Annotated in this window: 46 protein-coding genes and 1 pseudogene (2 of these 47 running past the window's edge); 12 read left to right on the top strand and 35 right to left on the bottom strand. The window is 43.2% G+C overall.

The genetic code is table 11. From position 1 onward, the window contains the following. From AC0VX7_RS22410 to AC0VX7_RS22445, 8 genes and pseudogenes are all read right to left on the bottom strand, one after another. On the bottom strand, positions 1-949 hold the 5' portion of the coding sequence (locus AC0VX7_RS22410; protein ID WP_475425996.1) for a sugar kinase. Its footprint begins 8 nt before the window's first position; 949 of the gene's 957 nt are visible here — the first part of the coding sequence; the start codon lies at positions 947-949; its stop codon lies beyond the left edge, outside the window. Then, positions 933-1,973, bottom strand: coding sequence for a LacI family DNA-binding transcriptional regulator (locus AC0VX7_RS22415; RefSeq protein ID WP_475425997.1), 1,041 nt, complete (start codon positions 1,971-1,973; stop codon positions 933-935). The genes AC0VX7_RS22410 and AC0VX7_RS22415 overlap by 17 nt, the downstream gene beginning before the upstream one ends. Before the next feature lie 420 nt (positions 1,974-2,393). Continuing rightward, positions 2,394-2,972 (bottom strand): glycerol-3-phosphate dehydrogenase C-terminal domain-containing protein, encoded by a 579-nt coding sequence (locus AC0VX7_RS22420; RefSeq protein ID WP_475425998.1) that lies wholly within the window; start codon positions 2,970-2,972, stop codon positions 2,394-2,396. A 50-nt stretch (positions 2,973-3,022) separates the two neighbouring features. Then, positions 3,023-3,163: an FAD-dependent oxidoreductase gene (locus AC0VX7_RS22425; RefSeq protein WP_475428228.1), complete on the bottom strand. Its 141-nt coding sequence runs from the start codon at positions 3,161-3,163 to the stop codon at positions 3,023-3,025. Positions 3,164-3,385: 222 nt separating this feature from the next. Next, entirely contained in the window at positions 3,386-4,876 is a 1,491-nt protein-coding gene (glpK, locus tag AC0VX7_RS22430) for a glycerol kinase GlpK (RefSeq protein WP_475425999.1), read from the bottom strand. Between the two features lie 45 nt (positions 4,877-4,921). Beyond that, positions 4,922-5,752, bottom strand: coding sequence for an MIP/aquaporin family protein (locus AC0VX7_RS22435; RefSeq protein WP_475426000.1), 831 nt, complete (start codon positions 5,750-5,752; stop codon positions 4,922-4,924). A gap of 216 nt (positions 5,753-5,968) precedes the next feature. Continuing rightward, a pseudogene (locus AC0VX7_RS22440) lies at positions 5,969-6,516 on the bottom strand (glycerol-3-phosphate responsive antiterminator). 286 nt (positions 6,517-6,802) lie between these two features. Then, positions 6,803-7,357: a competence protein ComK gene (locus tag AC0VX7_RS22445; RefSeq protein WP_475426001.1), complete on the bottom strand. Its 555-nt coding sequence runs from the start codon at positions 7,355-7,357 to the stop codon at positions 6,803-6,805. Positions 7,358-8,025: 668 nt separating this feature from the next. On the opposite strand from AC0VX7_RS22445, the gene AC0VX7_RS22450 reads away from it, so the two are divergent. After that, positions 8,026-8,517 (top strand): sigma-70 family RNA polymerase sigma factor, encoded by a 492-nt coding sequence (locus AC0VX7_RS22450; RefSeq protein ID WP_475426002.1) that lies wholly within the window; start codon positions 8,026-8,028, stop codon positions 8,515-8,517. 109 nt (positions 8,518-8,626) lie between these two features. Here AC0VX7_RS22450 and AC0VX7_RS22455 read toward each other — a convergent pair whose 3' ends face one another. After that, positions 8,627-8,893, bottom strand: a complete 267-nt coding sequence (locus AC0VX7_RS22455) for an IDEAL domain-containing protein (protein ID WP_475426003.1) — start codon at positions 8,891-8,893, stop codon at positions 8,627-8,629. A 374-nt stretch (positions 8,894-9,267) separates the two neighbouring features. Between AC0VX7_RS22455 and AC0VX7_RS22460 the strand changes: the two genes are divergently transcribed. Then, the gene (locus tag AC0VX7_RS22460; protein ID WP_475426004.1) at positions 9,268-10,464 is read left to right on the top strand and encodes a processed acidic surface protein; all 1,197 of its coding nucleotides are present in this window, start codon (positions 9,268-9,270) and stop codon (positions 10,462-10,464) included. Beyond that, positions 10,457-11,131: a class D sortase gene (locus AC0VX7_RS22465; protein WP_475426005.1), complete on the top strand. Its 675-nt coding sequence runs from the start codon at positions 10,457-10,459 to the stop codon at positions 11,129-11,131. Before AC0VX7_RS22460 ends, AC0VX7_RS22465 begins: the two co-directional genes overlap by 8 nt. 63 nt (positions 11,132-11,194) lie before the next feature. Here the strand turns inward: AC0VX7_RS22465 and AC0VX7_RS22470 are convergent, their stop codons facing one another. Together AC0VX7_RS22470 and AC0VX7_RS22475 are read right to left on the bottom strand one after the other, a co-directional pair. After that, on the bottom strand, positions 11,195-12,412 hold the full coding sequence (locus tag AC0VX7_RS22470) for an N-acetylmuramoyl-L-alanine amidase (RefSeq protein WP_475426006.1): 1,218 nt from the start codon (positions 12,410-12,412) through the stop codon (positions 11,195-11,197). A gap of 218 nt (positions 12,413-12,630) precedes the next feature. Then, on the bottom strand, positions 12,631-13,332 hold the full coding sequence (locus tag AC0VX7_RS22475; RefSeq protein ID WP_475426007.1) for an N-acetylmuramoyl-L-alanine amidase: 702 nt from the start codon (positions 13,330-13,332) through the stop codon (positions 12,631-12,633). A gap of 374 nt (positions 13,333-13,706) precedes the next feature. On the opposite strand from AC0VX7_RS22475, the gene AC0VX7_RS22480 reads away from it, so the two are divergent. Then, on the top strand, positions 13,707-15,341 hold the full coding sequence (locus AC0VX7_RS22480) for a bifunctional metallophosphatase/5'-nucleotidase (RefSeq protein WP_475426008.1): 1,635 nt from the start codon (positions 13,707-13,709) through the stop codon (positions 15,339-15,341). Between the two features lie 95 nt (positions 15,342-15,436). Here the strand turns inward: AC0VX7_RS22480 and AC0VX7_RS22485 are convergent, their stop codons facing one another. From AC0VX7_RS22485 to AC0VX7_RS22500, 4 genes are all read right to left on the bottom strand, one after another. Continuing rightward, positions 15,437-15,886 carry a VanZ family protein gene (locus tag AC0VX7_RS22485; RefSeq protein WP_475426009.1) on the bottom strand — a complete coding sequence of 150 codons (450 nt, stop codon included), beginning with the start codon at positions 15,884-15,886 and terminating at the stop codon, positions 15,437-15,439. Between the two features lie 559 nt (positions 15,887-16,445). Further along, positions 16,446-17,306, bottom strand: coding sequence for a carbohydrate ABC transporter permease (locus AC0VX7_RS22490; protein ID WP_475426010.1), 861 nt, complete (start codon positions 17,304-17,306; stop codon positions 16,446-16,448). A gap of 22 nt (positions 17,307-17,328) precedes the next feature. Further along, positions 17,329-18,216, bottom strand: coding sequence for a carbohydrate ABC transporter permease (locus tag AC0VX7_RS22495; RefSeq protein WP_475426011.1), 888 nt, complete (start codon positions 18,214-18,216; stop codon positions 17,329-17,331). An 85-nt stretch (positions 18,217-18,301) separates the two neighbouring features. Further along, the gene (locus tag AC0VX7_RS22500; protein ID WP_475426012.1) at positions 18,302-19,567 is read right to left on the bottom strand and encodes a sugar ABC transporter substrate-binding protein; all 1,266 of its coding nucleotides are present in this window, start codon (positions 19,565-19,567) and stop codon (positions 18,302-18,304) included. Between the two features lie 455 nt (positions 19,568-20,022). On the opposite strand from AC0VX7_RS22500, the gene bglX reads away from it, so the two are divergent. The 4 genes from bglX (at position 20,023) to AC0VX7_RS22520 (ending at position 28,561) form a co-directional block, all read left to right on the top strand. Continuing rightward, positions 20,023-22,194, top strand: a complete 2,172-nt coding sequence (gene bglX / locus AC0VX7_RS22505) for a beta-glucosidase BglX (RefSeq protein ID WP_475426013.1) — start codon at positions 20,023-20,025, stop codon at positions 22,192-22,194. A gap of 310 nt (positions 22,195-22,504) precedes the next feature. Next, a complete protein-coding gene (locus AC0VX7_RS22510; RefSeq protein ID WP_475426014.1) occupies positions 22,505-25,831 on the top strand; it encodes a GH36-type glycosyl hydrolase domain-containing protein in 3,327 nt (1,108 codons plus the stop codon). A gap of 84 nt (positions 25,832-25,915) precedes the next feature. Continuing rightward, entirely contained in the window at positions 25,916-27,526 is a 1,611-nt protein-coding gene (locus AC0VX7_RS22515; RefSeq protein ID WP_475426015.1) for a glycoside hydrolase family 13 protein, read from the top strand. Positions 27,527-27,586: 60 nt separating this feature from the next. Continuing rightward, positions 27,587-28,561 carry a LacI family DNA-binding transcriptional regulator gene (locus tag AC0VX7_RS22520; RefSeq protein WP_475426016.1) on the top strand — a complete coding sequence of 325 codons (975 nt, stop codon included), beginning with the start codon at positions 27,587-27,589 and terminating at the stop codon, positions 28,559-28,561. 282 nt (positions 28,562-28,843) lie between these two features. On the opposite strand, the gene AC0VX7_RS22525 is transcribed toward AC0VX7_RS22520, so the two are convergent. The 3 genes from AC0VX7_RS22525 to AC0VX7_RS22535 form a co-directional block, all read right to left on the bottom strand. Next, entirely contained in the window at positions 28,844-29,215 is a 372-nt protein-coding gene (locus AC0VX7_RS22525) for a hypothetical protein (RefSeq protein WP_475426017.1), read from the bottom strand. A gap of 110 nt (positions 29,216-29,325) precedes the next feature. Next, on the bottom strand, positions 29,326-30,201 hold the full coding sequence (gene galU, locus AC0VX7_RS22530; protein WP_475426018.1) for a UTP--glucose-1-phosphate uridylyltransferase GalU: 876 nt from the start codon (positions 30,199-30,201) through the stop codon (positions 29,326-29,328). A 126-nt stretch (positions 30,202-30,327) separates the two neighbouring features. Beyond that, the gene (locus AC0VX7_RS22535; protein ID WP_475426019.1) at positions 30,328-30,483 is read right to left on the bottom strand and encodes a YwzD family small protein; all 156 of its coding nucleotides are present in this window, start codon (positions 30,481-30,483) and stop codon (positions 30,328-30,330) included. A gap of 191 nt (positions 30,484-30,674) precedes the next feature. Between AC0VX7_RS22535 and AC0VX7_RS22540 the strand changes: the two genes are divergently transcribed. Further along, positions 30,675-31,739 carry a C40 family peptidase gene (locus AC0VX7_RS22540; protein ID WP_475426020.1) on the top strand — a complete coding sequence of 355 codons (1,065 nt, stop codon included), beginning with the start codon at positions 30,675-30,677 and terminating at the stop codon, positions 31,737-31,739. A gap of 183 nt (positions 31,740-31,922) precedes the next feature. Here AC0VX7_RS22540 and AC0VX7_RS22545 read toward each other — a convergent pair whose 3' ends face one another. The 3 genes from AC0VX7_RS22545 to AC0VX7_RS22555 form a co-directional block, all read right to left on the bottom strand. Next, complete coding sequence (locus tag AC0VX7_RS22545) at positions 31,923-32,234, bottom strand: hypothetical protein (protein WP_475426021.1); 312 nt, start codon at positions 32,232-32,234, stop codon at positions 31,923-31,925. Positions 32,235-32,509: 275 nt separating this feature from the next. Then, positions 32,510-33,745 (bottom strand): efflux RND transporter periplasmic adaptor subunit, encoded by a 1,236-nt coding sequence (locus tag AC0VX7_RS22550; protein WP_475426022.1) that lies wholly within the window; start codon positions 33,743-33,745, stop codon positions 32,510-32,512. 14 nt (positions 33,746-33,759) lie between these two features. Continuing rightward, positions 33,760-34,422, bottom strand: coding sequence for a hypothetical protein (locus AC0VX7_RS22555; protein WP_475426023.1), 663 nt, complete (start codon positions 34,420-34,422; stop codon positions 33,760-33,762). A 324-nt stretch (positions 34,423-34,746) separates the two neighbouring features. On the opposite strand from AC0VX7_RS22555, the gene AC0VX7_RS22560 reads away from it, so the two are divergent. Continuing rightward, positions 34,747-36,381: an SWIM zinc finger family protein gene (locus tag AC0VX7_RS22560; protein ID WP_475426024.1), complete on the top strand. Its 1,635-nt coding sequence runs from the start codon at positions 34,747-34,749 to the stop codon at positions 36,379-36,381. Positions 36,382-36,492: 111 nt separating this feature from the next. Continuing rightward, positions 36,493-39,318, top strand: coding sequence for a DEAD/DEAH box helicase (locus AC0VX7_RS22565; protein ID WP_475426025.1), 2,826 nt, complete (start codon positions 36,493-36,495; stop codon positions 39,316-39,318). A 72-nt stretch (positions 39,319-39,390) separates the two neighbouring features. On the opposite strand, the gene AC0VX7_RS22570 is transcribed toward AC0VX7_RS22565, so the two are convergent. The 3 genes from AC0VX7_RS22570 to ssb form a co-directional block, all read right to left on the bottom strand. After that, positions 39,391-41,010 (bottom strand): cell wall-binding repeat-containing protein, encoded by a 1,620-nt coding sequence (locus tag AC0VX7_RS22570; protein WP_475426026.1) that lies wholly within the window; start codon positions 41,008-41,010, stop codon positions 39,391-39,393. A gap of 368 nt (positions 41,011-41,378) precedes the next feature. Further along, positions 41,379-41,585: a hypothetical protein gene (locus AC0VX7_RS22575; protein WP_475426027.1), complete on the bottom strand. Its 207-nt coding sequence runs from the start codon at positions 41,583-41,585 to the stop codon at positions 41,379-41,381. Beyond that, positions 41,578-41,997: a single-stranded DNA-binding protein gene (gene ssb / locus AC0VX7_RS22580; RefSeq protein WP_475426028.1), complete on the bottom strand. Its 420-nt coding sequence runs from the start codon at positions 41,995-41,997 to the stop codon at positions 41,578-41,580. The genes AC0VX7_RS22575 and ssb overlap by 8 nt, the downstream gene beginning before the upstream one ends. Before the next feature lie 259 nt (positions 41,998-42,256). On the opposite strand from ssb, the gene AC0VX7_RS22585 reads away from it, so the two are divergent. Further along, the gene (locus tag AC0VX7_RS22585; RefSeq protein WP_475426029.1) at positions 42,257-42,691 is read left to right on the top strand and encodes a YwpF-like family protein; all 435 of its coding nucleotides are present in this window, start codon (positions 42,257-42,259) and stop codon (positions 42,689-42,691) included. A gap of 175 nt (positions 42,692-42,866) precedes the next feature. Here AC0VX7_RS22585 and AC0VX7_RS22590 read toward each other — a convergent pair whose 3' ends face one another. From AC0VX7_RS22590 to AC0VX7_RS22640, 11 genes are all read right to left on the bottom strand, one after another. Next, positions 42,867-43,157, bottom strand: coding sequence for a hypothetical protein (locus AC0VX7_RS22590; protein ID WP_475426030.1), 291 nt, complete (start codon positions 43,155-43,157; stop codon positions 42,867-42,869). 395 nt (positions 43,158-43,552) lie between these two features. Next, on the bottom strand, positions 43,553-43,975 hold the full coding sequence (fabZ, locus tag AC0VX7_RS22595; protein ID WP_041964562.1) for a 3-hydroxyacyl-ACP dehydratase FabZ: 423 nt from the start codon (positions 43,973-43,975) through the stop codon (positions 43,553-43,555). An 87-nt stretch (positions 43,976-44,062) separates the two neighbouring features. Then, positions 44,063-44,323 carry a DNA-directed RNA polymerase subunit beta gene (locus tag AC0VX7_RS22600; protein WP_475426031.1) on the bottom strand — a complete coding sequence of 87 codons (261 nt, stop codon included), beginning with the start codon at positions 44,321-44,323 and terminating at the stop codon, positions 44,063-44,065. Positions 44,324-44,342: 19 nt separating this feature from the next. Further along, positions 44,343-45,191: a flagellar hook-basal body protein gene (locus AC0VX7_RS22605; RefSeq protein ID WP_475426032.1), complete on the bottom strand. Its 849-nt coding sequence runs from the start codon at positions 45,189-45,191 to the stop codon at positions 44,343-44,345. Positions 45,192-45,255: 64 nt separating this feature from the next. Then, positions 45,256-46,074 (bottom strand): flagellar hook-basal body protein, encoded by an 819-nt coding sequence (locus AC0VX7_RS22610; protein ID WP_475426033.1) that lies wholly within the window; start codon positions 46,072-46,074, stop codon positions 45,256-45,258. A 205-nt stretch (positions 46,075-46,279) separates the two neighbouring features. Further along, positions 46,280-47,284, bottom strand: a complete 1,005-nt coding sequence (mreB, locus tag AC0VX7_RS22615) for a rod shape-determining protein (protein ID WP_041964566.1) — start codon at positions 47,282-47,284, stop codon at positions 46,280-46,282. 561 nt (positions 47,285-47,845) lie between these two features. Further along, positions 47,846-53,269, bottom strand: coding sequence for an Ig-like domain-containing protein (locus AC0VX7_RS22620; RefSeq protein WP_475426034.1), 5,424 nt, complete (start codon positions 53,267-53,269; stop codon positions 47,846-47,848). Positions 53,270-53,281: 12 nt separating this feature from the next. After that, positions 53,282-53,962, bottom strand: coding sequence for a hypothetical protein (locus AC0VX7_RS22625; RefSeq protein WP_475426035.1), 681 nt, complete (start codon positions 53,960-53,962; stop codon positions 53,282-53,284). Between the two features lie 113 nt (positions 53,963-54,075). After that, complete coding sequence (locus tag AC0VX7_RS22630; RefSeq protein WP_475426036.1) at positions 54,076-56,025, bottom strand: protein kinase domain-containing protein; 1,950 nt, start codon at positions 56,023-56,025, stop codon at positions 54,076-54,078. 39 nt (positions 56,026-56,064) lie between these two features. Continuing rightward, positions 56,065-56,856, bottom strand: a complete 792-nt coding sequence (locus AC0VX7_RS22635) for a PP2C family protein-serine/threonine phosphatase (RefSeq protein ID WP_475426037.1) — start codon at positions 56,854-56,856, stop codon at positions 56,065-56,067. Positions 56,857-56,876: 20 nt separating this feature from the next. Continuing rightward, positions 56,877-57,671, bottom strand: partial view of an FHA domain-containing protein gene (locus tag AC0VX7_RS22640; protein WP_475426038.1) — the 3' portion only. Its footprint extends 522 nt past the window's final position; only the last 795 of its 1,317 coding nucleotides appear in the window; its start codon lies beyond the right edge, outside the window; the stop codon is at positions 56,877-56,879.

Genomic DNA, 57,671 nt, shown 5'->3' on the forward strand with positions numbered 1-57,671 from the left:
CAATGATCGATTCATTGTTTATAAAAGCGCTTACTTCTTCAAGGTAAGGAAGACCTTCATTATCTCCTGAAACCGTGGTGACGAGGGCGCCGACTCCATTCGCAAAACGGAGAAGCTGCTCAGGGTTGAAGTCATTGAGCCATCCGTAAACATAGCCGGAATCAAAACCATCTCCCGCTCCTACCGTATCAATTGGATTTACGCTAAAGCCAGGGGCTTCGATCCAATATCCATCCCGATAAAGCCTTGATCCGTTCGCTCCATCCTTGATCACCAAATCCTTAATCCCGAATTCATCAGCAAACTTTCCAAGCTCCTCGTTCGAATCCTTGCCAATGATCAGGCGTATCTCGTCCAGTCCAGTAAGAAGGATATCGACATATGGGAAAATTTCGTTGTAAGCCTTGCGTGCTTCTTCAATACTCCAAAGCTTGAGCCTGATATTTGGGTCGAATGAGACCGGAACGCCTTTGTCTTTTGCGATTTCGACCAGCCTTTTAACAACCTTCACATTGTTCGGATCAACGGCCATGAATACACCAGTCAAATGCAGCAGGTCCACGTCTTCTAGCCATTCTTCCTTTACCTTTTCAGGTGTCAGCGTTGTAATCGGTGAATGATATCGGTAGTAAAAGGTCTTTCCCGAACCGTCACCATTGATTTCCTTAAAGTTAAGCGAGGTCGGATATCCTTCCACCAACTCCACTTCAGAGACATCAACACCCTCTCCGCGAGTGAAGTTGTAAATCACCCTGCCGAACTCATCCTTGCCAAGCCTGCTGACCCACTTGCTCTCCAAGCCAAGCCGTGCGCAGCCAATCGCGAAATTCAGTTCTGCTCCGCCTACTTTTCGGTTAAAGCTTTCTACAAAGCGCAGGGGGCCTTGCACAGAAGGATTGAATGTAATCATTGCATCTCCGATGGTCATAACCTTATATCGATCTGGCATTATTCTTCTCTCCCAACACTTGCACTGACTCCCGTTCTACCAATACGGGGTCGTACCTTCTTATATCATATGAATCTTCTATTTTTCCCTCGGCAATTAGGTTGAACAGCGTTTCGGCAGCATCCTTGCCAATTTGGAAGGTAGGCTGCTTGATTGCCGAAATCGGAGTGGCGGCGATTTCAAGGAAATCAGAATCATCCACTGCGATAACGCTTACATCTTTGCCAATCTGAAGTTTCTTTTTTCTTAAGAACTTGAGCAGTTCAATCAGAGATAGATCATTCGTTGCAAAAAATGCATCCGGGCGGTCTTCGTGCTGCCAAAGCTTTTCAAGTGCCGGCACAATTTCCTTTCGTTCAGCAGCGATAATCCAGCTGTCATTTGGAGTGACACCGTTTTCAGTAAGTGTCTTCTTGACACCGCTGATACGCTCAACCCTTGGTGAAACCTTTTGGGTGATGGACATCGATATGGTTCCGATTTTTGTGTGGCCTCTTCTCAGGAGCTCCCTTATCGCGATCTCCGCAGCCCTTTCATTGTTGAGCATCAGAGTCGGATAAATCGGCTGCTCTACTTTTCTGTCAACAAAAACAACCGGAAAATTCGACCGCTTCAGTTCTTCATACAAACACATATTATCAGCCGTCGGGAAGATAATCAGACCATCAACCTGCTTCGCGAGCAGCATGTTTATATATGCCCGTTCCTTCTCCGGATTTTCATCGGCATTACAGACAAACATATGAAACTGGCTTTCCTCACAGGCATCTTCTATCGCTCTTATAATCTCCGTTGAGAATGTATGAAGAATATTCGCCACGATCACACCAATGGTCGATGACTTTTTCTGCTTCAAGCTCTTCGCGACAAAATTAGGAATATACCCAAGCTCACGAATCGCTTCCTGGATGCGGACCCTTGTCGGCTCCGCCATAAACTCATAACGATTATTTATGTACTGAGAAACCGTGCTTTTCGAAACGCCCGCTTTAACAGCAACATCCTGCATGGTTACTTTTTTCATAAGAATCCCTTCTTTGTGAATCCTCTAAACCGATTTAGTAAAACGATTTAGTAAATCGGTTTAGTAACAGTATAAATGAAACCCCTTTCAAAAATCAATCAGTAATTTCTAAAAATTTTGCATGTTATTTTTTCCAGAAAAAAAGCTAGAGTACTAGCTGCTTTCATCTTGTGCAATTACTAATGCCATACTAATTTGAACAAACTCCCATGGTCATTTTCACATGCGGGGGAGTATACCAAATAATATGGTATTTCCCTATTCTAAAAAGCGTTGAAATTATGTGATACGATTAATCCATTGCTGCCTCCAGACAAACAGAAGCCCAGCAGCTACTTAACTCTGCTGAGCCTCTCTGCGAATCAAACATCTTATAAAATCAGCGATGTCTTTTCCCTCAATTTTGCTTTGCTAATATCATTAGACAACCGGAGTAGTCGCCTGTTGGATCTCCTGATCAAGCTTTGCTTCATACTTCTCTTTTTCAACTGCTGTCCAGTTAAGGCGCTCTGCCATATAACGGCTGACAGCTTCTCTTGTCTGATGGACTGAGGCGATATCAAACAGCAAATCCCCTGTTCGTCTGAAATAGAAGTCAACAAGCGTGGCAATGAGTTCGTGTTCGATACCGTAAACCAATTTCGCAAAGGTGATGAGCGGCAAATTGAATTTCTCAGCCTCCGCAATTCTCTCGCTGACAAGGGCAAAGACCGTTGGAGCGTTTGACCCATAAAACGATGCAATGCGCTTCGCTTCCTCTATTGAGAGACCGGCACTTATCCCCTGCTGGGCTGCTGATTCTACAAACTGCGGGAACTTCTCAGATCCGCCAAAGTCGCCCCCGGAAATCGGCAAATGCATTGTTTGGCTAGGCTTGAGTTTCTGGCCTTCCGCCGACTCAAATTTCCCGGCTACAAGGTCGACAATCGTTTCCGCCATTTTGCGGTAACCTGTCAATTTACCGCCGGCAATCGTAATCAATCCTGAATCGGATTCCAAGATTTCATCTTTTCTGGAAATCTCGGAAGGCCCCTTGCCTTCTTCATGGATTAACGGACGAATACCAGCCCAGCTCGGCTCGACGTACCCGCCGCAAAATCCTGCATTTCAAGTACCGCCGTGCTTAACCCTCTTGTCGTCGCATCAAGAGCGATTCCGGCACCTGTAATACCGCCGCCGATTACTAGTATATCAAATTTATTTTTTTAAAAATTGGAGATAATATCATTGCGTTTTCTATTCGTGAACATGATGTTTTCCTCCTTGAAAACAGGAAAAGAGACCACGAAAAACATTACCTAATGAACGGTAATGCTTCGCGGTCTCTCCAGATCTCCTGCCGATTTATTAACTTGTAATTATTGTATTAAATTGCACGGTAAAATGAAATGTCTGAATTTCGAACGTTGATTTTATTTAAAAGCCATTGCAGCGTTAACAGCTTTTTTCCAGCCACCGTAAAGCTGGTCCCTATCTTCATCGGACATTTTCGGATCAAATGAAGAATCGATTGCCCACTGTGACGCGATCTCCTCCTGGCTTTCCCAATAGCCAACCGCAAGGCCTGCAAGATACGCTGCACCCAAAGCAGTTGTTTCGTTTACTACTGGTCTTTCAACTGGAACATTTAATAGGTCACTCTGGAAGTTCATCAGGAAGTTGTTCATGACTGCACCGCCGTCAACGCGGAGTGTCTTAAGCTCAATTCCTGAATCGGCTTCCATAGCGGACAGAACATCCTTCGTCTGGTAAGCAAGCGACTCAAGCGTCGCGCGAACGAAATGCTCCTTGCTTGTTCCGCGAGTCAGGCCGAAAACTGCGCCTCTGACTTCGCTGTCCCAATAAGGTGTTCCCAGGCCGACGAACGCAGGAACAACATAGACACCATCAGTTGATTCAACCTTTGTTGCATACTCTTCGCTGTCCTTTGCATTCTTCAGCATTCTCAAACCGTCACGCAGCCATTGGATGGCCGATCCGGCAACGAAAATGCTTCCTTCAAGAGCATACTCAACCTTGCCATCCAGTCCCCATGCAAGTGTAGTCAATAGGCCGTGCTCTGATTTGACCGCTTTTTCACCGGTATTCATCAGCATGAAGCAGCCTGTGCCATATGTGTTCTTCGCCATACCTTTCTCGAAGCAAGCCTGTCCGAACAATGCGGCCTGCTGGTCACCCGCAGCACCGGCAATTGGAATCTCATGGCCGAAGAAATGGTGTGTAACAGTATTGGCGTAAACCTCTGAAGAAGGCTTAACCTCTGGAAGCATGGAAGCCGGTACTCCAAGAATTTCAAGGAGCTCCTCATCCCACTTCAGGTCATATATATTGAACATAAGCGTGCGCGAAGCATTGCTATAGTCCGTAACATGGGCAGTTCCGCCAGAAAGCTTCCAGATAAGCCAGGTGTCAATCGTTCCGAATAACAGCTTGCCTTCCTCCGCTTTTTGCCTTGCGCCATCAACATTGTCAAGGATCCATTTGACTTTCGTTCCTGAAAAATAAGCATCTATAAGCAATCCAGTTTTATCACGGAAAAGATCATTGTAGCCTTGTTCCTTCAATTCATCACAAATTCCGCTTGTCTGTCTTGATTGCCAGACAATCGCGTTATAAACTGGTAACCCTGTTTCTTTATCCCATACAACCGTCGTTTCACGCTGGTTCGTAATCCCTATTCCCGCTATTTGCTCCGGCTTAACATTTGATTCTGATAAAACTCCTGCGATCACAGCCAGCACGGAGCCCCAAATTTCATTCGCATTATGCTCTACCCAGCCTGGCTTCGGAAAATGCTGCGTGAATTCCTTTTGCGAAACATGAACGACCTTCCCTGCTTTGTCAAAAAGAATCGCCCTTGAGCTTGTCGTCCCCTGGTCTAAAGATAGAATGTACTTTTCCATAAAATAATTCCTCCCCTTGTCAACTTAACCGCTTTCAATTTATCGTTATCTTAACGCGCCAACTTTAGTTGTATCAAACTGTCCTGCCTGTTTTTTACCTACTGTATAAGCTAATGCCAGGACTACTGCTACTATACCAACTACCAGCCAAAAAGTCGCTGTGACTGCACCCGTGAAAAGCGCTTTGTAGGCGACCGCTCCAAGCGAACCTCCTAATAATGGTCCAACAACCGGAATCCATGAATAGCCCCAGTTCGACCCGCCCTTGCCTGGAATTGGCAGCAGGAAGTGGGCAATACGCGGCCCAAGGTCACGTGCAGGATTGATTGCATATCCTGTCGTACCGCCTAGCGACATACCAATTACCACAATCAACAAGCCAACAGCAATAGGGTTTAACCCCTCAGTAAATTGATTTGCCCCAATAAATAATAGTCCTAATACAAGAATAAAAGTGCCGAAAACCTCACTGAATAAATTCGAAAAAGTGTTTGGAATGGCTGGTCCTGTAGAGAAAACTCCTAACTTTGCGCCAGGATCATCCGTCGCCTTCCAGTGCGGAAGATAATGCAAGAATACTAATGTAGCCCCTATCATTGCGCCAATCATCTGCGCCACCATATAGCCTGGTACATCTGCCCATGGGAATGACCCATCTATCGCAAGTGCCAGCGTTACCGCAGGGTTAAGGTGCGCCCCGCTAATCGAACCTACTGCAAAAACCCCCATAGTTACTGCAAGTCCCCATGCAATCGTGATGACAATCCAGCCGGCGTCCTTCGCGTAAGAGTTCTTAAGCGTCGATCCAGCCCCAATCCCGGCACCGAAGACTATCAAAATCATCGTGCCAATTACTTCTCCCATAAATGGTGACATAAACAATTCCCCTTTCTAGCGTTTCATAAGGATGTATATACAAATAAGATGGTAACAAAAAAAGAGATCCACAACAGTATGCCAGAATAAAGCCAGGCATTTCTGTGTGAATCTCCCATTCTCCGTCACGAACTTAACTTGTATTTTGAAGTATACTGATAATTGAAAACGCTGTCAACCAGTTTAATAGATTCTTTTATTTTCCCAACTAAGGTACTAGTTAACAAAGTGCTTCCAAATCTTTGTTTTTGATGTCTTGACTGCTTTAGCACCGGGAACCAGCGCATTTTCCACATCTTCAATACTCCTGATAAAACCTCCCGCAAACATCGGTATCCCAAGCCTATCCTTCACTTCTGTTATCAGCTGGGGGACGACGCCAGGCAGGACTTCAATATAATCCAGCTGTGTTTTTGCAAGGAGTTTATAGCTTTTTTCAAGCGCATGGGAATCTAGCAAAAATACTCTTTGAACCGCTATGAGACCCTTCTGCTTCGCCTTTAAAATCACGCTCGACTTAGTCGAAATCAGACCAAACGGCTTATATTCCTGACAGATGAACTCTGTTGAATAATCATCGCTTTTGATCCCATGGATCATGTCTATATGGTAAAGCATCTTCTTGCTATGCGCCTCCGCCATCGCACTCACATGCTTCAGCTGTGCGATATACACTTCAAGGAACACCCCAATCTCATAAGGGCTTTTTAAAAGCGCTCAAAATCCTACATATTCGAAGATGCCGGGAGAATCTTTTGGTTCATATTTTTCCACTCTTTTAGATTGTTTGTTATCCATGATAGAGTGGTTCAAAGAAAATATCAATGAGGGGAGTCCTACATGTATAGCGAGATTATGATAAGTTCAGATTTAATTAAACGTTTGATTGACTATTTTTCGACAAGAATTGATCATCCATAAGCTCCACTTCCTGGTCTTTCTCTCTCTCTATTTTTCAGGATGATTTTGTTACACCTGCATGTCCTTTGTTGTAACGACTCCAAAATTAAAAGAGACATCCGTTCCATAGGAATGGATGTCTCTATAATGCTATTTACGAATTCTATATCTGTTAATACCTTCACCTTCACGTATACTGAGGCCTTTTTTAGGCTCGATGTAAAAGGTCATCATGCCCTGGGAGTTTTTCATCATTTCGTCCCGCAAATCTTTCGCAGCCTGTTTTCTTTGGTTGAACTTAGATTCTTTCATGTTAATCACAAAAGTATGGTTGTAACTTAAATACACTTCTGTTTTACGGATTCCTACAGCTTTTGTTTTCTTTACATGCGTAAGAGAAAACCAGACGCAAAATTCATTATTGTAAGATTTGGTTGGAAATAACCAGATGCCCAGATTGCAGTTTATCTTAATTGGGCACATGTAAATATCACCGAGTATTTCTCGGGAGCTTTTCCGTCCAGCATTAAAATTAGAACCCAAGCCAAGCAACGTCTTATTAATGACATCAATTGGTTTCATATCGACGAGAAATGTGTCTTCCCCTTCTATTACTCTCGTGCACAATTTTCCATTTTCGTTGTATTCTCCTGTCAGCAACACTGTCTCCTGATTAATCGTGTAATCACTTAATAGGTTCACCATTGAATCCTCCTATGTATTGCTTTATCTGACAAAAAGAGTATACTAACATAGTTGGTATACCCAACACACTTGTCCTCGGGGATTGGTCCGCCATGACTATATTCCCGGGGATTTTTCAATTCTCTTCGCATCTTAACCTCCTGTCTGTTTAAACAGGGCTGCTTGTGTAATTGATCTCGGTGTCGGATTAGAACCCCTATAGGTATTATTATATTAATAATGACATTTAAATGTAAATCTGTATTTTTATGTTGCTCAATTCATAGTTCTTATGGAATATTGCTAAAATTAAATTTTATTAGTATAATATATTTTTTAACGGACCTGCCATTCAGGTCCGTTTTTTATTTATAGACGGAATTAATCGCAAAAATTATCTGGGTTACTCCTACTTCAGTAGTAGTAACTACTTTCGATTTAAACTGAAAAAAATTTATCAATCATTGTCTAAAAAATTTCACAATTCACAATTCCGATATTCGTTACTATTATAGGCATTCTCTTTTAATAGGTCTTGAAAATTGAATTTTCAAGCCTTTTTGTTTGTTTTTTAGCTATTTTGACCTCCAAAATTGAATTTTCGAGATTGGTGCACTCTCTTGTTTCACAGTATGTTTTAGCTACCCGGGAATAAAACAGAATGCGCGCGATCTCGAAAGGATTGCAAAGTGGAAAACTTTGAACAGTTATCCAAACAGTATGAGCCAATGATCCACAAGATTATCTCCTCCCTCAATATTTATAAAAACAAGGAAGACTACTTCCATACAGGGCTTGTAGGGCTTTGGGAGGCGGCAGAAGCCTTTGACCCAGAGAAAGGTGATTTTACCAATTATGCTTATTCGTATATAAAGGGACAAATTCTGAATGAAATGAATCGAAATAATCGGCTTGAAGAAAGGAGTGTCTATCCGAAAGAAGAATATTGGGAAGGTGTTGAAGAGCCAAATGCCAAATATCCGCTCGAACTTGAGTTTTTGTTGAGCTACTGCGAGGACCTCACCGAGAAAGAAACAAAGTGGGTCATCTACACCTGCGTTGATTTCCTGTCCGTCAGAGAAATAGCTCAAAAGGAAAATGTCTCAGTATCAGCAGTCAAACAATGGAGGAGCAGCGCTAAAAAGAAGCTCAAGGAGCAATTGATAGAGGTTTTAGATTAAGAGGTTTTTCACGTGCAGTGTCATCCAGCCAAAAAAAGCCTGAAACCGGGTATTCTAATCTTGGTTTCAGGCTTTTTATATTCGCAATATCCCATTCATAACTTTCACTCTATAAAGCATCCTTCCAGTTCTCTGAAGTCAATTCCATGAATCTTCCTTTGTTCTTGTTTTTCAATGCCAAGTCAATTTCTTCCGCTCTTCTCCGCTCCAGGAATTCATTCTGGACCTTCTGGATGATTTTGTTTGCTCCCTCTGTATACCTTGTTTTTTTACGAGTTAAGATTATTTCAGTATTGTCAGGATCCTGCATGGTGTCCATGAACATATTTACGTCTACATTTTGTTTATAGAAGTTAGAGTTCTTATCGTTTTTCATGAATTATCCCTGCCTTTTTTTGGGTTATGTGTTAGTTACTATTTACCCGATTTTACAGGAATATAACTTTTTTGAGATATTTTCAATAAATCGCAAATAATGAAAGAAAGATATTTAAACAAGAGGCAATCTTGTTCTATCACTTAATATTAATGCTTTTTATGTCAGAGGACGATTAAGTAAGATAATTGTAGTTAGTAGTGATTACTGTTCCATTTTGCTATAGATATTACTTTAAAAAACAATTAAATGTATTTGTCAATAGTTTCACCTGTAAAATAGTTATATTTTTACAAAAATACCCACTATCTGGATTTCCGGAAAGATTATATAATTCTTTTGTAATATATTTGAATTATAGGAGGAAGAATTACTTGAAGCGCGTTTTATCTTTTATTATGGCTTTCACATTGATGTTAGGCCTGCTTCCAATTGCTGCTTTTGCCGCGGTCGATCCACAGGATCAAGAGTTCCAGGATTATCTCCAGAAAATTGGTATGTCAGAGGAAGACTTCATCGCCTATCTGAAAGACTGGCATGATTACTCTCTAGAAGAGTTTGAAACTTTGGATGAATTAATAGAGTATCTTGGACCTGTTTTAGACGATGAGAATTTAAAGGAATTGCTTGCAGAATTTGAATTGACTGAGGAAGAATTCAATCAGCTGCTTGAGGAAAATGCAGCAGCATTGGATCAATTCGTTTTTTACGAGGATTTATACTTTAGTATGTCTGACTGGCTCTACACTGAAGAACTAACACCGATTACAGACGAAAACCTGCAAACGCTTCTTGAAGACTACGAATTTGGATCAATAGAAGAATTGGAAGCTTTCCTGAATTCCTATGATGATTCAATCGAAAACTATGAATATATTGAAGACCTTGAATTCGCTATTGCTGAACACTACTTTATGGAAGCTAAAGATGACTTGATTAACACTTTGGATTCTTTTGGTCTTTCTCTTGCAGAAGCCAATAATCTTGCTAACCATCTCATTTATATTATGGAAAACCCTGACCTTGATCCAGAACAATTTTTCACAGCGCTGGAGGAATACGGTACTAGATTAATGGATTTCCCTGAGTTTGACAGCGCATCTGAACTTTCTGCTGAAGACATTGCCGAATTCATTAACATTTGGGATGGCATGCTTACCTTATTGGATTTAAAAGTAGAATACTACTTGGTAAAGGATGGAGTGGTGACTCCTGTATCATTTGCTTCCCTAATGCAAATGAACTCTACTAATGGAGCCGACTTAATGATAAAAATCTATTCTAATAATGGTAATCTTTTAGCTGACATGGTTATCACAAAGGAAATGTTCGACTCTGAATTTATTGAGGACACTGGAGAAAATCTGGAAGATACAACTGAAGCAGCCGAAGAAGTAAAAAAAGCTGCTGAAGACGTGGCAAAAGCAGAGAAGAAAGCACCAGCAAAAACTGTTAAAGGCGGCAAGCTGCCCAATACTGCTTCAGATTACCTGCAAAATACAATGGCAGGATTAGCGATGGTCCTTCTAGGAGCTTTTGTATTCAGGAAAGTGAAAGTTAAACGTGTATAAATATTTCAAAGAAAGAAGAACCGGAAAACTGGTTCTTCTTTCCCTATCCGTTGTCATAATTGCATTGGGTTTCTGGTTCAGCGGAACAAATGCTTATAAGTTTATGAAGGGCTATTGGCTCTTTAAAACTGGCGAACCGAAAACAGAGGTTGTCTTTGCGGATAAGCCTGTTAAGACAACAGATAAAAAATTGCAAAGCAGCCCTAAAACCAGCCTCTATTCTGAAAGGCCGGAAAAAGGAGAAATGATTGGCAATCTCTCCATTCCTAAACTTAGTGCCGATTTGCCAATTTACCATGGCACTGATGAGGATGAGCTCGAAAAAGGAGTGGGACACTACGCTGGCAGCGTGCTTCCAGGGGAAAAAGATAATTCTGTTCTTTCAGGCCACCGTGATACAGTTTTCCGCAAACTTGGCGAAGTTGGCAAGGGTGATTTGCTGGTTGTCTCGACAGGTGCAGGAGAATTCACGTACAAGGTAAGGAAAGTCCGTATTGTCGATGCAAATGACAGAACGGTGATCGTTCCAAAACCAAGAGCGACTCTGACCGTAACCACCTGTTATCCTTTCGATTTCATTGGGGACGCACCGGAAAGATATATTCTGGTAGCTGATTTAATTGCTGAAAATGCCATAGAGCAAGAAAAAAACCTGAGCAAAAATTAATCTGCTCAGGTTTTTATATAGCTTATAAAATACATTTCACCAAAGGTCTTTTATTTCCTCCCGCTACCTTGTCAGGAAGTAACGAAATAAACCGTTGTAAATCCCTTTTGCTGCTTTCTTTTGGTACGTTGTTGTCGCTACGAGCTTTTCTTCTGTCGGGTTGGACAGAAAGCCCAATTCCACTAGTGCAGCTGGCTGTTTATTTTCACGAACTACGTGATAATTGCCGTATTTGGAACCCATATTCCGCAGCTGGGTTGAGGCTGCCAAAGAACTTTGGATCGAGCCAGCCAGCGGTGCATCCTTAGAGTTGCTATAATAGAACGTCATGACTCCACTGCTTGTTGATGAATACGCATTATAGTGGAGACTTATGAACGCATGTGCTTTGTAATTATTGCTGATATTTACTCGTTGTGTCAGGCTTAAATAGGTGTCGGAGCTTCTTGTTAAAATAACTTTCGCCCCCGCATTTTCCAACAAAGGTTTAAGTTCCAAGGCCGTTCTCAGCGTCAACGTTTTCTCCAGATAGGTTCTTCCCCTTGTGCCACTGTCATAGCCTCCATGGCCTGGGTCGAGTACGAAAACCTTTCCCTTTAAAACAGTATTCGGGTCACGGACGAGCGTTCCATACACCCAGCCGATGACGCCACTCGGACTCTTCACTTTTACCCATCCGTTGCTAACACCCAGCTTCTCCATGAACGTTCCTGCTTTTTCTGTATACAGGATTGGATACGACGTACTTGGCCCTTTGCGAATGTTGGTATTCACTTTTAAAACTACCTTTGTTACTGTCGTTACAGGCTTCTGCTTTGTGATATAGGAACTCGATACCCACCCAGTTTTATTGAGGGTGGATGCATATACTTTCAGCCAAGATCCATCAGTCCCGTAAACTTTGACCGCAGTTCCTTTTGGCAAGGAACCTAAAATACTGCCGCCAGGAGCACTTCGGAAATTCAGATTAGTAGCTGTTACGTAACCCGTCCAGGTTGTCGCAGTTATATACTGGGAAGCAACCCAGCCCTTCAATGAGCCATAACTAATCCTTGACCAGCCATTTTTCTGTTCATACACAGTTACAACCTGACCTTGCTTAAGTTTCCCTACTATTGAATAGGCTGTACCTGGCTGTGAACGGACATTGAGTACATCAGCATTAACCTTAGCCTGGAAGCTATAGGCAGCCTCTGTACGATCGGCATAGAAAGATAATGAAAATGATAAAAGGACCAAAAAACTAAGAAGCAATTTACCAAAAGAAGCGACTTTCAACATTTCCCCACCTTTTGTCTAAATTTGTCTTTTTTTAAAAGAACACTACCACTATAAGCCATTTATGGAAAGAGAAAGAGGGTAAAAAGACCCGAAAATATCAGGTGGTATAAATTAACAAATATGATTTTCCGAAATAATGTTTCGTGGGAAAGAGGAGGGGTATAAGAAGAAGTGGATAATTTTTACACAGATAAAAAGAGCAACCCTTACTTATAGGGTTACTCTCCTTCCAACATTATTCTGTCCCAATCAAATAAACTTCCTGGATCTGTTTTTCGTTCTGGTGCATATTCATCATGCCCGATAATATGTTTCCTGTTCCTTTTAATTTCCTTATTTCTTGCCAGTATATCTTCTAGCAAAAGATTTAGAGCTTTATATTGTTCTTCTGTGTATCCAATATGTTCTTTGGGTATTTTTTTATAATAATCCGCCGACATCATTGACTTCATTTCAGCCTCTGTGCCGATAGCTAATAACTCGATGCCTATTGAATACCTATTCAAGTGGTCTTTATACTCGGAGAATGCAGAAAGTTCGCCTTTCCCTGAATGACGTGCCGCCCTGCTTTCCGGCATTAAAAAGTAGGTTTCTCCATCACGGTCGATCATATAATGAGGAGAAACATCGTAATCAATAAAGATTTTCCGGATATCCTCATACTCATAAGGATTCTCTGGATTATTCGCAGCATTGCTGATAAAGTGCAATACCACGTGAGTACTTACATTGCTTCTTGGCACAAAATTCATATTTGGCAAATAGTCTTTAATCACAGGAATCTTTCTCTCAATATTAAGACTTCCCTCCGATTCTTTCACATCGGCTTTGGCAACAGCCTCTTCTTGAAGACGATCAGAGCATCCACTGATCACAACTATTATAAAGCTGAGGACAACCAGTACTAACCTCTTATTCATCATTTTCCCCCAGATACTTCTATTAATCTAAGTATTAATTCGATTCAATTATCTAAAACCCCTTCAATATCGATGGTTCTTTTTCCTAAGATTTGCCTAGATTGAGTATATAAGTGCCTGCTCAGTAAAAGGTACTGAATTATACCCAAAGATTTGTGTTCCAGCAAAACACAGACTTTTATACCTATAGCAGTTTCACACCTTCTCAAAAATCCCGCAAACAAAGGATATCTATCCTACGCCTTTTTTACCAATTTAACAAATATTCAATTTATTCATTTTATAACAAGTTGATTTTGATAGAATAAGGGTGATTTGCCACCATGGTTAGTAGCTTATTAGTAAAAATACCTTTTATAAGGGGGAAACTATTAATGAATTACCGCAACAAGTTCTACCGTAAATTATTATCAGTAGCTGCTTCCGCTGCTCTATTGACTTCGATTGCTGTTCCTGCAGCCTCTGCAAACATGAAGGGTGTTAAGCCTGGCAAGCCTTACGAGCTAACGATCATGCATACGAATGATACACATGCTCATTTGGACACTGTTGCAAATCGTGTGGCAGCAATTAAGCAGGTACGTGAGGAAAACGCTAACACACTTTTATTAGACGCTGGGGATGTTTTCTCTGGAACATTGTATTTTAATGAGTTTAATGGATTAGCAGATTTAGAATTCATGAATATGGTTGGTTATGATGCCATGACATTTGGAAACCACGAATTTGATAAAGGTACCGAAACTCTGGCGAATTTTGTCAAAGAAGCAAACTTCCCATTTGTCAGCGCGAACGTAAATTTTGAGAATGACGAAAATATGAATCCTCTTGCCAATAATGAGACTTCTTCGGAAGCGAATGATGGCGAAGTATACAAAGGCATTGTAAAAGAGGTAAATGGGGAGAAAATCGGGATATTCGGTCTTACAACTGCCGAAACGGTTGACATCTCCAGTCCGGGTGAGGATGTGGAGTTCACTGATTACATCAATGAAGCAAGAGAAGCTGTTAAAGCCTTTGAGGAACAAGGTATCAACAAGATCATTGCCCTTACGCATATCGGTTTGAACGATGGCGGCGGCGACAATGACCTAACGTTAGCTGAGGAAGTAGATGGCATCGATATTATTGTCGGCGGACATACCCATGTGAAGTTAGAAGAACCGATCGTCGTGAAAAATGGCAGTGAACCAACTGTCATTGTCCAGGCAAATGAGTATGGTAAATCCCTTGGAACACTTGATGTAAAGTTCAATAAAAACGGGAAGATCATCCAACATAATGGAGAGCTCTTAGATATCACTACTTATCCAGAAGATGCTGAAGCTGCAAAAATTTTAAATGAAAATTATAAACCAGCAGTTGATGAAATGAAAAAGACAGTAATAGGACAAACAAATGTTGAATTAAACGGTGTGCGGGATTTTGTACGATCAAGTGAAACAAACTTAGGTAACTTAATCACTGACGGAATGCTTGCGAAAGCAAAATCCATCAATCCCGATACAGTCATTGCCCTGCAAAATGGTGGCGGCATTCGTGCATCCATTGATGCTGGTGAAATTACTTTAGCTGAAGTCCTAACAGTAATGCCTTTCGGAAACTCTTTAGCCATCATGCAATTGACAGGCGCTGAAATCAAAGAGGCATTGGAGCACAGTGTTAAAGAGGCTCCAGGTACATCAGGAGGCTTCCTTCAAGTCGCTGGATTGAAATTCACCTACGACAGCTCACTACCTGTTGGCCAGCGTGTTCAATCCATTGAAGTAAAAGAAGATGGCGTAAACTACGTCAGTTTGGACTCTAACAAGACATACGCAGTAGCAACCAACACCTTCACCGCTAAAGGCGGAGACGGATACGATGTATTCGCAAATGCTTACAATGAAGGCCGGGTAAGCGAACCAGGTTATGTGGACTGGGAAGTATTCACGGAATATGTGAGTCAGCAAGAAGAGCAAACTGTTAGTCCAGAGGTAGAAGGACGTATTATAGATATAGCGAATTAAGTAAGCAAACAATGCCCAGCAGACCTAGTGAGTTTGCTGGGCGTTTATTTATCATCTATGACAGTCCATCCAATAGAGAAACATACTCCAGCTCCTTACCAGCCAATAAAAGCTGAAAGGTTTCTTAACTTCTCCTGAAAGTGTTCCTCAGCAGAATAGAATGGTCTCTCATTAAGAAAAAGTAAGCCTAATAAAAATGTCATCATGATCAGTATGTAGTTCCTGAAAATCTTTGATAAAAATAATTTTCGATGTTCATACAAATATAATAGCAGCACCGGAAACGCCAGCCCCACTGTGACGCCAAGTATATTGGCTAATGCGTCTATGAATTCCGCGCTTCTGTCAGGAAGTTGGTATTGCCGATACTCTTCAAAAATACCGATCGACACTAATGTCATCCATACAACATTAATATGTTGTTTTACACGATCTCCGTTAGAGATTAGTATGATCATTACTCCGATACATGCAGAAATAATAGCAAAGCTTACAAAATGCAGCTGTTTATCCATCCCAAATAGTAGTTGATAGTCGAGTGTCACTACTCATCCCCCTTTCACCTATCAGCCTAACCATCAGTGATTGTTGATAACCTTACAAACAACATTAAAGGAGGTTGAACCTTATATATGGTTCAACCTCCTTTTTTGAGATCTGTTTCTTACTCTATTGCGCTGCTAGTTTGAATGATTTTTAGTTAATTGCACGGTCATACGTCATAATTGCGCAGTAATCGAAGCTAATTGCATCGTCAGCTAGACTAATTGCACCTTCATTCTTATTTATTGCACGGTTAATTGACGGAATCGCACCATCATCCAAATAATGCAAAAACCTCCTCAACTAAATGGATGAGGAGGTTTTTATCAATACATATACTCTATTTTTTCGTACTGATGTATGCTGTATTCCTCAATAAATCGTAGAAGTACTCCGTGTCGGCAGGCGTAAGGGAACTCTTTTAAACTTTAGCTTTGAACGTGAAGATGTACGTTTCTACTTCGTATCTAAAGAGCTTATGTTTTACCAAGCTTAATTCAATAATTATTTTTCAACAAACAAAACGAACAGTGATTTCTCAAAGAATCACTGTCCTAAATTCTATTTCATTCCGGAAATCGTATATCCATCAATAATATGCTTCTGGAAGATGATAAAGATAATGACAATCGGCACAACCATGAAGGTTGATCCGGCCATTTGCAGGGCAAAGTTGCCTCCGTATTGGCCTTTCAATAACTGTAATCCTACTGATAAAGTATACAGACTCTCATCGTTAGCGATGATCAACGGCCATAGGAAGCTGTTCCACCCTGCGATGAATGTCAGAATTCCCTGTACTGCTAGGATTGGCTTGGTCATCGGGAGGACAATTTGCCAGAATACCCGCAACTCACTTGCCCCGTCCAGTCTGGCTGCTTCAAGTAGTTCATCTGGAATGGTCGTCATGAACTGTCGGAACAGGAAGATGCCGAATGCCCCAACTAGGCCTGGTAAAACAATGCCCGCCATTGTATTGGTCAATTGCATCTGGTTCAGGATCAGATATACAGGGATCATTGTTACCTGGCCTGGAATCATCATTGTCGCAAGGACCATGAAGAATAACTGATTGCGCCCTTTAAATTCAAATTTTGCAAAAGCGTAGCCGGCCATTGCATTCAAAAATAATCCAACGAATGACCAAAGAACAACGATAATTGTATTTTTTAAATAGAGGCCGAAATTCATATTCACAAAAAGGTTATGGAAGTTTTCAATTGTCCATTCTTGAGGGAACAGCGTTGGTGTCAACGCCATAACTTCGCTTTCTGGCTTGAAGGCAGAAAGGATCATCCACACAAAGGGCAGCGAAACTAATATCCCTCCAATTGCGAGAATAATTCCAACAACCCATTGCTGGGTCTTTTCCTGCTTCACATTGCTGCTTAATGATTGTTTTGAAACTGCACCGGATTTCATTTGTCTTCCACCTCTGCTTTCCTCAATAATCCTGCTGTTTGTTTTGGATCTTGAATTGAATCAATGTAATGATAATGATGGCAATAAACAATATGAACGATCCAGCTGCCGCGTAGCCAAAGTTCGAGAACTGGAACCCGTTCCGGTAGATGAACAACGCAACAGAAGTCGTGCTGTCAAGCGGCCCGCCATTGGTCATGACGAATGGTTCTTCGAAGAACTGCAGCCAGCCAATCATTGTTGTAATCGATACAAAGAAAATGGCGTAGCGAAGCAATGGTATCGTGATCTTTGTCAGCTGCTTCCAATTGTTTGCGCCATCAAGCTGCGCAGCTTCATAATAGGTTTTCGGAATCCCCTGCAATGCCGCAAGGAAGATGATCATATTAAGACCGATTGCTCTCCATAGCGCCAGCAAAATCAATGAGATTTTTGCCATGGTCGGGTCCTGGAGCCATGGTACATCCGGCAGGTTCAACAGGTTCAATATATGGTTGAATAAACCAAGGTGAGGGTTGTACAGATAGCTCCAAACAACAGCAACCGCAACAACGTTTGTGATGGAAGGCATGTAGAAGACAACCCGGAAAGCCTTGAAAATACGTGCTTTCCCAAAATTGATCAGTAGCGCTATTGCTAAAGATAAAATAATAACGAGCGGAACACCTATCACTACGTAGAACAAGGTGTTAAGAATCGATTTTACAAATATCGGGTCACTTACAACTTCTTTATAATTCTCAAGGCCAACAAAGCTAATTGATGACCAATCGGCAATCCCGACTAAATCAAGATCCGTAAAGCTGATAAAGAGTGCTACAAAGATAGGCAGTATTGAAAATAATGATAAAAGGATAATGGCAGGAGCTATAAAAAAGTAAGGAGTCTTGTTTGCCAAAAAGCTTTTCATTGTAAGTCCCTTCTTTCTCAGTCCGTATATTCCGGACTAATGTAGTTGCCGGCAGGCATTCGCCCGCCAGACAACCTATTTCAGATTACTTGGAGAGGATTTTTTCAGCCTCTTGATCAAATGCATCCATTTCTTCCTGGATGTCAGCACCACCGCGGTAAATCTTCTCGAAACGGCTCAGGAAATCCTGGGCGATTTTTTCGAATGGCTTGATCACAGGCATTGGCTGTGCATTTTCCATTTGCTCACCAAACACTTTATAGTACTGGTTCTCTTGAAGCTGCTTGTCATTCCATGCCTCTTTGTTGGCTGGCAGGGAGTTCGTCATTTCAAGCCATTTTACCTGTGTCTCTGGTTTGCTCATGTAAGCAAGGAATTTAAGTGCTTCTTCTTTATTCTTAGTGTGCTCGAATACAGACAGATTGGATCCGCCTAGTGTAGATGTGTTTGTTTCTTTTGCAGGAAGAACAGCTGTTGCCCACTTGCCTTCCAACTCAGGTGCCTGATCATTGATGATTTTAACCATCCAAGGTCCGCTGATGAACATCGGCAGGATGCCATCACCTCTGAATGCCTGGACGATGTCAAGCCCAAGGTCAACAGGCGCAGAGCCATCCTTGAAGAAACCATTAAGGTATTCAACAGCTTCTACAAATTCCGGTTCGTTAAAGTAAGCTTTATTACCTTCGATCAACTTAGAGCCATTTTGGCGCGCAAGCATGAATGATAAGCTTTGCTCATTTGTATCGATACTAATGCCATATTTGTCATCGCCACGGTCATTTAGTTTCTTCGCTGCGTCACGAAGCTCATCCCAAGTCTTTGGCGCTTCTTTATAACCAGCTTCTTCTAACAGGTCTGTGCGATAGAAAAGAACGCGAGTATCAACATACCAAGGCACGCCTACCACTTTGTCCTCATATTTTGTTGTTTCAATAGAACCATCATAGAAATTTTCGGCTGCTAATTCCGGATACTTCTCTGTCTGATCGGACAGATCCATCAATGCATTCGCAGAGGCGAATTCAGGAATCCACGTTGTACCCATTTGGACTACATCCGGGCCTTTTTTAGAAGCCACCGCTGTTAAAAGCTTGTCATGTGCCTGATCCCATGGAATCGCCTGTACTTTAACATCGATTTCCGGATTTTCTTTTTCAAACTCCTCAGCAATTTTCGGAAGTGTTTTTGCTTCTTCCCCCATGCCCCAAACATTGATGACTTTTTTGCCGTCTTTCTCGGAACCAGAATCAGAAGAACACCCTGCAAGTGCACCAGATACAACTAATGTACCTACCATTGCAGCTGCTGCAAATTTCTTGCTGAATACATTAAACATTTTTCGGCTCATTCGTAAAACCCCCATAATAATGTGATAAGGTCTTGCATTTAAATTTCCCGCTATAACAAATAATTACTTATAACCTGCGAAATTCTGCCTTTGTTTACGAAAACCCCCTTAATAGAAACGTTTCGAGAGCTAGTAAAAAAATAAATGAGTGTAACTGGCGAAACGATTCAAGGTTCCTGACTCTTTTTCCGAAAAGAGCGGACCAAATCAATTGAAACGTTTCGATAGGGCTATTATATTTCATAGTGTAATCGTTTTCAAGTAGAAATTTGAGATGAATTTTACTTTTTTTCGTAAAAACCTGCTATTACTGGCTTCGCTTTCATTTCCCAATAGAAACGTTTCGATAATTTATTGACTCTGAAAAAGAAAGCGCTTATAATGCAGTTGTATTCTTATTCGAAACGTTTCTATTGAATTTTATTCCTACTATATTTTACGGGAGGTTCACCCCTATGAACAATCAGAAACTTACTTCTTTAATAAAAGAAATGACGCTGGATGAGAAAATCGCACAATTGCTTCAGTTAGCAACCCCCTTTTTCGAAGGATCGAAGGATGAAGGACAGATCACCGGTCCTCTTGCTTCTATGAATATATCGGATGAAAACGTCTGCAACACCGGTTCCGTCCTCGGAGCCTCAGGCGGAGCGAAAGAAGCGATCAGCATCCAGAAAGCCCACCTAAAAAAGAATCGATTAGGCATCCCTCTATTATTTATGGCGGATGTCATCCACGGTTATAAAACGATTTTCCCTGTACCACTTGCGATCGGCTGTTCATGGGACTTGGATAAAGCCCAACAAAGTGCAGAAATTGCAGCAAAAGAAGCTGCAGCTGCAGGCGTCCATGTAACCTTTTCGCCAATGGTTGATTTAGTTCGTGACCCTCGCTGGGGACGTGTAATGGAATCGACTGGTGAAGATCCATTATTAAATGGTGAGTTTGCGAAGTCGTTTGTTCGCGGCTTCCAGGGGCAAGACTTGAAAAATAACACAGATTCCGTTGCAGCCTGCGTGAAGCATTTCGCTGCATACGGTGCTCCTGAAGGCGGCCGTGATTACAATACCGTCAATATGTCGGAACGCCAGCTCAGGGAATCCTATCTCCCTGCATACAAAGCAGCACTAGATGAAGGCTGCGAAATGGTCATGACCGCTTTTAACACGGTCGATGGCATTCCCGCTACTGGCAATGTAAAACTGATGCGCGACCTGCTCCGCGAGGAATGGGGCTTCGATGGTGTCCTCATTTCCGACTGGGGCGCAGTAAAAGAAATGATTCCTCACGGTGTGGCTGAGGATGAAGCAGAAGCTGCCTACAAAGCAATCCAGGCCGGCGTTGATATCGAAATGATGACATCCTGCTATGTCGACCATTTAAAACAGCAGGTCGAGACTGGGAAAGTAGATGAAAAGCTAATAGATGAATCGGTTATGCGGATTCTGACTTTGAAAGATAAATTAGGATTGTTTGAAAATCCGTTCCGCGGTGCGGATGAAGAGTTGGAGAAGGAACTGGTCATGAGTGACGAGCACCGGCAGGCAGCTAGAGAGCTTGCTGTTAAGTCTTCAGTTTTATTGAAAAATGACGGAGTTCTTCCTATTAATAAGGAAAAGAAAATCGCTTTGATCGGTCCCTTCGCAGAGAGTGGCGATATTCTTGGGCCATGGTCATTCCTTGGTTCAAAAGAAAAGGCTGTCCAGCTATACGATGGTTTGATGGCAAAGCTGGACTCCTCCCTTCTTTTCACGGCAAAAGGCTGTGACATTGAAACGGGATTTGAAGAGCAATTTTCCGAGGCAGTAAAAGTGGCAGAAGAAGCAGATGTGATTGTGCTTGCTCTAGGCGAGGCATCGGAAATGAGTGGTGAAGCTGGCTGCCGTGCGGATATCCGCCTGCCGAAAGTGCAGCTCGAACTTGTCGCTAAGATGAAAGAGCTTGGCAAACCAATAGTGGCCGTATTATTTAACGGACGTCCGCTTGACCTCCACGGAATCTGGGATGAAGCCGATGCAATTTTGGAGGCGTGGTATCCAGGCACTGAGGGCGGAAACGCGGTCGCTGACATCCTGTACGGTGATGCGAATCCATCCGCGAAGCTTACGATGTCATTCCCTTACTCTGTTGGACAGGTACCGGTGTACTACAACCATTTCAATACAGGCCGCCCTCAAGGAGCGCCTGACGCACAAGAACGATATGTATCTCAGTATTTAGATATACCAAACGAGCCATTGCTCCCATTCGGTTTTGGATTAAGCTATACAAGCTTCGAGTATAGCGATGTAAAAATGAGTGATGCGACAATGTCTGCTTCCAAGTCATTGAAGATTTCCGTAACAGTCGAGAACACTGGCGAGTTGGCCGGAGAAGAAATCGTCCAGTTATACGTACGCGACGTAGCCGGCGAAGTCGTTAGACCAATGAAGGAACTAAAAGGCTTCAAGAAAGTCGCTTTAGAACCAAGCGAAAAAGTGACAGTTGAGTTTGAGATTAACGAAGAACAATTGCGCTACCACCATGCAGACCTCACTTTCAAGAGCGACTCAGGAAAATTCATCGCTTTTGTGGGGCCGAATAGCAGGGATACCGTGGAAATTGCGTTTGAACTTGTAAAAGAATGATCAAATGAGGGATTTTTAAACACCAGGAGCCGGTTTTTTATCAGTTGAAGTCGATTTATTTACGGTTATTCGAAATTTATTAACGGTTGAGGCTAAAATAATTCCGGTTAGAACAAATTTATTACCGGTTAGAGCCGATTTAATTACGGTTAACCCAATTTGTTTCGGAATGACGAAATTTAATACCAGACCAGTTGGCTCGGCTTTAATACCACGATAAACCCTTTAATATAAGATAACGCTTAATACCGTTTAACACATACCAGTTTTCAGCAAATGACACAAACCTAAAAGGAAAGAAGTGACACCGATGACACAGTCAAAGTTCACCCTACAGGCAAATGATGTAAGCTTTACGTTTTTGAATAGCGGCGATGTCTATGAGATCGCCAATAAATCGACGATGATCAACCAGTGGCTTTCGAATCCGATCGATGGCTCTATGAATAACTTATATTTGAGAATCCATGGGGAAAATGGAATCCAGTTCTATCCCCTGCTTGGTTTGAAATCAGAAAGTAAAGTCAGTCACTCCGATAATCAAGTTTTCTATCAGGGCGAGGCAGCCGGTCTTCAATATCAGGTAACTTTTACCCTGGCTGAGGGCGGAGTCTGGTTCTGGGATGTTGAAGTGAATGGAAGCAATTTGGTGATCGATATCGTCTACGGGCAGGACATGGGCCTTGCTGACAAGGGCGCTGTCCGTACGAACGAAGCGTATATGTCACAGTATATCGACCACAATGTTTTCGATGACGCAGAAAAAGGCTATGTCGTCTGCTCGCGTCAGAATCAACCGATGAGCGAAGGACGCTTCCCTTATGTACAGCAGGGATCGTTGACGAATGCAACAGGATTTTCGACTGACGGATTTCAATTTTTCGGATTGTCTTATAAAGAAACAGACATCCCTGAAATTTTAACGGAAGAGAATCTCGCGAATGAAATCTATCAATATGAATTTGCATACACTGCCTTGCAGTCTGAAAAAGTGACTCTTGATGGCAATGCGCATTTCGTATTCTATGGAATTTTTAAAGAGAATCATCCAGCAGCGGTTACACAATTAGAGTTCGCTGACGAAGTGGCTGCCGCATGGGAAGATGTAAAATTACTAAAAGCTGATCAAACTGCTGAATTAGTAAAAATTCAACTCTCCCCTTCTTTCGGAAAGCCTTTAGAAACACTTTCCATGTCAAAAGAAGAAATCGATGAGCTGTTCCCTAACCGCCATCAGGAAGAAACATCCGGCGATGAATTGCTCTCTTTCTTCACTGAGCAGCATGAGCATGTCGTTTTAAAGGAAAAAGAATTGCTGGTTGAGCGTCCGCACGGACATATCCTGATGACAGGCGGAAACGTCGACAACATCAAAAATGTCCTTACTACTACTTTATATATGTACGGAATTTTCAACTCGCACATCGTCGTGGGCAATACTTCTTTCAACAAGATGCTGACGAATGCCCGCAGCGCGCTGAATGTCATGAAGACTTCCGGTCAGAGGGTTTATATTGAAATTGAAGGAGAATACCGTCTGCTGACGATGCCTTCGATGTTTGAGATGGGCTTCAATTATGGTCGTTGGTACTACAAGACAAATGATGACATGATCATCATCACAACTCACACAGCCGTGGAATCACCGCAATTACAGCTGCAGGTACGATCTGCAAACGGTAAAGCGTACCGCTATCTTGTGACAAACCAGGTTTCGATGAACAACAATGAATATGCACAGCCTTATAACCTGAAGCAAAACGGAAATGTCCTTACTTTTACAGCGGTAGAAGAATCCGACAGCTCGAACGTCTTTCCTGACCTGAGCTATCGCATGCAAATCGGCAGTGAATTCAAAGTGAAGGATTCAAGCGTATTCGGCGAGAATATCGAAGCAGATGCAGTATCATTGGCAGTTGTTGAGATGGAGCCGACGAACGAGTGGAAAATCACCGTTCAAGGCCTCCTTGATGGAAAAGAAATTCCGTTCGTAGATGCTGATGCACATACAGAAATCGAAAAGTACCGCGAATTTTTCGCAGAAACAATGAATGGCTTCAAGCTTGCACAGAATGGAGAAGCGACGGAAGAGCTCAAGAAAATTAACGCACTTGCATGGTGGTACACGCATAATATGCTCGTCCATTACTCTGTGCCGCATGGCCTTGAGCAGTATGGCGGCGCAGCATGGGGAACGCGTGATGTCTGCCAGGGACCAACTGAGTACTTCATTGCAACGCAAAAATATGAAAATGTGAAAGACATCATCAAGACGGTTTACTCTCATCAATACAGTGATGACGGTAACTGGCCGCAGTGGTTCATGTTCGACAACTACTACCGCTTCCAGCAGGAAGAAAGCCATGGGGACATCATCGTTTGGCCGTTGAAGGTCATCGTTGAATACTTGCGTGCAACGGACGATTACACGATTTTAAATGAAATGCTTCCATATACGGAAAAAGGCAGCTTTGAATTCACAGATGAAAAAGTAACACTGCTTGACCATGTGAAAAAGCAGCTCCAATATATCAAGGATCATTTTTTACATGATACGTATTTATCTTCCTACGGAGATGGCGACTGGGATGACACACTCCAGCCGGCGAATGCACAGCTGAAGCAGTATATGGCCAGCAGCTGGACGGTTGCGCTGACTTACCAGGTAGTAAGCCATTTCGCGTCACTTTTACAAAAAGATGATGCACTGCTTGCAGATGAACTGAGCACGATGGCAGCGGGAATCAAGGAAGATTTCAATAAATACATGCTGTCTACAGAAACAATCCCAGGCTTCGTGTTCATGGAGCAAGCGGACAAGCCTGAACTGATGGTCCATCCTACGGATTCAAAAACAGGTATTCAATATCGCCTGCTGCCAATGACGCGAAGCATGATCGGTGAGCTTTTGACACCGGAACAGGCAGAATCTCACTATCAAATCATCAGAGAGCGTTTGTACCACCCGGATGGAGTGCGCTTGATGGACCGACCTGCGACCTATAAAGGCGGAGTGAGCACCAACTTCAAGCGTGCCGAGCAGGCAGCCAACTTCGGACGTGAAATCGGCTTGCAATATGTCCATGCCCACATCCGTTTTGTGGAGGCAATGGCGAAGCTGGGCAAGGTCGATGAGGTTTGGAATGGCCTGCAGACAATTAACCCGATTGGCATCCAGAAAGTCGTTCCGAACGCAGAACTGCGCCAGAGCAATGCCTACTTCAGCAGCTCTGACGGCAAGTTCAATACTCGCTATGAGGCGGCGGAGAATTTCGAGAAGCTCCGCGATGGCTCAGCTCCAGTAAAAGGAGGATGGAGAATCTACTCAAGCGGCCCTGGAATCTATATGAACCAGTTGATTTCAAACGCGCTTGGCATCCGCCGCGAAGCTCAGGATCTGGTGATCGATCCAATTCTTCCAACGGAAAAAGACGGACTTGAGTTCACGTTCAACATTGACGGGAAGCAAGTGACGTTCGTTTACCATTTTGGAAAAAAAGTTGGTGTGAAGATCAACGGACAGGAAGTTGCTGCGGATCAGATTGCCAACCGTTATCGTGACGGCGGCTACCGCATCAGCGCTGCTGAGCTTGAGAAATTGAGTTCAGAAAATAATACAATCGAAGTCTACTTGTAAAAAAATAAGCGGCCCACAAGGCCGCTTCCTTTTTCAATTTCTATTGCTTGGTGCATGTGTTTTTTCTATGAAGGAGGTTTGAATATGGACAACAAATGGTGGCATAAAACCGTGGTTTACCAGGTGTACCCTCGCAGTTTCAAGGATTCGAACGGAGACGGGATTGGCGATTTGCAGGGGATCCTTTCGAAGCTGGATTATATTAAGGAACTTGGAGCCGACATGATCTGGCTATGTCCGGTCTATGCGTCGCCAAATGATGACAACGGCTATGATATCAGCAATTATTATCAGATTCATCCCGAGTTTGGCACAATGGAAGATATGGACCTGCTCATAGCTGAAGCAGATAAACGTGGAATCGGCATCATGATGGACATCGTCGCAAACCATACGTCCGATGAGCATCCATGGTTTCTTGAATCAAAGAGCAGCAAGGATAACCCTTACAGGGATTATTATGTCTGGAGGGATGGCGTGGACGACGGGCCGCCGAACGAGCTGCAGTCAATTTTCAGCGGCAGCGCTTGGGAATTAAACTCAGAAACTGGTCAGTACTATCTGCATATGTTCAGCAAGAAGCAGCCAGACCTGAATTGGCACCACCCTCCTGTACGCGAGGCGATTTACGAGGTGATGCGCTTCTGGATCAACAAGGGGATCAAAGGCTTTCGTTTTGACGTCATCGATTTGATCGCGAAAGAACTAGACCAGGGGATTATCGCCAATGGCCCCCTCCTTCATACTTATCTACAGGAAATGCACCGTGAAGTTCTTGAGGGTGCGGACATCGTCACTGTCGGTGAAACTGGCGGAGCAGATTTGGAACAAGCAATTCTCTTTACTAGTCCTAAATGGAAGAAACTGGATATGGTGTTCTCATTCGAGCATATCGCGCTCGATGAACAGGCAGGCAGACAAAAGTGGGATTTGAAGACGCTTGACTTGGACGATTTGAAGAGAGTCCTATCTAACTGGCAGACTGGCCTTGCGGGCAAAGGCTGGAATAGTTTATTCTGGAGCAACCACGACCAGCCGCGCATCGTCTCGCGCTGGGGGAATGACCAGGAATTCCGTTATGAGAGTGCCACGATGCTTGGAACCCTGCTCCATTTAATGCGTGGTACTCCGTACATTTACCAGGGTGAGGAAATCGGGATGACGAATGTACAGTTCCCTGAGCTTGAATCTTATCGCGATATTGAGACTATCAATATGTACAGAGAACGCAAGGAGCAAGGTTTTGCCCATGATGACATCATGGAATCAATTTATGTAAAAGGCCGCGATAATGCAAGAACGCCTATGCAGTGGAATGCTGAAGACAATGCTGGTTTTACAGAAGGAACTCCGTGGGTTGGGACTAATCCTAATTATTCGGCCATCAATGTTGAGAATGATATAAATGGTGATAAGTCCATTTACCAATTTTACAAAAAACTGATCAAGCTGCGTAAAAGCAATGAGCTGATTGTTTATGGAGACTATCGACTTCTTGACAGCGAACCGGAAGTATTTGCTTACGCTCGAAACTATCAAAATGAAGAATGGCGTGTCGTGTGCAATTTTACCGGCAGAGAAGTTGAAAGTTCGTTATTATGTGACGGTGAAATCATTGTCCGTAACTATGACTTCCCTGCTAAAAAATTGCGTCCGTACGAGGCCATTGTATATAAATTGAAAAATAAACTATAGATGAAAACGTTCACAAGTTATAATAAATAGAGAGTTACTGAACAGACAGGAGAGAGTATCGTGGCAAGTATTAAAGATATTGCGAAACAAGCAGGCGTGTCGATATCGACTGTTTCCTACGCTCTGAATGGCAGCCCAAAGGTGACTGAAGAGACGGCGGCGAAGATCCTTGCCATTGCGAAGGAACTGAACTATGTCCCTAACGCTGCGGCCCGCTCCTTGAAAAAGCGGGAAACAAAGATCATCGGAGTCTTCCTTACCAATTATGGGGGCGCGTTTTACGGGCAGCTGCTTCAGGGCATTCAGGATACCCTCAACAACAAGGGATACGAGATGATTGTCTGCAGCGGCAAGGAGTCCCATCGGTTTATTCCTGAACGGATGATTGATGGTGCCATCGTTTTAGATTACTTTTTTTCCAGCGAAGAGTTAATCAGGCACGCGGACGCCGGACATAAAATCGTCGTGATGGATAGAGAGCTGGCCCATCCTAATATAAATCAAGTATTACTGCACAATACTTCTGGAGCAACCTTAGCGATTGACCATTTGATCGAGAAGGGTCATCGTAAAATCTACACTGTTACTGGCCCAGAAGGATCATACGATGCCACACAGCGGGTCGAAGCAGTGCGCCAGTCGGTGGGACGATACAGTGACATCGAGTATCAAGAACTTCCAGGTGATTTTAATAAGCCTGCTGGCGAGAAGGCTGCCAAACAAATCATCAAAGAATTCACTGAACCCGTTGCTGTATTCTGTTTGAACGATGAAATGGCCATCGGGATGTATAACTACCTTGCCAAAACAAAGTACGAAGTCGGAAAAGACATCCACATCATCGGATTCGATAACATCGAACTCACTCAATACACTCAGCCAAGACTAGCGACCATCGACTATTCCGAACGAAAATGGGGAGCTGTCTCAGCTGAACACCTCTTGAAGTTGATCGCCAACGAACCAGCAGAAAACGAGCGGATTTATGTAACGCTCATCCCTGGTGAATCAGTCGGAAATATACCAGAAAATTAGGGGCATTCTGTATTACGTCCCTATTCTTCAGCTTGTTCGATTCAATAAACCTAAGGTGCTGACACATAATTATCAATTTTATCTAGCGGGAACACTTTAAAAACCCACTAAACAGATTAAAGGACGTTTGCTACCAAACCATAAATGCCCACAACTCTTATTTGGTTGATGGGCATCTTTGCTTTTTAAAATGGTTATAGTATGTTCTATTTCTGTATGTTATTTCAGAGTTCAAAGCTAACCTTACAAACGCATTTACTCTAGTCTAATTCACTCAATTCGTTAAGCATTCTTCTCCCAGGCAAAACACATAAAACGTGCATCTTCCGTTAGCCATTTTTGCGAGTGCACCAATTGGAATAATTCCTTGTGTTCAAAGAACAGCTTTCTCGCATAAGGAAGTTTAACTTCACGGACTGCTTCATTTAGCATATTAAGGATTCTTTTATCTTTTTCACTTAGTAAAATGAAATCTGAACTCTCTTGTTCTTTCGCTATCACTTTAACGAACTCTTTTGCTTCGTTGTTTAACTTGGAAAAATTGAGAGGTTCTGTGATTCGCGTCCACTCTTTTTTTATCAGATCCCTTGCATTACCATATTGTCTTTTGCTTATTAAATTATTAATAATAACAATAACGCTTTCTACTTTCATGCCTTATCCCGTCCATTTTATAGATATATTTACTTACTATGCTATACAGGACTAAATACCTAGTCAATATAATATTTAGATTATTCTCAAATTAACTCCACTAACATCATTTAACTTTCTCGGTGTAATAGAGATTCTAAATAGTTCAATATCTCATTCCGTAATTTATCATCCTGCAATGCAAACTCAATGGTCGTCTTAATAAAGCCGATTTTTTCTCCAATATCATATCGTCTTCCTTCAAATTCATAAGCGAAAACTCTTTGAATGTAATTTAGTTCTTGAATTGCATCAGTTAGTTGGATTTCTCCTCCTGCTCCAGGTTCCATATCTTCCAAAAACATAAAGATCTCCGGTGTGAGGATATATCTGCCCATAATTGCAAGATTGGATGGTGCAGTTCCAGGTTCAGGCTTCTCTACTAAGCTCTCGACCTGGTAACGTCTTCCTTCCTGCATCGATGGGTTAATAACTCCATATTTGTATGTCTCTTCATCAGGAACTGTTTTAACTCCAATTACAGATGAACGGATTTTTTCATACTGATTAAGCAGTTGCTTTAAGCATGGAGTTTCACTTTTGACGATATCATCACCCAACAGCACAGCAAACGGCTCATCACCGATAAAATTTCGCGCGCACCAAATAGCATGCCCAAGTCCTCTCGGCTCTTTTTGCCGGATATAGTGAATGTCCGCGAGATTGGTAGAGTATCGCACCTTATCAAGGAGCTCCAACTTCCCTTTACTCTCTAGATTGCGCTCAAGCTCTGGTGAGTAATCGAAGTGGTCCTCGATGGCTCGTTTTCCTTTACCTGTCACAATCATAATCTCTTCAATCCCGGATGCTACTGCTTCTTCTACAATATACTGGATCGCTGGCTTATCAACGATTGGCATCATTTCCTTAGGCATTGCCTTAGTGGCTGGAAGGAATCGCGTACCCAACCCGGCAGCGGGTATAATTGCTTTCCGCACTTTTTTCAAATGGGCTCCCCCTTTGAAATTAATTTATTCTTAATATACTGCATATACTGCCGCAATATGACGGACGAGACTATGGAGGTTGCGCCGCATAAAAAAACTGGCAGCCCTTTTAATAGGCTGCCAGTTTTACTCTGAACAGGTTTTTAAATCTATTATTAAATCTTCCATAAGCTTTTGGATTGTGATTTCTTGATTACTCTTCCCTTTTTCATAGGTCTTTCTAATGACATCTAAAACAAGTTCTTGATTCATTGCCGTTGTTTTTTCCTCAGATGATCTCACCTTATGATCCTCCTGTTTCTGTCTACAATGACATTATTCTATTAAAAACGATTCGCTTTGTAAATAGTTTTCCAGTAAGTAATATGTCTTACTGGAACATTTTGCTACAATTTGTCAGAATCATGTATATTAACCTGGTTTATTATGATAGAATATTTCTATATTTTACTAGAATGGAGTGTTGATGAAAGTTGAAGAAAAAAGCCGCTTCTCTTATGACTGCCGCTATTCTGACTTCTGCCTTCTCCGGTATCGCTTCCGCAGACTCATATACTGTTAAAAAAGGGGATACATTATCCCGTATTGCTCATACATATAAAACAACTGTAATTGATTTAAAGAAGACCAATAAATTATCTTCTGATTTAATTTATGTGAACCAGACATTAACAGTTCCAGGTCCTACGATTGTGACTAAGCCCGTTGTTGCGCCCGCAAAACCAGCTGCCAATACGGACGCAACTTCTGTTTATGTTGTGATAAGCGGCGATACGCTCGGTAAGATTGCCTCCCAGCATAAAATCACACTTAGTGATCTTATGAAATGGAACAACTTGAGCGGCCACTTGATTTATCCTGGCCAAAAGCTTAAGGTATCCAACGGTTCATCCGAAACTACACCGGCACCAATAACAAGTCAGCCAGCACCTGTTTCTAATGCGCCTAAGACACCGGCTCAGCCAACTACTCCAGCACAATCTGAATATATCATTAAATCAGGAGACACATTGAGCGGAATTGGCAAACAATTCGGTATGTCCGTCCATGAGCTTAAAAAACTGAATAACCTTCAATCGGACATGATCTATGTCGGACAAAAGTTACTGGTGAGCAAGAAGGCAGATTCTACACCTTCTGCACCAGTCCAGGCACCTGCAAAGCAGCCTGTCCCTACTGTTGATTCAGAAGTACTTGCCATTGCACAGGACCTAATCGGTGTTTCCTATGTTTGGGGCGGAAGCACACCAGAGGGTTTTGATTGCAGCGGATTTATCTACTATGCCTTCAACAAAGCCGGCATGAAGATGGGCCGCTATTCATCAGAAGGCTATTACAGTCGTTCTTACTATGTGAACGACCCACAACCCGGCGATCTAGTATTCTTTGAAAATACATATAAACCTGGCATCTCTCATATGGGTATTTATCTCGGAAATAATGAATTCATCCATGCAAGTGATAACGGCGTTGTCATTTCCAGCCTGGACAATTCCTATTATAAGAAACATTTTGATGGATTTAAACGATTCTATTAAATAACAGGCACCTAAATAGGTGCCTGTTTTGTTTTACCACTGGGTTATTTTTATAAACCATTAATATCTTTTTTATTTTCACGGTCGTACAAGTGTTAAACAACTGTACTATCTTATAGAGTATTATGACTGGTAAAAAGTCCCACAGCCTGATTCTCATTCTATTTAACGGACGTCAATTCGTTAAACGATCCCAGATTCCCGTTTCACTCTTCTTAAAACTAAATCCCAAACCTTTCCTGTTAAACCTAAAATAATCAGCATCCAGATAATCTGAAATATAAATTTCAATGATCCGTTCTTTAAAAATCCTGCGATCCAATTTCCTGCGTAGTAGATGGTTATAGCAGAAAATCCGATAAGAAAAACAAATGCAGCAATCACAATCACTCGATTTTTAATGCTTACCTTTTTGATTTCTTCCTTGTGTTTGGCCAATAAAAAGATTACTACAGAAACAAACAAAAATATGGTAAACCCAATTGCACCATCCAAATGGACCTCAACCTTTCATTCCTTCTCATTGAACACTCCCAATGAGTTTTCCTTTACTTTTTAACTTGTAGAATTAAACTAAGCCTATTCCGGTGAGTATCGATTCTAATGTCATTTTGGTTAGATATACAATATACGTAGAGAACTTGAATGCAGTTTCATAATTTAGGAAATATCACCAAGACGATTTTTTCCATTAAAAAAGGAACGTTCGATTTAAACGTTCCTTTTTTTGTAAGAATAAACTAAGGAAGCAAAAAGAACCGCCTCTTTGCTTACTTGAAAAAACCCACCATAATATGCTTGAAGATGGTCCTTTTTCCTTCTTCTGTGAAGGTTTTTTTCTTAAGTGATTCTATGTTCAGCCTGTTAAAGAATGGACTATTTACCTGCTGGACTTTATCAGGATTTTTCACGACGATTTCTCCAGATTTTGCGCCTTTCTTCACTTCAACCTTATTACCCTCGGTCAAGCCCTTTTTGACCTTACGTTCCTCAACTACACCTTTATCATTCAATACATAAATGTAACTGTTCTTCTTGCCCTTTTTTACCGACTTTTCTGGAACCGTTGATGCATTTACAACCTGGTTTGTGACGACATCGACATCAACATGGGTTCCTTTTATAATCGGATCCTGATTCTCGTCCTGCTCTAGTTCAATTTCAAAAGGATAGTGGCTTTCATTTTTCACAGATGGATCTGTCTCAGGGTATTCAGCAATTTTTGTCAGTGTACCGCCGACAGTCCCTTTGAATAAGTCAGATTTAATGTAGACTTCCATACCTTCCTCTACATTCTTCAAATCTTTCTCTGTAAAAACCCCTTCGACCTTTGGAATATCAGAGATAATGGTGATAATCGGATTTTTCAATTCATAATTGATTTTTTTCACTGTACCTGCAACTTCACTGCTTCTGCCAAGCTCATCACTGCCATCATAAGAATCGATTAAATCATCATATTTATCGATTTCAGTCTTCACTCTGCTTTTTTCAAGTTGCTTATCGTATATTTCTTTTTCAATCGACACAAGCAATAAATCTGAGGAGTCACCTCCCGAAGAGCCGTCTCCGAATACTGGCGCACTGTTATTTGAGGAGGAGATGGAGACAGACTGCAGATAGAGAAGCTGTTGAATCTGTTCTTCAATCAGAGTTGATTCCCTTACAAGTTGACTTCTTTCCGCTTCCAGTTCTGCCAAATCCTCATCAATGTTATCAGAGGAATATTCAAAAAGAGTGGTGCTGCTGTCGACTTTATCCCCTTCTTTTACCAGGAAGCTCTTGAACTCTCCGGAAACTTCATTATAGTATATATGATGCTCATCTTTAGGGGTGACGACACCAGATGCCTGCAGTGTCTCTGTCAGGCTTTCCTTGCCAATTGTTGACCACTTGTTAATATAAGAAGAGCGCTCTGCTTTACTTTCATCCTTTAATGCCAAATATAAGTTCGCAGATACAAACAGGATGCCTGCCGTTAGCAGGATTGTGGTTTTCTTTTTCATATGGCGCACCTCCTCTATAGGATCTTTTCAAATTGGATGAATGAAAAAAGTGCTGCAAACAGCCAGATTATGAGATTGATAGAAATGACGATAATAAGGATGATCTTTGGGTTTCTTTCCATCATCATTTTAAGATATTTATATTCAATGAAGATGATCCAGAGTTTGAATATGGACATGGTCGACAGAAGTTGGATCAAAAACTCATTGCCTGTTATGTACTGCGCAAGGATGCCCAGAGAGAAGGGGGATGAAATCTCCGTCAGTCCAAGCAATATAGCCAGAGGGATTACTAGAACTTTTTCTAAGAGTAAAACCGGCATGACGAAAAGTTGGACAGCCACCAATTTTTTTAGCTCAAGGTCTGATAAAGTCCAAAAAAATAAAGCCGGAAGGAAAATCATCACTCCACCAAAGAACAGTCCCAGGATGGTTTGACCAATCATGAATAACAACTTTTGCATTTCATACTCTGCTGGCGATACACTGGCCAGTTGTTTCGATAAATACTCTGACCCGATTCCAAAGTATGCACTAACCCCAAAAACCAGACCACTGAGCAAAATCAGCAGTGTGGCTTTTTTCCAAACCCCGGGAACTTGTTCTGAATCTCTAAGCTTATATGAATAATAATGATAATTTAAAAGGCCACGAAGTACTTCTACTCGATTATTCATCTTTTGTCCCCCAGGTTCTGTTCTTATCTATCTTTATTTTATCTGAAAAAAAACTAATATTAAAATAATATTTTACCTTAAATCGCATTTGTCACTAATTGGTATCCTTGATTGTTCTATTCTACAAGTTTCGCGGAAATCCCTTCCCTTTTTTTAAAAACACATATCCCCTCCTCTAACACCTCTTTTTTGGGTATAATAGAAGAATATGTTTTTTCGTATAATCGAATATAATTTTAACAAAGTATGTTTGTTGTGCTTGTCGAATTATGTCTTAAAAGTGCTTTTGATGTGCTATTGATGTAGGTGAACGGGGGAATCGCTGTGGCTGTCATACCTGATAACCAGGCACCGATTTTTAAAGAAGCTGCCGAAAAATTGAATACGATGCTAAAGCCGGAGGTCGAGGAGGATGCGCGTCTTGTCCAGAAAGGGCTGATGCTCTATCGCCAGGGGACGGTCCACCACCTGAAGTATATGGTGAAGTCGATTTGGGCGACGGTCCAGGACGTGACGCCGGTTCGTGTGTACATAAATGTTTCAGATCCTGAAGAGAGCAGTTGTACCTGCCCTGCTGGGTCGTTTTGCCGCCATCGCCTGGCTGCGTTTTTACAGGCTTATGGTGATGTCGCGAGTGTATCCGACTGGGTTGAAGCCTGGCGCAAGCCTGCGAAGGAGCAGCTGAATGCTGAAAAATGGGGCTTGCAGCGCGCGAAGGATCTGGTTAAGAAGGATACCCGGGCGGGACATGATTACGATAGCTGGGCCGCCTCTTTCCGCGAGAGCTTCGAAGAAATCATCAAGGGCCAGGGAGAACCGAGGGCTTATGTTGTGCCTGGATTGTTCCGTTCCTATGTTCGGCGAGTTGAGGTTTCCGCTCCGCTGGAGGTCGTATGGAAAAATCTTTATATGATCGCAGCGTCGGTCCATTCTTTTAATCTGCTCACAGAACTGGCCCGCGAACTTGGACACGATGATGAACCAACAATGGACCGGTATTACAGGCCGCTTTTCGAGGATCTGTTCAATGATGCCGAGGAATACATTGAGCGTCTTGCTTATGGGACGATGCCGTTTTCTTTTGATGCGTTTCTGGAAAAACTAAAGGACGAAACAATCGGTTTAACGGTGCCCGATGCTTCAGTTGGCTATGACCGAATCGATTTGTATCGGTTGCTGTGGGAAAAGCTTTTAAAAAATTCAGGATGGCGTGAGGCTGAACGGAAGAGACTTGAAGCTTTTGGCGATGACAAGAGGGATCAGATTGAGGAAATTGCTCTGATTCATCAGCTTGTTTTAGCGAAGCAGGATGGGGAAGCGTTGAAGCGGTTCACCGCTCTCCCTGTTGGTTCGCTTCCATATATGTTTTATTGGCTTGATGGCTTCCGCGTACAGCGTGAGTGGAACCGGATGGGACCATTCATCGAATATCTTGTCCAACAGCTGCGGAATTACCTGAAGCACCTCGGGGATTATTATGCTTGTAAAAAATTCACGCGTTATGCGTTGAAGCTGGTTGGCGCTTTTACGAGGGAAATTGGCCGCGGCGAGCTTTATGACCGGGCGCTGGCACAGGCGATGCCATACAGCTTTTACGAATATGAAGATTCTTTGTTTGAAAAAGGCCAGTTCGAACAATGGAGCGAATTGCAGTCTTACTTTGGCTTTGAATATAATTCGATTTCAAGTGAGCGGATTAAAATTTTACAAAAAGAAGCTCCTGAAGTCTTGATCCCGCTGTACCACCAGATGGTCGGCGATTTAATCGAGATGAAAAACCGCAGCAGCTACAAGCAGGCCGCACGCTTGCTGAAAAAACTGCGTACCGTTTATAAAAAAATGAAACGCGTGCCCGAATGGGAAGAGTTTTTTGGGAAACTGCTTGTAAGGACGAAACGACTGCGCGCTTTTCACGAAGAATGTACGAGGAGCAAGCTTATTGAGGTGGAGGAAGCATAGAGAAGCATAGGGACGTACCTTTTGCTCCTTTAGTTTAGCGAAACGAAGGAAGCGCAGGGTACGTCCCCCTGCTCCTTCAAACAAACTCCCCAATTAAAGGAGGTGCTTTTGATGCTTGAGATCAAGCAGATTCATATAGATGTGATGCCGGTTGCGGGTGGGCGGTATTTTTTGAGTGCGGAGGATTTTGATGGTTTTGACCTTAAGCCCTCTGAATGGAAGAAGCTGCTCTTTTTCCGCCATAAGGAGAGTTATTACGGGACGATGCTGGATTCGGACAAATGGGGTCCTGCCGAGGGTGTGACATTGAGTGCATGGCAGCTTGTGACGCTTTTTGGCGAGGAGAGCTTCAACCGGCTTGTTGAGTGGGAATGGGATGACCTTGGCGATATCTGCCTGTCTACGGCCCACGCGATTTATGATGCGGTTCTCGCGAAGGAGTGGCATCCTGATTTTACCCAGCTTGATGGTGAGGATTTCCGCTGGAAGCTTCCTGAGAGTGTGCTTGATGAGTTCCACGAGCCTTTTTGGGAGGAAGCGCTCAAGGTAAATGATGAGAAGTTAGCCGTAAGGGAGTTTGTGGCTGACCTTTTTCATCATTCACTTGAGTCCTACTTCCATGAAAATGAGACGATGAAGTATCTTCTTGGCGACAAGCTTGATGTATTGCGGAATAAGCAGCTTTCGGCTTCACAGCTGGCAGCTTACTTTGATGAGGACCGCTGGCTTGAATGGATTGGCCTGAAGGAAAACCCGGCACCGTTTTCGATTGGGATGCGCCTCGAGGAACCATTGGATGATCTCGGTGACTGGAAGCTTGGGTTATTTTTGCGTGGAAAAGAAGAACCTATGCTGATTGAAGCCCGAGACTATGAAAGCTATCCTGCTGGCTGGGACTTTTTTAGCGATAAGATTGAGGATGAAGAAAAGCGACTTGCTGCGATTTTCCCATGGATTGAGGAAGACGGCCGCCTGAAGTCCACTCTCTCCGAGGATGAAGCGTGGATGTTTTTAACCGAGGCGAGCGAAACGCTGATCGCGCTCGGCATCGAGATCCTCCTCCCTTCCTGGTGGGAAGCAATCAAGAACGCGAACCTCAAGGTGAAAGCACGCCTGAAGGGGCAGACTGGCTATCGCCGATCGTTTGTCGGCTTGAATGCGATGCTTGATTACGACTGGCGTTTTTCCATGAACGGTGTTGACCTGAGCGAGGATGATTTTCAACGTCTCGTGAATGAAAAGCGCAGGCTTGTCTATCTGAAGGGCCGCTGGATCAAGCTTGATCATGGCTTCATCCGCCAGATCCAGGAAATGATGAAGAAGGCTGATAAGGAAGGCTTGCACATCCGCGATCTGCTGCAGCAGGAACTGTCTGATGAAGAAGAAGACGGAGAAGGACTGGACGATCCGCGGGCTTTCGCGAAAATCCAGATCGAGCTGAACCGCCACTGGAAGCAGATGATGAAGCAGCTGTCTGAAACGAAGGAAATACCGGATTTGCCGGTACCTGAAGGTTTGCATGGTGAGCTGCGCCCATATCAGAAGCTTGGCATGAACTGGCTGCTGTTTTTGCGGAAATATGGTTTTGGTGCACTGCTAGCGGATGACATGGGGTTAGGGAAAACGATTCAGCTTATATCTTATATCCTTGCGGTAAAAGAGCAGGAAAACGATGACCACCCGTCGTTGATCATCTGCCCTACTTCCGTTCTTGGAAACTGGCAAAAAGAAATCGAGCGTTTCGCTCCGGACTTGCGCGTCCATCTCCATTACGGGCCGAACCGTCTGAAGGGCAGCAGTTTTACCGAAGAAGCCACGAGCTCTGATATTGTGCTGACTTCTTATGGCCTGACGCACCTGGACTTCGATGAACTCGGAAGTATTGAATGGAGCAGCATCGCAATTGACGAGGCGCAGAATATCAAGAATGCCGATACGAAGCAGTCTCGTGCAGTACGGAAGCTGAAGGGCAGGCACCATATTGCCCTGACCGGAACGCCGATGGAGAACCGCCTGTCTGAGCTGTGGTCGATTTTTGACTTTACGAATCGCGGTTATCTTGGCAGCGCCGGACAATTCCAGAAGCAGTTCATCCTGCCAATTGAAAAAGAAGACAAGAAGGAGAAAATCACCCAGCTTCAGTCGCTGATCAAACCATTCCTGCTGAGACGGACGAAGAAGGATGAAGATGTGGCTCTGAACCTGCCTGATAAGGTTGAGCAGAAGGAATACTGCCCACTGTCAGCCGAGCAGGCTTCATTATACGAGCAGCTCGTCAAGGACACCTTCGCGCAAATCGAAACTTTATCAAGCTTCGAACGGAAAGGCTTGATTTTACAGCTGCTGAGCAGGCTGAAGCAGCTGTGCAACCACCCTGCATTGTATTTGAAAGAGGAAGATCCGAAGAAGTTGATTGACCGCTCTGCGAAAATGGAGAAAATGATCGAGCTCGTCAGCGCTGTTCTCGAACAGGAAGAAAGCTGCATCATTTTCACCCAGTACATCGGCATGGGCGAAATGATCCAGTCCGCTCTGAAAAAGAAATTCGGCATCGATGTTCCGTTCCTGAACGGCAGCCTGCCGAAGACAAAGCGTGATGAATTGATCACGAAATTCCAGAACCGCGAGTTTCCTGTGTTCCTGCTTTCGCTTAAGGCTGGCGGAACCGGTTTGAATCTGACCGCTGCAAACCACGTTGTCCACTACGACCGCTGGTGGAATCCTGCCGTTGAGAACCAGGCAACTGATCGCGCATACCGTATCGGCCAAAGCCGCTTCGTGCATGTACACAAGCTGATCAGTACCGGAACACTAGAGGAAAAAATCGACGCGATGCTCGAGAAGAAGCAGTCCCTGAACGACCAGATCATCCAGAGCGACAGCTGGATTACCGAGCTCTCGACAGATGAATTGCATGAGTTGGTGTTTTTGTCGTAAAAAAAATTAAAAGCAGAGCAAATGCTCTGCTTTTTTGATATAATAACCGCTCTGGAACATCAGCCCCCAAATTTATCGAATAAATGTATTAAGCTGATGTTCAACATAAGGGGAAACAGAAAGAACGTCTCCTATGATATACATGTGTTCAGTTTTTCCTTTATTGCTTGAGAGGAAATTATATACTTTGCTTTCTAGTTTATCTGTCGTTGTCAATATGATAGGGGACCCGAAATAATTGGCAAGCGGTGCTCCTGATAAAGCATCAGGGAATAAGTCTCCCCTTACAAATGTAATTGTACTTAAATCCATTCCATAGTTTTTCATTCCGAATTTAGCGACGTTTATGGAAACCTCATAGCGATCCTTTCCATTTATCCGATTGATTACCGCTCCACTTCGTAACTGCTTTAATTGAGTTGCAACATTTTCTTTAACTGCAACCGGTCCTCCAACAATTATGAAATTCATGATTTCCGGATGGCTTTTTATAAATGTTTGAATGGAGTCTGGCACTTTTCCGGGCTGTACCAGCAGAATCGGCATGCCCATTTGACCTGCAATTGAAGAAGCCGAGAGAGCATCTGGAAAAGCCTCACCACTAGCGATGATAGCAGTATCTGATCCTGTGTATTCAGAGACCCTTTCAGCAATACTTGCTGATACTGCATAGCGGTCCTTTCCTCCAATTCGCTCAATATCATTAATGCCTAATTTTTTGAGTTGGCTTTCAACCTCAGGAGATACCGAAACTGTGCCTCCCAAAATTATAGCTTTTTCAGGCTGGTAGTGTTCAAGGTTCATGACCACTCTGTCAGACAGTTTATTTGTTGGTGTCAACAATATAGGAGCCGTCTCAAGTGTAGCGAGTGGGCCTCCCGATAAGGCATCTGGATACATATCGCCTCTGGAAATTATGACCGTGTTACTTCCATACTCCCAATATTCCAAAGTGCTATATACTCCGCTGGAAACCCGATAACGGTCCTGCCCGTATATTCTAGAAACTCCTGGGAGAGTAATATAGTAGAATTCCGTAACAGAGTTCCCGTTAGTATTGTACGCCTCAAAAGTGACTTCGTTGAATCCTTTTCCGAACACTACATTTTCCCAAAGGAATTTGCCGCCATTGGAAATAGAGAATCTTTCACTATTCACCGATAGTTCCAATGTGTAACCTTTGAAATATCCTTCTACCGGATAAACGGGTGAAGACCCTTTAGGCAACCGAAATTCATTACTCTTCCAATTTGTTATTTGTAATTCCGGAAGCGTATTATCAGGAACTAGCGAAAAGGGACCGTTTAAATTGTATTCATATTCAACCGGAACATCGCTGAATCCCATAAGGATAAAAGCATAGTATCCTGGAATCAAATCAAATGTATTATCCGATTCTTCCTCAATTATTTCCTGCAAATTCACATCATATATGAGGTACTCAATATCATCATTTTCCGCGAAATTAACAGTAAATTTCCCTCCATTTGTTCCAAAGCGATATTCATGGATATGGTAAGCGTCTATTACATCTTGATAATTCACTGTGTCTGCTACAGGGTCAGAATAGAAATGCGGTTGGTATGTAGGTTCATTAACATTTTGTTGTTTCTGCGATAACAAGCGGTTTATTTTTGATTCTCTCTCTATTACTTCTAAATTAAGGTCTTCAGCAACTGCAAAATCGACCAAAGGACTTGTGGCAATCAGGAATGTAGCCGCCAACAACAACAATTTCTTTACAAAGGACAATGTAAGCAATCCCCCATTATTCAAATTTTATACTTCTATATTTTAATGAATCTATCATTAATATAAATGAGTATTTTTACCTATAAAAAAAGAATTTTTTGTAATTTATCATAGACCATATGGACGGTTCTCATGTTCTATCAACCAACAAAACGAAGGTTGCATAAAAAAACCGGCTATCACAGCCGGCAACAAAATTGAGGGTATATTGGAGATGCGTTTATTGAATTTCTCTCTTGAAGATCCGGGTGATTTGATACCGAGGAAATTCTTTGTGTTGGTTTGCTTCTTGCTTGAATACTGGATTGTTATTTTCTCGCATATTCTTTTCTGCTGGAATTTGGTCTTGGTGGCTCGGCTATGAAGGAGTAGACGCGGTTGATCTGCAGATCTTTGGAGGCGATTTCGAGCTGGCGGACACGCTTGGTGAGTTCGTCGACCTTCTCATTGTTTTTTCCAACCATTTTAATCAGGCTGACTAACAGCTTTTCGATTGACTCGGTTTCATTATGCAAATGGAAGCTCCTCTCTTTGCGGCGGCGCTTTGGGTACAGTTTCCGGTTGCCGAGGCGATTGCGATGTCTGCTGATTTTCCCTTGTGCCGACTGGTTTTGCACTTAAAAATCTGACTCCCTCGGCCACGACTTCAGTCACATAGACACGCTTACCTTCATGGTTATCATAGTTTCGTGTCTGGATGCGTCCGGTGACTCCGAGGACAGAGCCTTTCTTACAATAGTTGGACGTATTCTCGGCAGTTTTGCCCCAGAGGATGCAATGGACAAAATCAGCTTCGATTTCACCCTCAGCATTTTTGTAATGCCGGTTCACCGCAAGCGTTATATTCGATACCGCCTTGCCGTCAGGAGTATACCTGAGCTCCGGATCCTTTGTCAGCCTGCCTACTAGCGTAACTTGATTGATCACCTTTTCATCTCCTTTCTGCTTGATACCCCGATGATATTCCTTTTTAGCGCTGTAGTAAAATGTCGAAAATCGTTTTTTTTCCTGCAAAAATAACCCTATCCATGCAAAATGCATTCCATAAATCAGTTTTTAGCACTTCGTATACATTCAAAAATGATTTTTGCCAATTCAAAAATATTTCTTTCGACAAACTTGCTTTTTTTCGTTTTATATTCATCCTGTGTTATAATTTGGACAAGTATTACGGGAGGTGGTTGACATGAAGACGTTTAAGTTGATTTCAATGCAGCTTGCTGATGATGATGCTTTAGTGGATATCGATATGGAAGACGGCCTGATTATCAATAAAGAGGATGAAAAAGGCACGTGGCTCGTCGAAGTTTTTACTGATCATAAATACATTCCCTATTTCCAGGATGCGTGCGACAACGACAAAGAAATCATCGTCCAAGTCGTCATCACCAAACGCGAGAATGACCCGGCAGCATTCGTGACAAAAGTTTGCTGCGTGAAGAAGCTGAAGACACATGCCAGCATTCTTTTAACAGGAAAACTCACCAAACCAAAGAGTGACTATCCCGAAAAACTTCTGGAGTACCTGCTCGATAAAGGTTACAAAGGCGAAGAACTTCTTACCGAATTCAAGGAAAAAATCATATCAAGGCCGCAGATTTTGCAGCCGAAAAAAGTGTAATGAAACTCCTGCTGACTGGCTGGAGTTTTTTTATGGGCAAAATGCGCTTAGTTGGGCTTTCCATCCGCAATTAAATGGACCCGATCAGCTTGAAATTCTCATAGGAGGAATCCATTGGAGAAATTTTTCGATGGGCAAAATAAATGGGCAGGAATCCATCCCTGCCCTTTTTTCATTATTGATCGTTATTGTCCTTATCGTTCATATCAAGATTGTCTTCAACAGCGTCTTCGCCTGGCTCGTTGTTATCCTCCATCATGTCGCCATCGTTTTCAGTGTTGATGTCGTTGTTTTCGCCGTTGTTGTCATCGATCATGCCATCATCATCAACATTGCCATTGTCGTCCGCTGGATTCTCGATATCCACATCGTCATCCGGAGGAGGATCCTGATCATTCGCGCAGCCTGCAAGGAACATAGCCGATAGCAATGAGCCACCGATTAACATTAATAGCTTTTTCTTCATGAGTAAAAGCCCCTTTCATTAATAGGTATTTTTGAGACCTGTTGCACGGGTCTGCTGTTATATTGCCCATCAATGAAAAAAACTTGCATTATTTTTTGTAAAAATTACCCGATTTTGGTGTGGGAAAGATTTTTTCGTGGGAAAAATGTTAAATGTCCAAATTATAATGCCATATTGATCTCTTTTTCACGATAATCGGAGCCATCAGCCTAACTGAAAAAAATTATTCTCTTACTTACAGCCGTTAATTTCTCGAATTTGGTTGATAATCTCTCATAATGCAGCGTTAATCTCTCACTTATCATTCAAAATCTCTCGAAAACCGCTCGGAATCTCCCGTTTTTCCTAATAATGTAAAAAAGGAACCCGACATGGCGTCGGGACCTCTACAAATTTTACTTAATCGCAAATGTAATCTCTGCTTCACAAGCCAGCTCGCCATCTACTGTCGCAACTGCCTTACCTTTACCAATCGGACCGCGCAGCTTAATCATTTCAACTTCAAGCCTCAGCTGGTCGCCTGGCTTTACTTGTCTTTTAAACCTGCAGTTATCGATACCGGCAAAGAAGCCGATTTTGCCACGATTTTCTTCAAGTTTTAAAACAGCTACTGCTCCTACCTGTGCCAATGCTTCCACAATCAGCACACCAGGCATGACCGGATAATCAGGGAAATGGCCGTTGAAGAATTCTTCGTTCGCTGTCACATTCTTGATACCGACAGCTCTTTTACCATCTTCGATTTCCACAATTTTATCCACGAGTAAAAATGGATAGCGGTGCGGAATAATTTCTTTAATTTGTGTGATGTCCATCATTGTTTAGTACCTCCTACTAATACTTACTAACCATTGTACTAAAAAAGCCAAACAAAAAGGAAGGGAATTCTCCCCTCCTTGTAAAATTTATTCTTTTTCCACCAAATCCAATATATGAATCCAAGTTGACTTCTCAAAAACATCCTTAGCTTTGCCGCTGCCCATTACAGCATAGCCGAACATTGCGCCGAGCATGATGCTTGCGGCTAACAGAAGGATTACAATAATAATCCGAAGCCAGATTGGAATAAGGCGAACCCGGATTCTTTTCTTTTTTTCGCGTGTTTTCTTTTCCTTTTTCACTTCTTCACGCGTTACTGCTTCTTGATTATTCTTGTTCAAAGCCATTTTGATTGTTCTTCCCCTCTTAACGGATTCCGTTCACTAGCCCCAGCATTTGATCGGCCAGCGTAATCGATTTGGAGTGGAACTGATAGCTCCGCTGTACATTGATTAAATCCGTCATTTCTTTACTCATATCTACATTTGATTGCTCAAGGACCCCTTGCTGGATCGTGACTTGATTCCTCATAGGGCCGGTTAGATTAGTCATTACCTCTTCCTCGGTTACGCCAAGTTCAGCCAGGTTGTCTGGCAATCCAAGCAGGTTGCCGCCTTTTTGCTCCAAAAATTGCGGCTTATTAATCAATATTACACCAAGATTCACTTCTTGGCTTGTCCCATTATACATTTCAGCTGTTAAAAGGCCCGATTCATTGATATTAAAGTTTTTCACATTACCTGTTATTGTGATCGGCTGGTTGTTCTCATCAAGGATAGCATGCCCGTCGCTGTTGACTAGCATTGATTCATTATCAGTAAGCGGTGACAGGTACAATGCACCGTTACGTGTCAGACGCATCGCTGAGCTTCCATCTTCATTCTGTACCATCACCCGGTAAAATTGACCTTCTGTCGTGAAAGCAGTATCAAGGGTCCGGCCGGTTGATTTTAGGCTGCCTTGGGACAAGGTAAGCTGAACTTGGCCTAGCCTTGCACCAGTTCCCTGGCGAATGTTAAAAGGCGTCATCCGGTTCTGCGGCTCTAGGGCGTTATTCGGCTGGTTGCGATATTCCTGCACAAGCAAGTCAGTAAATGACGCTTCGCGGCGTTTGTATCCAGCCGTATCGATGTTTGCAAGATTGTGGCTGATCATGTCCATCTGCTTTTGCAGCTGGGATAATGTATTGGTTGAAGTGATCATGGTTCTGTTCATATTTTATACCTCAATACGCCTCCAGGAAAGGAGTGCGATTCCTTTTAAAATTTGATCCAGAATACTATAGCCTTCCGATTTCGTTCGCAGCTTTCTCCATGCTTTTATCGTAAGCCTGGAGAATCTTTTGGTTCGCTTCGAAAGCTCGATAAGCTGACATCATGTCGGTCATCGTCCTGCTGATATCGACGTTGGATTGCTCCAGGAATCCTTGCTGAGTCCTGAACTGAACACCAGCTGTGCCAAAGGCATTAGGCAGTTCGCCGCCATCTTCTGTACGGAACAGTCCGTCGCCTTCTTTTATCATTCGCAGCGGATTGTTCGCATAGGCAACACCAAGATTTGCACTCTCGCCATTTTCACCTGTCAGGACACCGCCTTCGTTGACTGTAAAACGGTCACTCGAGAGCTGGATTTGCTGGCCTGCTGAATCCAGCACATAATGGCCGCTGCCAGTCGTCAAATATCCCTGCGCATCAATCGTGAAATTTCCGTTCCTTGTATATCGAACTGTGCCATCCGTGTTGCGCACAGTAAAGAATACTGAGCCATTTTCTGGCATATTTATATCGAGCAATGCCACATCCGTCTTCCGTCCAGTTTCTCGTAAATCACCCTGGATGAATTTCGGGATCGCTTCTTGCATGTAAACACCTGTATTGATTGTGCCAATTTCCTTGTTGAACGGCAAATTCAGGCCGTTCTCTGTCGGAATTTGCTGCTTGTCAAAACGCTGAAGCAGCATTTCCGGGAACGCCCTCATTCCCGCTTGGTCCGCCTTATATCCAGGCGTATTGGCATTGGACATATTATTCGTCAGCATTTCCGTCCTGCGCTGCTGCGCAAGCATACCTGAAGCTACTGTATAAAATCCTTTAAACATATTTCCACACCCTTTATTGGAAAAATCCCTGAACAACAGGAAATTTTTTCACTACTTTCTATTATAAGAAATATATCGGCAAGAAACATTAAAAATTTGCAGGAAAATGTAGGATTTTGGGTTTTATTCCAGAGAAAAACGATGAAATACAAAAAAAACTGGAATCCCTCAGCATTTTTACCGAAGAAATTCCAGATTTTTATTTTTAGATGATTCCGCGACGACCTGCGATACGATCGATATTATCAAGCATAATACCTGTGCCGATTGCAACACAATCCATTGGGTTATCCGCAATCAATACAGGCACCTTCAACTCTTCCTGCATCAACTGATCGATGCCGTGAAGCAATGCTCCGCCGCCAGTCAGAATGACACCGCGGTCAATGATGTCAGCGGATAATTCAGGAGGGGTTCTTTCCAGTACTGTTTTTGCCGCTTGGACGATGACAGCAACTGATTCCCTTAGAGCCTTTTCAATCTCTTCAGAACGAACAGTAATCGTACGTGGAAGTCCAGATACCATGTCACGGCCGCGGATATCCATTTCCTCATTACGGCTGCCCGGGAAGACAGTCCCGATTTGAATCTTGATATTTTCAGCTGTTCTCTCACCGATTAACAACTTGTACTCACGTTTAATGTAATTTAAAATTTCAGCGTCGAACTTGTCGCCCGCCATTTTGATTGATTGAGATGTAACGATGTCGCCCATTGATAGTACGGCTACATCAGTTGTGCCGCCACCGATATCAACAACCATGTTTCCGCTCGGCTGGAAGATGTCCATGCCAGCTCCGATTGCCGCAACCTTTGGCTCTTCTTCAAGATAAATCTTTTTGCCGCCACTCTTTTCAGCAGCTTCCTTGATCGCCTTTTGCTCAACACTCGTGATGTTCGTTGGGCAGCAAATCAGGATGCGTGGCTTCGACAAGAAACCTTTTACATTCAATTTATTGATGAAATGCTTAAGCATTGACTCGGTTACATCGAAATCTGCGATTACTCCATCCTTCAACGGGCGAATCGCTACGATATTGCCAGGTGTACGCCCAACCATTTTGCGCGCCTCTTCCCCAACAGCCAAAACCTTGTTCGTGTTCTTATCAATCGCCACAACAGACGGTTCATTCAAGACTATTCCTCGACCTTTTACATGGATCAACACATTGGCTGTACCAAGGTCAATCCCGATATCCCTTGCAAACATTTTGCTTTTTCCTCCTTGACAAATGGCTGGCTGCGGCTGATTAAGCCTCGTTATCTCAGCTGACGAAAAGCCTCATCTATGTAAAATAGATCACGATGTCCGAGATTACACAGACGCTGCCGCAATCTGCGAACCATATTCTACCCTAATTGTTTATTTTATCACAATGATAGGAAATAAGTAACCGAATGATGAAAAATTTGAAACAATTTGTTTGAATTTGTCACATAATTTTGGATTACTTAATCTGGGTGTAAATTTCGAGTGATGAAACGTAATATTGAGGAAATTAGGCTCTTTTTGTTCCCTTTCACACTCTTATATCACTGGTTTGGATACGCCAATCGCTTTCCGATCTACAGTTTGAGCATTGAAATAGGTTTATTCCTCGATTTTCAGTACTATTTCCGCGAATCTCTTTCATAATTCCGCGAAAAATGATATTAATTCCGCGAAATTCTACTGGAATTCCGCGAACTGGTAAAAACAAAGGATTTTTTCCAGTAAAAAGACCCGGGAGCACAAAGCTCTATCCCGGATCTCAATTTCCTACAACTTATATTATTCTTCTACTCTCACCTTGCGCCTGCGCACTAATACAGTTGCTGCAGCGGCAATCAGGCCGATTGCGCCTGCAAGCGTACCACCTAGTAAAGGCTTGTTTTCGACGAACTTTACTAGCGCTCCCTTTTTGACGATTTCAAATGAGATGATTTCTGTTTTCTCATTACCTGCAAGGTCATCAGCAATTACTTGTATTTCGTATGGTTTGATCTCTGCTAGCTTAATTTTGATGACATTGTATCCATTCTCCTCCACGACTTCTCCTTTGAAAAGCTCTCCGTTGATCATAACGGATTTTAGGGTGTCGTTTGGATTGTCGAGTCGGATGGAAACCTCAACTGGGTCGTAGTATTTCTCTTTTTCTTTTACCCCTTCGACTACTACTTTCGGTGCAGTTTTGTCGATAATGAACTCGACGCTGAGCTGCTGGATGTTGCCTGCTTTATCTTTTACCTCGAAGAACATGACGTGCTTTCCTTCTTCCTTGATCGGATCACCAGCTTCATACGGTTTTCCGTCAAGCATCATTGCGATGATGTCATAGGCACTCATGTCTTCGATGAGCAGCTGTGGCAGCAGGTCTGTCTTGAAGTAATTATTTGAGATCGGCTCCTTAAACTTGATGACAGGGGACGTTTTATCGATTGTAAACACGATCGTCCTTGTCGTTACATTGTCAGCAAGGTCGGTCACCACTGCTTTTAAGATATAATCCCGCTCGTATTCAAGCTTCGTGCCATTTTCGAATGCCTTGCCGTTTAAAGTTACCGAGGTTTTGCTTCGGTCAAGGTGGATGTCTGAATACGTCACTTTTGGCGTGATATCCTTGTTGAAGAATCCGTCGAGCACGCCGGAGATATCAAGCTTCGGTTTCGTTGTATCCAGCGTGAAGCTGATTTCCAGCGTCGATTCATTGCCCGCCTTGTCGCGTGCCAGCACCTTATAGCTGTATTTCATTTCCCTGGCTGCTACAGGGATGTTTCGGCCAAGGTTCGGGCCATTGTTCAAGGTTGCAGTGACTATCATGTCCTCTGCTTCATCAAGCGCGAACTCTGGCGTGAACACTCTGTTAATATACTCGCCATTTTTAATGACAGTACTCTCGCCCTTGAACTTAGGTGTGATCACCGGTTTCGTTTTGTCGATTGTGAATTTCATCGTAGAACTGAAGCTGTTGCCTGCCTTATCGGTTGCTTCAACGAGGATCGAATAGTCGCCTTCCTTGCTAAAATTATGGCTTAATGAAGCGACGCCGTTTTTAACAGAGAAGCCGCCAATACCGTAGCCGGCGCCATTCCTAGTTACAGTAACCTTGTTGATATCAAGGTTCACGTCCCTGATTGCGATGCTAACTGGTTTATCAACATTGTAATAAGCGTTATTTTCAACACCCTTAATTTCAATCGACGGCTTCACTGTGTCGACAGTGAACGTCATCTTCTTCGCAATCGGGCCATTTCCTGCTTTATCCGTGGCTGTTGCCTGGATTGAGTACAGGCCGTCCTTTGTAAAATTGTAGCCAAGCTTTGATAGCTTGCCGCTGTTTTTCCACTTGCCAATATTGAAGTCCGCACCATCTTTAGTAGCGGAAACATCAACATTATTTGTTTCAAAATTCAACTCATCAATGGAGATCGTTACATTTTTACCTATAGGGTTAAATGAGTTATTTTGTACTCCATCGATTTTGACGACCGGATTTGTTTTATCAATGATGAATGCAACTTCGTCATGTACTTCCTTGTTTCCAGCCTTGTCGGTGGAATTCAGGTCAATTGTATAGCTGCCCTCTTCAGAGAATGTGAAGTTTTTTGCGCCGTTTGTCTTCCCTGTCAAGGTTGGCTCGCCTATGCTGTATGCCTTGCCGTTCTTCCTGACCTTCAATTCTGTTCTTGAAAGATCAATGTTCCTGTCGGCAATCTTCACCTGTACCGGTTTGTCTGTACGGTAATTGTTGTTATCCTCGACACCGGTGATGCTAAGCTTAGGATCAATTTTATCCACGGTGAAATGGATGGTTTCGGTATCTCCTTGATTTCCCGCTGCGTCCCTGGCGTTCACGATAATTTCGTATTCGCCGTCCTGGGTGAATTCATGGCTTAAACTTGAATTCTGATCGACGTTTTTCCAATCACCAATGTTGAAGCCGATTTTTTCGCCGTCTACTTCAACCATTCGTGTCACCGAAATATCTACCTTATTGTTCTTAAAATTGCGTTCTTCCACCGCAATTTTCACGTCCGTGCCTTTATTGTAATAGGCATCTTCCTTTGGACCGGAAATTTTAATCACTGGTTTCTTATTGTCGACGGTAAATGAAAGCTTCTTTGTTGCTCCATCGTTCTCCGCTTTGTCTTTAGCCTCAACTACAACCTCATAGTCGCCGTCCTCATCGAAGGTATAGCTCAATTGGGATTCCTCAGCAGTATTTTTCCATTCACCAATGTTATACTGCTTTTCCGGACCTTCGACTTCTTCCTTTCTTGAAACAGAAATTTTCACGTCATTCTGTTCAAAATTGTGCTCTTTGACTTTAATGGTCACCGTTTTACCCTTCTGGACAAAAGCACCTTCAGCAATTCCGCTAATGTCGATAACAGGCTCGGTGCTATCGATTGTAAATTTGACAGGACCAATTTTGTTTCTATTTCCGACCCGGTCTGAATTGACTAAACTGATTTCATAATCTCCATCTTCAGTAAAGCTCAACTTACGGATCGCCTTTTTATATCCACCTTTTAAAGGGGATTCATCCCATTTGCCTTCACCTACATTGAACGGTTCGCCATCCTTGAGCACTTCAACCTCTGTCTTGTTCAATAGGAATGTTAAATCTTCTATTGATAGCTCCAGGTTCTCAAGCTTCTGATAATGCTTCCCATCCTCTACTCCTGAAATCTTCAATTCCGGTTCTGTATTGTCGACTGTAAATTTGATTGGCTCCAAAACCGTTCTGTTTCCTGCTTTATCAGTGGCTTCCATCTGGATTTCATAAATACCATCTTCCTTGAAGTCGTTCGGCTCAGACACTTTCTGACCACTCTCATGAAGGTATTCAAGTCCGTTTCTTGTAACGTTAAGGTATGTTTTAGCCCAGGCAATGTTTTCATCGGTTTGGATGGCCGTCACATCGAGAGCCCCCTGCACCTCAGCCCCATTGGCTATATTTTTGATTTTCAGTTCTGGTGGTGTTTTATCAATCGTGAATTTCACAGGACCAAGCTTGCTTTCGTTTCCAAACAGGTCTGTCGTTTTCAGGATGATTTCATAATTTCCATCTTCATAGAAGTTCAGCTTTCGGAACGCCTTCAATAGTCCGCTATTGGATCGTATCTCCTCCCATTTACCTTTACCAAGGTCATAAGACTGGCCGTTCTTCAGTACTTCAATCGTTGTCTTATTTAGCAGAAACGTGAGATCTTCTATCGATAGTTCGAGATTTTCCAGCTTTTGATAATACTCTCCGTCTGTCACTCCATCAATTTTCAAATCAGGCAGGGTATTATCGATCGTAAAAGTAATCGGGCCGTGCACCGTTTTATTGCCCGCTTTATCTTCAGAAGCGAGTTCGATGCTGTAGATGCCATCTTCCTTGAATTGATGGGTTTTTGATACTTCCTCACCTGTCATTTCTGTATGTTTTGTTCCGTTTTTCGTTACTGTTAAACTAGTATTCTTCCAATCAATATTCGCATCCGTTATATTGACTATAACTTCTTTTATTTTCCTGGAGTCCTCTTCTTTCTCGACTACCTCTCCTGTAATCACAGGAGCAGTTTTATCAATCGTAAATTTGACGGGTTCAATTGTACTTGAACGGTCTTTGCCATCCGTTGAACTCAAGTTGATTTCATATGTTCCCTCTTCAGTAAAATTGTGCTTTAATTCAGCCTTAAACAGGTTAAGCAAAAGCGTGCCGATATTGTATGGCTCCGTTCCCTTTTTCACATTAAGGATTGTCTTGGCAAGGTCCAGAGTAATATCGTGAACAGCAACAGTCAGTTCCTTGTCTTCATTAAAGTACTTTCCATTTACATCCTCTGAGAGTGAAAGGACTGGTTTTTCTTTATCAATTTTAAAAGTGATGGTCTTGGACTGTGCTTTATTTCCGGCATTGTCCTCAGCTGCCAATGTTACTTTATATTCGCCCTCACCCGCGGTTGTATATTTTGCATGGCCATCCTCTACTGTTACTGGAATTGATGTTTCCTTTCCAGTGATGTCTGTCTTCGTTACATTGAATTCTGCTGATCTGTAATTTGGATCTTCCACCTTTATTTTTACTTCCTGATCCGATTCATATGTTTCATCGTTATTTACTCCATCAATCGCAAGTGCTGGCGCGGTCTGGTCGACAACAATCTTGAATGGAGTCAAGTTGTATTCCTTGCCATTTTTGTGGCTTTCCTTGACCCAGATGCGGAATTCGTATTCTCCATCGCTGGAGACCGGGTAACTTAGGTTTGCTTCCCACTGAGAGACTGCCATGTCTTGTACAGCTACTTCTTTCCCATCCTTATAAATGGTCATTGTGGCTGCGCCAAGCGTAATTCCGCTGTTCACTTTGAAGTCCAGCTGTTTGGCATTTGTTACTTCTTCTCCTGAAAGCTGATTTCCATTATTCGCAACAGATAGCTCAGGTCCTTTTGTCCGGATTGAAAAAGAAACCCTTTTCTCCGCGCTTGCATTGCCCACTGCATCAACAGCATTCACAGTCAGGGTGTACTCGCCTTCCTGTGTGAATGAATAAGAATTCTTCGAGCTTTCATCAGTATTTTTCCAGGCTGGCAAATCGGTATAGTTTTTGCCATTCCTTGTCGCTGCAACTGTCACTGTATTGCTGTCAAAGTGCTTTTCAATTACCTCGACATCGACGGTAACGCCAGAGGTTGAAAGCTCTCCGTCAGAAATGCCCGACAGCGTGACTTCCGGAGCTGCAGCGTCTCTTGTAATGCTGAATGCATGGGTACTTGCTTTTGTAGCCCATGCCTCGTTTTCGAGCATTGCCACCTGGAGGTCTAAACGGCCGTCTTCACTGAAGGGGACGTTCACCGTATACTTGCCGGCAAATTGATCGCCGCCGACTTCCTGGTATGTAATGCCTTCGACCGGGTTCCCCTCGTAGGCGGCGAGTACGTTAAACGGCCTCTCCGCCGGAGGAGTCAATGATGCGTTTTCAAAATCATCGGTAAGATTGACTGTAAATGTGATGGTATCACTATTCGTCATCCAATTTTTATTGAATGGCTCGGAAACCATATTCCACACCTGGCCATTGAACTCGACATCCTGGCTTACACCCCAGAGGTTTGACAGCACCCGTCCATTAAAAACCAGAATGGATGAAATCAAAACAAGGACGACTGGAATGGCGATAGCCCACTTCATACTCGTTTTTTTCTTGCGTCTCGATTCAATCATCTTTGTTCTCCTTTAAATGGTTATATTAGAGTGGACAATCATGATATCCACTTGTTTCTGAAAGCGTGGTTCCTCTTCTGTCAGCAAGGTTGTCTCGTCCATGTCGTTTAATAGTGTTGTTTCGTCCATGTCCTCCAGGAGAGTCGTTTCATCTGGATCTGCTGTCAGGACGGTCGTTTCATTCCAATCTGAAAGAATCGTTGTTTCGGTTGAGGCATCTGCCAGAAGCGTTGTATTGCCCTGGCCTGCCGAAACTCCGGCTGCTACCGCTTCCCGCTGAGGGGCTTCAAACAATAAAGTTGTTGGCTCGTGTCCGTCTTGCGTGAGGAGAGCCGTTGGTTCAAGGCCCTCTTGTTTAAGGAAATCTGTCTGTTTGAAGCTCTCCTGGCTCATTAGCGCAGTCGGTTCAATCTGGCCGCTTGCCATCTTCTCCGTTGGCTCCACATACTCACCTGCAGCCACTTCCTTCTCGACATTCTTGCGGACATGGATTTCCTTTGTAGTCGGCTTCGTGCTTGTATCGACCTGCTTGCTGTTCGTTTTCCGGGCTTTTCTCCCCGCACCAGGGAAATTCCATCCTGTAAGATCCGTAATGACTTGAGCAATATTAAGTTTCACATAGACGAGAATGGCAATGACCAGCGCCACCGCCGCGCCTGCGATACCTCCGTAAAACATGATCTGGTATGCCAATATTCTTCAACTGCCTTTCTTGGGAAGGAACCCTCATGAAGCATGGGGACGTACCCCATGCTTCTGCTTTTGGGAGCAAAGGGTGCGTCCCTGTGACTCCCCTGTGCTTCCCGCTATAAAATATTTAGGTTCTCCATGCGCCTGGTGAGCTTTTTGAAGGCTTCGTCGTCTCTTGCGCCTGGTAGGGTGGCTGCTTTTTCATAAACTTCTTTAGCTTTGGCGTAGTTGCGCTGTCCCTCTTCTTTTCCTTGCTCGATATCGAGGAGGAGGTTACCAAGCTTCACGTAGGCACTGATGCTTTCAGGGAATTTTTTCAGCGTCGTGTTCTGGAAGTACTCAACCGCGCGAGAGAATTCGCCCATTTCCTGATAGATGACGCCAATTTTGACGTAGACATCTTCCTGGTCGGCAACGTTCAGGTCCAGCAGGTTATTATAGTGCTCGATTGCTTTTTCAAAATCATCACGGGCACTTGCCTTATCCTCTGAATTCACGCCGCGGCTGTAGTAGGCCTGGGCCAGCTTCTGTTCGAATTCCATTTCGTATTTGAACTGGAGTTGTTCGTTTTCAAGCTTGGCGAGGATTTCCTTCGCCTTCTGGACAATCTCGATCGCCTGGGTGTTCGATTCAGGAATCTGGCTCTTATAAGAGATATAAATATTTGCAAGAGAGTTATAGTTATCGATTTTCTTGCTGTCATTCGCCAGGCCGTCATTGTATTGGTGGAACTCCTGAAGGTCTCCGGCAAATTTCGTATAATCAACGTTCAGGCTGCTCATTGTTGTTGCCAGCGACTTGTAATATTTCGCATCCGGCAGTTTTTTTTCATCGATCTGCTGGAAGTATTTCAGCGCGTTGTTGTAATCCCTCTTCACATCGAAAAAGGTCATCCCCATCTTGAAAAGAACTTCATTATTCTCATGGACTCCCCCGTATTTATCCTGTATGTATGATTCCATCTTGGCGAGTCCTTCGTCTGTCTGGTTCCTATTAATATATAAATCAAGCAGATTGATGTAGGCCTCCGGGCGCTCCTTGTCAACGCGGGTCGCACTCTCGAGAAGCTTAATGGCTTCGGTTTGTTCACCGTCCATCAGTGCAATGCTTGCCTGATTTACTAGATTCATATAATCCTGAAACTGCTCGTTCTTCATGCCTTTGTAGCCCAGGGCAGAGGTTGTTGAAAACGCCAGGAACAGCACGGCCGGAACGACGAACATAGCCAGCTTCTTAAACAGCATGTTCTTGTAGCCTTTCGTCAACCTGTTAATATGTTCGAGGTCATAGCTAAGCTCTTCGCAGTTCTGGTAACGCTTCTCCGGCTCGGCCTGGGTGCATTTTTTGATGATATGCTCGAGGCCTTCTGGAAGCGAGGGATCCCACTCACGGATCGGCCTGATCTCAAACGGCGGCTCGCTCAGGCTTTTACCGGTAACGAGATGGTAGAGCGTGATTCCCAAACTATAAATATCGGTTTTCGCATCCGTCTGCCTCCCGGAAATCTGTTCGGGTGCTGCATACCCTTTTGTTCCAAGGTTTGTCGTATCTGATAGATTCTCAGTCTTGAATTCACGCGCGATCCCGAAGTCAATCAGCTTGATTTTACCTTCCGGTGTCAGCATGACATTGTCCGGCTTCATATCGCGGTAGATGATCGGGTAAGGCTTGCGGGTGTGAAGGTAGCCCAATACATCGCTCAGCTGCTTCGCCCACTCGATTACTTCTTTTGCAGGGATCTTGCCGTCGCGGTTCAGCCTTTCCTTCAGCGACTCGCCTTCAATATAGTCCATCACTACGTAAATATCGCCCTCGGACTCGATGATGTCATAAATTTTCGGCAAGGAGCCATGATCAAGCTTCTTCAGCATATTCGCCTCAACGACCAGGCTGTTGATCAGCAGTTCATTATTGCTGTTGCTGCGCTTGCGAATATCTTTGACGACGAGCGACTTGTTGAGCCGGTTATCCATCGCCAGGTAGACGACACTCATCCCGCCGCGACCGATTTCCTTCAATACTTCATATCTGTCATCAATAATCGTGCCATTTTGTATCAAAGTCATTCCTCCCAGAAACGCAGGGGTGATTCCAAATAACCCCATTTATTGGGACGAGAGAACCGTCCCCATGTCCCGTTTCGCCAGCAGAATCGAGATATTGTCTGTTTCCTGGCGTTCTTTTGCGAGCTCGACTAACTCAACGAGCTTTTCTTTCATGCTTTTTTCTTCGGTAAAATGATGCGGATTCAGGTTTGTGAGCATTTCATCATCTGTGATTTCATGGTAAAATCCGTCGGTGCAGAGCATATACATCATTCCGCTTTCTATTTCGCCGGATGTAATGACGACGTTGATGTCCTTTGTTGCGCCAACACACTGGAGCAGCACATTCCGCCGCGGGTCGATCCTTGCCTGTTCTGCGGTAATATTGCCTCGCTGCAGCTCGCGTTCGACGAGCGTCTGGTCTTCGGTCAATTTTGCAAGTTTGTCATTAATGCTGTATGCCCTGCTGTCACCAATCTGCACAATGTAATACTGCGTTTGGAGGATGAGCAAAGCTGTAATCGTTGTCCCAAGCTTGATGTTATGAGCCTCGCCGTATTCAAAGACTTTTTTGTTCAGCTCGCGCACTCGTTCCTCAAGTTTTACGGGGATTTCCTTTTCTGTAATATCGGCCTCCAGAAGTTCCGGCAATTCGTTGTCGAACCAGTCGGACATCCCGCTGATAACCGTTGCGCTCGCCAATTCACCGTGAGAAAGTCCGCCCATTCCGTCACAGATAACAAACAAGCCGATTTCTCCTTCAGGTGTCTTCGCTGTTTTCAGCAACAGGCCATCCTGATTCGTTTTCTTCTTGATTCCAATGTCCGTATGATAGGCCACTTGAAATGCCATCTTTGTTCCTCCTATCAATATCAGTAAAGCCTAAAGATGAATTCCTCGTTCGCGAGCTTGATTCTGTCTTCATGCTTGATTTTGACTTTTTCCTTTGGCGACACCTTTACGCCGTTTACAAAACTGCCATTTGTAGAATGATTGTCTTCCAGGAAGTATTCGCCGTTCGATACGACGAGATGGGCATGGACACGGCCGATCACTTTGTTTTCCGATGCAAAATCCGCCCTCATCGGATCGCGGCCGATTTTGAAAAGGTCTTTGGCAATCGTGACTTTTTCATTTTTGGACACGGCCAGTAAATACGGCCTGCGGGTTGAATGTCCGAGAGTTGTTGTACCCTCATCCTCATCTGCCATTACACCAAGTACTGTTGTGCCTTCGTGCTCTGGTTCACTGTTGCTGGCAATAGCCGGATGAATATTGATTGAAGTACCGCCGCCGAGTGCCGAAGCTTCTTTTAACAAAGCGTTGTTGTCACCAAGCTCTGCCCTAGTAATCCGTTTGTAGTTAACTTCTTCCTCAATTTCAAGCTTGCGGCCTGTTTTTACATCCTTTTTCTGGCTAGTATATTCGGAAGTCAGCACGCCATTGTCGACGCTTGTTTTAACAGAGTGGACCTCGCTGCCTGGACTGTAGAAATTCGGATTGATTGCTGGAATTTCAAGCTCCGGTTCTTCCTCCACGCTTTCCTCAACCACTTTGGCTAGTGGGAGTGCCGCTTCCTGCTTCGGTTTTTCCGGCATCTTATAAGGCTGCCGTACGAGTGTTTCATCTCCGACCAGTTCATTCATTTTTTCCAGCAGGTGTTCCGG

This window comes from Mesobacillus sp. QJM3NY_10 (assembly GCF_056173465.1).

Excerpts from the sequence above, each read along its gene's own strand:
- AC0VX7_RS22415 (WP_475425997.1), bottom strand. The coding sequence starts at position 1,973 with ATGAAAAAAGTAACCATGCAGGATGTTGCTGTTAAAGCGGGCGTTTCG.
- glpK (WP_475425999.1), bottom strand. The coding sequence starts at position 4,876 with ATGGAAAAGTACATTCTATCTTTAGACCAGGGGACGACAAGCTCAAGG.
- AC0VX7_RS22435 (WP_475426000.1), bottom strand. The coding sequence starts at position 5,752 with ATGTCACCATTTATGGGAGAAGTAATTGGCACGATGATTTTGATAGTC.
- AC0VX7_RS22445 (WP_475426001.1), bottom strand. The coding sequence starts at position 7,357 with ATGGTGAACCTATTAAGTGATTACACGATTAATCAGGAGACAGTGTTG.
- AC0VX7_RS22455 (WP_475426003.1), bottom strand. The coding sequence starts at position 8,893 with ATGAAAAACGATAAGAACTCTAACTTCTATAAACAAAATGTAGACGTA.
- AC0VX7_RS22470 (WP_475426006.1), bottom strand. The coding sequence starts at position 12,412 with ATGTTGAAAGTCGCTTCTTTTGGTAAATTGCTTCTTAGTTTTTTGGTC.
- AC0VX7_RS22475 (WP_475426007.1), bottom strand. The coding sequence starts at position 13,332 with ATGAATAAGAGGTTAGTACTGGTTGTCCTCAGCTTTATAATAGTTGTG.
- AC0VX7_RS22480 (WP_475426008.1), top strand. The coding sequence starts at position 13,707 with ATGAATTACCGCAACAAGTTCTACCGTAAATTATTATCAGTAGCTGCT.
- AC0VX7_RS22490 (WP_475426010.1), bottom strand. The coding sequence starts at position 17,306 with ATGAAATCCGGTGCAGTTTCAAAACAATCATTAAGCAGCAATGTGAAG.
- AC0VX7_RS22495 (WP_475426011.1), bottom strand. The coding sequence starts at position 18,216 with ATGAAAAGCTTTTTGGCAAACAAGACTCCTTACTTTTTTATAGCTCCT.
- AC0VX7_RS22500 (WP_475426012.1), bottom strand. The coding sequence starts at position 19,567 with ATGAGCCGAAAAATGTTTAATGTATTCAGCAAGAAATTTGCAGCAGCT.
- bglX (WP_475426013.1), top strand. The coding sequence starts at position 20,023 with ATGAACAATCAGAAACTTACTTCTTTAATAAAAGAAATGACGCTGGAT.
- AC0VX7_RS22510 (WP_475426014.1), top strand. The coding sequence starts at position 22,505 with ATGACACAGTCAAAGTTCACCCTACAGGCAAATGATGTAAGCTTTACG.
- AC0VX7_RS22515 (WP_475426015.1), top strand. The coding sequence starts at position 25,916 with ATGGACAACAAATGGTGGCATAAAACCGTGGTTTACCAGGTGTACCCT.
- AC0VX7_RS22525 (WP_475426017.1), bottom strand. The coding sequence starts at position 29,215 with ATGAAAGTAGAAAGCGTTATTGTTATTATTAATAATTTAATAAGCAAA.
- AC0VX7_RS22550 (WP_475426022.1), bottom strand. The coding sequence starts at position 33,745 with ATGAAAAAGAAAACCACAATCCTGCTAACGGCAGGCATCCTGTTTGTA.
- AC0VX7_RS22555 (WP_475426023.1), bottom strand. The coding sequence starts at position 34,422 with ATGAATAATCGAGTAGAAGTACTTCGTGGCCTTTTAAATTATCATTAT.
- AC0VX7_RS22565 (WP_475426025.1), top strand. The coding sequence starts at position 36,493 with ATGCTTGAGATCAAGCAGATTCATATAGATGTGATGCCGGTTGCGGGT.
- AC0VX7_RS22585 (WP_475426029.1), top strand. The coding sequence starts at position 42,257 with ATGAAGACGTTTAAGTTGATTTCAATGCAGCTTGCTGATGATGATGCT.
- AC0VX7_RS22590 (WP_475426030.1), bottom strand. The coding sequence starts at position 43,157 with ATGAAGAAAAAGCTATTAATGTTAATCGGTGGCTCATTGCTATCGGCT.
- fabZ (WP_041964562.1), bottom strand. The coding sequence starts at position 43,975 with ATGATGGACATCACACAAATTAAAGAAATTATTCCGCACCGCTATCCA.
- AC0VX7_RS22600 (WP_475426031.1), bottom strand. The coding sequence starts at position 44,323 with ATGGCTTTGAACAAGAATAATCAAGAAGCAGTAACGCGTGAAGAAGTG.
- AC0VX7_RS22605 (WP_475426032.1), bottom strand. The coding sequence starts at position 45,191 with ATGAACAGAACCATGATCACTTCAACCAATACATTATCCCAGCTGCAA.
- AC0VX7_RS22610 (WP_475426033.1), bottom strand. The coding sequence starts at position 46,074 with ATGTTTAAAGGATTTTATACAGTAGCTTCAGGTATGCTTGCGCAGCAG.
- mreB (WP_041964566.1), bottom strand. The coding sequence starts at position 47,284 with ATGTTTGCAAGGGATATCGGGATTGACCTTGGTACAGCCAATGTGTTG.
- AC0VX7_RS22620 (WP_475426034.1), bottom strand. The coding sequence starts at position 53,269 with ATGATTGAATCGAGACGCAAGAAAAAAACGAGTATGAAGTGGGCTATC.
- AC0VX7_RS22630 (WP_475426036.1), bottom strand. The coding sequence starts at position 56,025 with ATGACTTTGATACAAAATGGCACGATTATTGATGACAGATATGAAGTA.
- AC0VX7_RS22635 (WP_475426037.1), bottom strand. The coding sequence starts at position 56,856 with ATGGCATTTCAAGTGGCCTATCATACGGACATTGGAATCAAGAAGAAA.